This is a genomic window from Kribbella sp. NPDC020701 (assembly GCF_055562215.1).
Genome location: NZ_JBVHFT010000009.1, coordinates 57,672 through 106,754, shown reverse-complemented (window position 1 = coordinate 106,754; position 49,083 = coordinate 57,672). Strand labels below are relative to the sequence as shown.

Annotated in this window: 41 protein-coding genes (1 of these 41 cut by a window edge); 26 read left to right on the top strand and 15 right to left on the bottom strand. The window is 68.6% G+C overall.

The features are described 5' to 3' along the window. Positions 1-188: 188 nt before the first annotated feature. Positions 189-1,628 (bottom strand): alkaline phosphatase PhoX, encoded by a 1,440-nt coding sequence (locus tag ACZ3HV_RS22315; protein WP_465686896.1) that lies wholly within the window; start codon positions 1,626-1,628, stop codon positions 189-191. Between the two features lie 131 nt (positions 1,629-1,759). Between ACZ3HV_RS22315 and ACZ3HV_RS22310 the strand changes: the two genes are divergently transcribed. Then, positions 1,760-2,179, top strand: coding sequence for a hypothetical protein (locus ACZ3HV_RS22310; RefSeq protein ID WP_465686895.1), 420 nt, complete (start codon positions 1,760-1,762; stop codon positions 2,177-2,179). On the opposite strand, the gene ACZ3HV_RS22305 is transcribed toward ACZ3HV_RS22310, so the two are convergent. Beyond that, positions 2,158-2,790: a hypothetical protein gene (locus tag ACZ3HV_RS22305; RefSeq protein WP_465686894.1), complete on the bottom strand. Its 633-nt coding sequence runs from the start codon at positions 2,788-2,790 to the stop codon at positions 2,158-2,160. The genes ACZ3HV_RS22310 and ACZ3HV_RS22305 overlap by 22 nt on opposite strands. A 249-nt stretch (positions 2,791-3,039) precedes the next feature. After that, positions 3,040-4,347 (bottom strand): S8 family peptidase, encoded by a 1,308-nt coding sequence (locus ACZ3HV_RS22300; RefSeq protein ID WP_465686893.1) that lies wholly within the window; start codon positions 4,345-4,347, stop codon positions 3,040-3,042. A gap of 66 nt (positions 4,348-4,413) precedes the next feature. On the opposite strand from ACZ3HV_RS22300, the gene ACZ3HV_RS22295 reads away from it, so the two are divergent. The 3 genes from ACZ3HV_RS22295 to ACZ3HV_RS22285 all read left to right on the top strand — a co-directional run bounded on the left by ACZ3HV_RS22295 (position 4,414) and on the right by ACZ3HV_RS22285 (position 8,134). Next, positions 4,414-7,017, top strand: coding sequence for a CHAT domain-containing protein (locus ACZ3HV_RS22295; protein ID WP_465686892.1), 2,604 nt, complete (start codon positions 4,414-4,416; stop codon positions 7,015-7,017). 68 nt (positions 7,018-7,085) lie between these two features. Continuing rightward, positions 7,086-7,670 carry an RNA polymerase sigma factor gene (locus ACZ3HV_RS22290; protein WP_465686891.1) on the top strand — a complete coding sequence of 195 codons (585 nt, stop codon included), beginning with the start codon at positions 7,086-7,088 and terminating at the stop codon, positions 7,668-7,670. Beyond that, positions 7,667-8,134, top strand: coding sequence for a hypothetical protein (locus ACZ3HV_RS22285; RefSeq protein WP_465686890.1), 468 nt, complete (start codon positions 7,667-7,669; stop codon positions 8,132-8,134). The genes ACZ3HV_RS22290 and ACZ3HV_RS22285 overlap by 4 nt, the downstream gene beginning before the upstream one ends. Here ACZ3HV_RS22285 and ACZ3HV_RS22280 read toward each other — a convergent pair. Genes ACZ3HV_RS22280 through ACZ3HV_RS22270 form a run of 3 tightly spaced genes read right to left on the bottom strand, consistent with a single transcriptional unit; the run spans position 8,131 to position 11,987 of the window. Further along, positions 8,131-9,588 carry an aldehyde dehydrogenase family protein gene (locus ACZ3HV_RS22280; RefSeq protein ID WP_465686889.1) on the bottom strand — a complete coding sequence of 486 codons (1,458 nt, stop codon included), beginning with the start codon at positions 9,586-9,588 and terminating at the stop codon, positions 8,131-8,133. The two genes, ACZ3HV_RS22285 and ACZ3HV_RS22280, sit on opposite strands and share 4 nt — an antisense overlap. Before the next feature lie 60 nt (positions 9,589-9,648). Further along, a complete protein-coding gene (locus ACZ3HV_RS22275; RefSeq protein ID WP_465686888.1) occupies positions 9,649-10,473 on the bottom strand; it encodes an IclR family transcriptional regulator domain-containing protein in 825 nt (274 codons plus the stop codon). A 41-nt stretch (positions 10,474-10,514) separates the two neighbouring features. Beyond that, entirely contained in the window at positions 10,515-11,987 is a 1,473-nt protein-coding gene (locus tag ACZ3HV_RS22270) for an amidohydrolase family protein (RefSeq protein ID WP_465686887.1), read from the bottom strand. Between the two features lie 192 nt (positions 11,988-12,179). On the opposite strand from ACZ3HV_RS22270, the gene ACZ3HV_RS22265 reads away from it, so the two are divergent. The 5 genes from ACZ3HV_RS22265 to ACZ3HV_RS22245 are packed head-to-tail and all read left to right on the top strand — an operon-like array spanning position 12,180 to position 16,284. Next, positions 12,180-13,307: a CaiB/BaiF CoA transferase family protein gene (locus ACZ3HV_RS22265; protein WP_465686886.1), complete on the top strand. Its 1,128-nt coding sequence runs from the start codon at positions 12,180-12,182 to the stop codon at positions 13,305-13,307. Further along, a complete protein-coding gene (locus ACZ3HV_RS22260; RefSeq protein ID WP_465686885.1) occupies positions 13,304-14,080 on the top strand; it encodes a citryl-CoA lyase in 777 nt (258 codons plus the stop codon). Before ACZ3HV_RS22265 ends, ACZ3HV_RS22260 begins: the two co-directional genes overlap by 4 nt. Before the next feature lie 11 nt (positions 14,081-14,091). Beyond that, the gene (locus ACZ3HV_RS22255; RefSeq protein WP_465686884.1) at positions 14,092-14,955 is read left to right on the top strand and encodes a DODA-type extradiol aromatic ring-opening family dioxygenase; all 864 of its coding nucleotides are present in this window, start codon (positions 14,092-14,094) and stop codon (positions 14,953-14,955) included. Continuing rightward, on the top strand, positions 14,952-15,311 hold the full coding sequence (locus tag ACZ3HV_RS22250) for a hypothetical protein (RefSeq protein ID WP_360370094.1): 360 nt from the start codon (positions 14,952-14,954) through the stop codon (positions 15,309-15,311). Before ACZ3HV_RS22255 ends, ACZ3HV_RS22250 begins: the two co-directional genes overlap by 4 nt. A 10-nt stretch (positions 15,312-15,321) precedes the next feature. After that, positions 15,322-16,284 (top strand): zinc-binding dehydrogenase, encoded by a 963-nt coding sequence (locus tag ACZ3HV_RS22245; RefSeq protein ID WP_465686883.1) that lies wholly within the window; start codon positions 15,322-15,324, stop codon positions 16,282-16,284. Here the strand turns inward: ACZ3HV_RS22245 and ACZ3HV_RS22240 are convergent. Beyond that, positions 16,281-17,216, bottom strand: coding sequence for a nucleoside hydrolase (locus ACZ3HV_RS22240; RefSeq protein ID WP_465686882.1), 936 nt, complete (start codon positions 17,214-17,216; stop codon positions 16,281-16,283). The genes ACZ3HV_RS22245 and ACZ3HV_RS22240 overlap by 4 nt on opposite strands. Positions 17,217-17,245: 29 nt before the next feature. Beyond that, entirely contained in the window at positions 17,246-17,830 is a 585-nt protein-coding gene (locus tag ACZ3HV_RS22235; protein WP_465686881.1) for a redoxin domain-containing protein, read from the bottom strand. Between the two features lie 68 nt (positions 17,831-17,898). Here ACZ3HV_RS22235 and ftsH point away from each other — a divergent pair, with 68 nt between their 5' ends. The 4 genes from ftsH (at position 17,899) to ACZ3HV_RS22215 (ending at position 26,308) form a co-directional block, all read left to right on the top strand. Then, entirely contained in the window at positions 17,899-19,950 is a 2,052-nt protein-coding gene (gene ftsH / locus ACZ3HV_RS22230) for an ATP-dependent zinc metalloprotease FtsH (RefSeq protein ID WP_465686880.1), read from the top strand. A gap of 147 nt (positions 19,951-20,097) precedes the next feature. Next, positions 20,098-20,769, top strand: a complete 672-nt coding sequence (locus tag ACZ3HV_RS22225) for a hypothetical protein (RefSeq protein ID WP_465686879.1) — start codon at positions 20,098-20,100, stop codon at positions 20,767-20,769. Beyond that, on the top strand, positions 20,766-21,500 hold the full coding sequence (locus ACZ3HV_RS22220) for a cobalt transporter (protein ID WP_465686878.1): 735 nt from the start codon (positions 20,766-20,768) through the stop codon (positions 21,498-21,500). Before ACZ3HV_RS22225 ends, ACZ3HV_RS22220 begins: the two co-directional genes overlap by 4 nt. An 8-nt stretch (positions 21,501-21,508) precedes the next feature. After that, positions 21,509-26,308 carry an Ig-like domain repeat protein gene (locus tag ACZ3HV_RS22215; RefSeq protein ID WP_465686877.1) on the top strand — a complete coding sequence of 1,600 codons (4,800 nt, stop codon included), beginning with the start codon at positions 21,509-21,511 and terminating at the stop codon, positions 26,306-26,308. Here ACZ3HV_RS22215 and ACZ3HV_RS22210 read toward each other — a convergent pair. The 3 genes from ACZ3HV_RS22210 to ACZ3HV_RS22200 all read right to left on the bottom strand — a co-directional run bounded on the left by ACZ3HV_RS22210 (position 26,301) and on the right by ACZ3HV_RS22200 (position 30,730). Beyond that, on the bottom strand, positions 26,301-27,749 hold the full coding sequence (locus tag ACZ3HV_RS22210) for a DUF4832 domain-containing protein (RefSeq protein WP_465686876.1): 1,449 nt from the start codon (positions 27,747-27,749) through the stop codon (positions 26,301-26,303). The two genes, ACZ3HV_RS22215 and ACZ3HV_RS22210, sit on opposite strands and share 8 nt — an antisense overlap. A 14-nt stretch (positions 27,750-27,763) precedes the next feature. Further along, positions 27,764-29,515 (bottom strand): DUF4832 domain-containing protein, encoded by a 1,752-nt coding sequence (locus ACZ3HV_RS22205; RefSeq protein WP_465686875.1) that lies wholly within the window; start codon positions 29,513-29,515, stop codon positions 27,764-27,766. A gap of 66 nt (positions 29,516-29,581) precedes the next feature. Then, on the bottom strand, positions 29,582-30,730 hold the full coding sequence (locus tag ACZ3HV_RS22200; RefSeq protein ID WP_465686874.1) for an ROK family protein: 1,149 nt from the start codon (positions 30,728-30,730) through the stop codon (positions 29,582-29,584). Between the two features lie 179 nt (positions 30,731-30,909). Here ACZ3HV_RS22200 and ACZ3HV_RS22195 point away from each other — a divergent pair, with 179 nt between their 5' ends. Then, positions 30,910-31,902 carry a Gfo/Idh/MocA family protein gene (locus ACZ3HV_RS22195; protein ID WP_465686873.1) on the top strand — a complete coding sequence of 331 codons (993 nt, stop codon included), beginning with the start codon at positions 30,910-30,912 and terminating at the stop codon, positions 31,900-31,902. Continuing rightward, positions 31,902-32,894 (top strand): Gfo/Idh/MocA family protein, encoded by a 993-nt coding sequence (locus ACZ3HV_RS22190; protein WP_465686872.1) that lies wholly within the window; start codon positions 31,902-31,904, stop codon positions 32,892-32,894. Before ACZ3HV_RS22195 ends, ACZ3HV_RS22190 begins: the two co-directional genes overlap by 1 nt. On the opposite strand, the gene ACZ3HV_RS22185 is transcribed toward ACZ3HV_RS22190, so the two are convergent. After that, on the bottom strand, positions 32,891-33,811 hold the full coding sequence (locus ACZ3HV_RS22185; RefSeq protein ID WP_465686871.1) for an SDR family oxidoreductase: 921 nt from the start codon (positions 33,809-33,811) through the stop codon (positions 32,891-32,893). The genes ACZ3HV_RS22190 and ACZ3HV_RS22185 overlap by 4 nt on opposite strands. A gap of 88 nt (positions 33,812-33,899) precedes the next feature. On the opposite strand from ACZ3HV_RS22185, the gene ACZ3HV_RS22180 reads away from it, so the two are divergent. Further along, positions 33,900-34,463 carry a TetR/AcrR family transcriptional regulator gene (locus tag ACZ3HV_RS22180; RefSeq protein WP_465686870.1) on the top strand — a complete coding sequence of 188 codons (564 nt, stop codon included), beginning with the start codon at positions 33,900-33,902 and terminating at the stop codon, positions 34,461-34,463. On the opposite strand, the gene ACZ3HV_RS22175 is transcribed toward ACZ3HV_RS22180, so the two are convergent. Further along, positions 34,453-35,670: a low temperature requirement protein A gene (locus ACZ3HV_RS22175; RefSeq protein WP_465686869.1), complete on the bottom strand. Its 1,218-nt coding sequence runs from the start codon at positions 35,668-35,670 to the stop codon at positions 34,453-34,455. The genes ACZ3HV_RS22180 and ACZ3HV_RS22175 overlap by 11 nt on opposite strands. 162 nt (positions 35,671-35,832) lie before the next feature. Here ACZ3HV_RS22175 and ACZ3HV_RS22170 point away from each other — a divergent pair, with 162 nt between their 5' ends. The 6 genes from ACZ3HV_RS22170 to ACZ3HV_RS22145 all read left to right on the top strand — a co-directional run bounded on the left by ACZ3HV_RS22170 (position 35,833) and on the right by ACZ3HV_RS22145 (position 40,004). Continuing rightward, positions 35,833-36,588: an SDR family oxidoreductase gene (locus ACZ3HV_RS22170; protein WP_465686868.1), complete on the top strand. Its 756-nt coding sequence runs from the start codon at positions 35,833-35,835 to the stop codon at positions 36,586-36,588. Between the two features lie 5 nt (positions 36,589-36,593). Then, a complete protein-coding gene (locus ACZ3HV_RS22165; protein WP_465686867.1) occupies positions 36,594-36,815 on the top strand; it encodes a hypothetical protein in 222 nt (73 codons plus the stop codon). Between the two features lie 16 nt (positions 36,816-36,831). Beyond that, entirely contained in the window at positions 36,832-37,707 is an 876-nt protein-coding gene (locus ACZ3HV_RS22160; RefSeq protein WP_465687134.1) for an RNA polymerase sigma-70 factor, read from the top strand. 16 nt (positions 37,708-37,723) lie between these two features. Next, entirely contained in the window at positions 37,724-38,095 is a 372-nt protein-coding gene (locus ACZ3HV_RS22155; protein WP_465686866.1) for a sigma-70 family RNA polymerase sigma factor family protein, read from the top strand. Positions 38,096-38,163: 68 nt separating this feature from the next. After that, entirely contained in the window at positions 38,164-39,228 is a 1,065-nt protein-coding gene (locus ACZ3HV_RS22150; protein WP_465686865.1) for an LLM class flavin-dependent oxidoreductase, read from the top strand. Next, the gene (locus ACZ3HV_RS22145; RefSeq protein WP_465686864.1) at positions 39,225-40,004 is read left to right on the top strand and encodes an NADPH-dependent F420 reductase; all 780 of its coding nucleotides are present in this window, start codon (positions 39,225-39,227) and stop codon (positions 40,002-40,004) included. The genes ACZ3HV_RS22150 and ACZ3HV_RS22145 overlap by 4 nt, the downstream gene beginning before the upstream one ends. 157 nt (positions 40,005-40,161) lie before the next feature. Here ACZ3HV_RS22145 and ACZ3HV_RS22140 read toward each other — a convergent pair whose 3' ends face one another. Together ACZ3HV_RS22140 and ACZ3HV_RS22135 are read right to left on the bottom strand one after the other, a co-directional pair. Then, positions 40,162-43,044, bottom strand: a complete 2,883-nt coding sequence (locus tag ACZ3HV_RS22140) for an alpha-L-fucosidase (RefSeq protein WP_465686863.1) — start codon at positions 43,042-43,044, stop codon at positions 40,162-40,164. Positions 43,045-43,134: 90 nt separating this feature from the next. Then, a complete protein-coding gene (locus ACZ3HV_RS22135; RefSeq protein WP_465686862.1) occupies positions 43,135-44,343 on the bottom strand; it encodes an ROK family protein in 1,209 nt (402 codons plus the stop codon). Positions 44,344-44,437: 94 nt separating this feature from the next. On the opposite strand from ACZ3HV_RS22135, the gene ACZ3HV_RS22130 reads away from it, so the two are divergent. The 4 genes in view from ACZ3HV_RS22130 to ACZ3HV_RS22115 are tightly spaced (at most 22 nt apart) and all read left to right on the top strand, a layout consistent with a single transcriptional unit that may run on beyond the window. Beyond that, entirely contained in the window at positions 44,438-45,730 is a 1,293-nt protein-coding gene (locus tag ACZ3HV_RS22130; RefSeq protein ID WP_465686861.1) for an ABC transporter substrate-binding protein, read from the top strand. Positions 45,731-45,752: 22 nt separating this feature from the next. Next, positions 45,753-46,607: a carbohydrate ABC transporter permease gene (locus ACZ3HV_RS22125; RefSeq protein WP_465686860.1), complete on the top strand. Its 855-nt coding sequence runs from the start codon at positions 45,753-45,755 to the stop codon at positions 46,605-46,607. After that, the gene (locus ACZ3HV_RS22120) at positions 46,604-47,416 is read left to right on the top strand and encodes a carbohydrate ABC transporter permease (RefSeq protein WP_465686859.1); all 813 of its coding nucleotides are present in this window, start codon (positions 46,604-46,606) and stop codon (positions 47,414-47,416) included. Before ACZ3HV_RS22125 ends, ACZ3HV_RS22120 begins: the two co-directional genes overlap by 4 nt. After that, positions 47,413-49,083, top strand: the 5' portion of a protein-coding gene (locus ACZ3HV_RS22115; protein ID WP_465686858.1) for an alpha-galactosidase. The gene runs 423 nt beyond the window's last position; the window shows 1,671 of its 2,094 coding nt (coding positions 1-1,671); it begins with the start codon at positions 47,413-47,415; its stop codon lies off the right edge, out of view. The genes ACZ3HV_RS22120 and ACZ3HV_RS22115 overlap by 4 nt, the downstream gene beginning before the upstream one ends.

Below are 49,083 nucleotides of genomic sequence, written 5' to 3'. Positions count from 1 at the left end.
GGGGGGGGGTGGGTTGGGTGAGAGCCTCATCAAAACCCCCGACCTCCCCCCCACCCCCCTCCTCATACCCGGGGGCTAGCCCACACCCCCCCCCCCCTCCCCCCCCCCCCCCGAGACCGCCTATTCCTATCTCATGAACGAGGTGCGCGTCGGTCCGGACGACCGCTCGCTCACCTTGCTGACGGCACTCAGCCGAGGTAGTCGCGCCAGGGGCCGGTGATCGCGAGCGTGATGCCCGGCGTCTGGATGTTGACGAAGAGCACCTTGCCGTCGGCGGAGAACGTCGGGCCGGTGAACTCGGAGTCGTTCAGCATGTTCCGGGCGATGGCGTACGTCGGTCCGCCCGGCGTCGCGCTGAGGACGTGGCTGGCGGCGTTGCCGTCCTCGGCGAGGATCAGCGAACCCCACGGGGTGACGGTGACGTTGTCCGGGCCGTCGAAGTTGAGGTCCTGGTACTTCGACTGAAGCGAGAGCGCGGCGGCGTTCTCCGGGAAGTAGGTGACCAGTTGGATGGTCCGGGCGTCGTAGTTGTAGAACCAGACCATGCCGTCGTGCGGCACGGCGTCGGCCGGCAGGTCGGCGGTGCCGCCCTCGGCGAACGAGTTCACGACGTACACGCCCTCGCTGGTGCCGTAGACGCCCTCGAACTTCTTGCCGCGGGTGATCTGGCCGTCGGTGAACTGCTTGCGGACCGACACCGTGGCGCCGTCGCGGTCGGGCACCGGCACCCACGTGGTCCGGAACGGCCGGAGCAGCTGGGCCGAGGTCAGGTAGGCGACGTCCGGGATCGGCTTGCCGTCGTCACCGAGGATGGCCAGCGCCTCGAGCGTGCCGAAGTCCTTGTCCTGCAGGTCCTTCCAGCTGCGCGAGCTGAGCTTGTAGCCGCGCGGCGCGGACCAGCGGTAGAAGGTCCCGTTCGGGCCGGAGGCGTCCTCGGACAGGTAGATGTGGGTGCGGTCCTCGTCGATCGCCAGGGCCTCGTGCGCGTACCGGCCGAGGGCCTTCAGCGGCACCGGGTGCGCGGTCTTGCCGTCGGCCCAGACCTCGAAGACGTAGCCGTGGTCCTTCAGCCGGGTGGTGCCGTTGGCCTTGTTCTCGGTCTCCTCGCACGTCATCCAGGTGCCCCACGGCGTCGGGCCGCCGGCGCAGTTGGTGAGCGTGCCGGAGATGCCGACCCACTCGCCGAGGTTGGCGCCGTCGCGGTCGACGGAGATGACCGTGCAGCCACCGGCCGCACCGACGCCGGTGTCGTAGACGGTGCCCTCGATCTGCGGTACGCCGAGCGGGTCGTTGGCGCCGATCTCGTGGTTCTGGATCAGCGTGTAGGTGTTGTGCCGGCTACCGGCGAAGACCGCGGTGCCGTCGTGCAGGGCCGGGGTCGGCTGACCGCTCGTGAGCTTGGTCTGGCCGGCCTGGGTGACGATCCGGTACTTGAACCCCGGCGGCAGCGCGAGCACGCCCTTCGGGTCGTCCAGCAGCGGCGGGAACGGGCGGTGCTCCGGGAACGGCCCGTGGTGCGCCGCGGGGGCGGCTTCGGCGAGGGACGGTACGGCGCCGACGGTGGCGAATCCGACTCCCGCGGCACCGGCCGCGGCACCCCGTAGGACGGAACGACGTGCAACAGACATGAAAGCTCCTTGGTGCGTGTGGTGAGCTTGATCCTTCACGGGGAGGGCGGACACTCGGCAAACAGCACCTGAACAACTGTCTGGTAACCAGGGTGCAACGAACGCCCGGCGTACGGCGTCTACTGTGGGAGGTGATCGTGATGCGCAGAGTAAGCGTGCTGGCCGTGGCGGCGACCGTCCTTCTGGTTGCGTGCGGCAATGAATCCGGAGCCGGAGGGGAACCGTCGATGACGCCCACGAGCAGTAACTCAGCATCGCCCGATCCGACGACCCCGCCGACGCTGCCGGCGGATCCGGTCGAGCAGGCCAAGGCCGACCTGGCCGCCCATCTGCGCGTCGATCCGGCGCAAGTGACGGTGGTCAGCACGGCCGAGGTCACCTGGCGCGATGGCAGCCTCGGCTGTCCGGAGCCCGGCATGTTCTACACCCAGGCCCTGATCCCGGGGATCCGCACGATCCTCGAGGTGGCCGGCAAGCAGTACCACTACCACTCCGGCACCGGCCGCCCGCCGTTCCTTTGCGAGAACCCTCAGCCTCCGGCCGGCGGCTGATCCTCGATCGGCTCGGTGCTCCCCGGCCCGCCGAGAATCGGCCGGAGCCGGCGCAGGGCCTGGTTGGTGAACAGCCCGGAAAGCGCGCCCATCGTGACGAGGACGGTCACGCCCGCGGTCGACGTGGTCTCGTCGCCGATGCTGATCAGTCCGGTGTTGACGGCCACCACCACGACCGCTCCCAGCAGTCCGGCCCACACCGGGAACAGCACGTACCACCAGACCTGGCCACTGCGGAGCCGGTCGTACCGGGCGTACTGGGCGAATGCGAGTCCCTGCTGCACGACACTGCCGACCGCACCGGCGGCCGCGCCGACGATGAGCAGGCTCATGTTCAACGTGACCGGGATGTCCAGCCCCCACCAGCTCAGCTGCCGTGTCGCGACCGTCCCCGTGGGCGCGGCGTCCTGGGCGGCGACCAGCTGTTCGGCCACGCCGTACGACGCGACCAGCCAGACGAATGCGATCAGACCCTCGAGGGCGTTGACCAATCCGGTGATCCGGCGCACCGCCGGCGTCATCGCGGACGCGGCGGGCTTGGCGCGACGTCGTACCTTGTCCGGCTTGGTGGGCCGGCTGCTGTCCGCGGCCTGCGCGGACGTCAGATCCATAGTGGCCACTGTGCATCTCCCCGAGAAAAGTTCCTGATGACTTCCGGAGTCGCCAGTACCGGTTTCAGATACGTCCGGAAATTTCTTGGAAGCGGGGTGTATCACCGTCCGCCGTCACGGACTCCGCACAAATGGGGGGATGCCTCCGAGTCGCCCAGGGGGGAGAGCGACGGGAGGCGCTGCAGGGGAGGGCTGACGTGGTGCGGGTGCTCGGTGGTCAGGCCGATAATCCGCACCGCGTCAGCGTGTTCAGTATCCCTTGAGTGAAGCCAGAGCGTCGCCCGCCCGCAGTACGGCGCCGACACCAGGCTCCGGCTGGGTCAGGGCAAATGCCAGCAATGCGTCGGACGCCTGCTTCGCGTTCTCGCCCGTCACCGACATCCGCCCGGCGATCAGTGCGGCGACCAGCGGTGTCGCGAACGACGTACCGCTCCAGCGCGCCATGCCGATGAACTCGCGCAGCTGGCCGGTGTTCGGTGGTTCGGTGCATTCGTAGGTGCCGGTGAGGAAGGCGTTGACCAGGTTCTCGCCCGGTGCGTAGACGTCGACCCAGCCACCGAAGTTGCTGAACGACGCCCGGTCCCGCCCGTTGTCGGCCAACGCGCCGACGCCGACCGTCTCGGGGAAGGCCGCCGGCCAGAAGTAGTCCCGGGTGCCCTCGTTGCCGGCCGCGGCGACCAGGGCCAGGCCGTTGACGCGATTCAGCCGGGTCTTGATGAACACGTCCAGACCGAGCGCCGGCAGGTTGAAGCGCGTCCGGGTGCCGGCCGACAAGCTGATGATGTCCGGCGCCTCGGCGAGCACCTCGTCGAGTGCCTGGGCGAGATCGAACTCCCACATCGCTCCGGCGGTGGTGAAATAGCGCTTCACCACGACTTCGACATTGCGGGCGAGCGCCCGCATCACTCCGGCGATGAACGTGCCGTGACCGGCGTACGGCCGGATCCGCCCGGCCGGGTCGAAGGCGTTCTCCGGGTCTCCGGTCACCCCGGTCAGCCAGTACGCGCCTGGTGCGTCGGACCAGCCGACGTCCAGGACGACGACCTTCACGCCGCGCCCGTCGGCCGCACCGGCGGACAGGAACGGAGTCGGCAGCGCCGGGTCCGGCGGAATGCCGGGCGCGACCTCTTCGGGCTCGGTCGCGGGACACGGGCTGACGCTGGGAGTTACGTAGAACATGTGCTCCGGTGTGACCACGCCGCGGCCGAGCCGCAGATCGGCGTACTTCAGGAACCGGATGGTGACCGACGGATCCTCAGGTGCGTTCGGCGGCACCTTGTCCGGGAGATGCAGCCGGGTGACTCCGCCGATTCCGTTGTCGGCCGGGCTGCCGCCACCGAAGAGCTCGACGACCCGGGCAAGGTCCTCATCGCGGACCAGGACGATCCCGGTGCGGTACATGTACTCGGCGCCCTCGGGCCGTTTCTCCCAGTCCTCCGGGAAGACCCCTACCTCGCGGCCGTAGGCCTCGAGGATCAGTCTGATCTGAGCGACGAACTTCCGCTCCGATGGCTCGTTCGTTTGATTTCCCCCGTTGCTGTTCCGCTGCTGGGCCATTTCCTGCCTTCCCCCTGGATCGAATGAATCGAATGAAATGGTGCAACCGGCCGTTATCATTTCAGAATGCCGACGCCCGCGGGGAGTGCCGACGTGGCGGTTGCGCCGGAATCTCTGCTGCCGCTCGCGCTGTCGCGCCCGCATGACGCGATCGCGGCGGCCCAGGTCCTGCTGTCGGGGGAACCAACGCCTGCTGCCGCATCTCTTGCGCACCAGGCGACGGCCATCGCGGTGCGTCAACTCGGCGATGTGACCGCGGCGATCCGGGAGCTGCGGATCGCGTTGCAGCTGGCCGAGCGATCCGGCCGGCCTGATCGTGAAGCCGATGTCTTAGCGACCCTCGGCGCGACTCTCGGCCGGGCCGGACGTAGCCGGGAGGGCCTGGCCAACCTCGGCCGTGCCGTCGACCTGAGCCGCGGTGCGTTGACCGGACGGGTGCTCGTGCGGCGAGCCGACGTACTGCTCATCTTGGGCCGGCACCGTGAGGCGCTGGACGATCTGCGGTCCGCGATCCCGCGCCTGCGGCGGTCCGGCGATCAGGTCTGGGAAGCGCGATCGCGCAACTATCGTGGCTTCGTCCAGCTCGCGCTCGGCGGGACCAAGCGGGCAGACGCCGACTTCGCTGTCGCCGAGCGGCTGTACGCCGCCACCGGCCAGGAGTTCGAGTACGCCGAAGCCCGCCAGAACAGGGGATTGGTCGCGTTCTCGCGCGGCGACCTGCCGACGGCGCTGGGGTATCTCGACGAGGCCGGCCGGCGGTTCGAGGCGGTCGGGGTGGTCTGGCCGGACCTCGCGATCGACCGCTGCGGCGTACTGCTGGCGGCCGGGCTCAGCACCGAAGCGCTGGCGGAGATGGATCAGGCCATCGTGCGGATGGAAGCCGAGGGTGCGCAGGCAACGAAACGCGGCGAGTTGTGGTTCGCGGCAGCGTCCGCGGCGCTGGCGACCGGCGACCTGCCTGCCGCGCGGGACCGCGCGGATCGGGCTCGGCGGCTGTTCTCCGCGCAACATCGCGAGTGGTGGGCGGTGCGCTCGTCGATGGTTCAACTGGAGGCCCGCTATCTGTCAGGTGAGAAGGGTCCGCGCTTGCTGCGGCGAGTGAGTGAAGTGGCCCGCCGGCTCGACGACCTCGGTGCCTCGGAGGCGTCGTCCGCGCACCTGCTGGCCGGCCGGCTGGCGCTGGCCGATGGCCGGGCGCGGACTGCGGATCGCCATCTGGAACTGGCCGGACGTCGAAGCAAGGACGCGCCACCGCTCGCCCGAAGCGCGGCCTGGCTCGGCAAGGCATTGCGGTCGGAGGCCCGTGCCGATGTCCGCGGCATGCTGACTGCTTGTGCTCGCGGCCTCGACGCACTCGATGAACATCGGCTGACGATGGGTGCCACTGAGCTTCGCGCGTTGGCTACCGGTCACGGCGCCGAGCTCGCGGAGCTCGCGCTGCGCGACGCACTGCGGCGGGACGACGCGAGCAGCTTGCTGGTCTGGGGCGAGCGGTGGCGAGCCACTGCGCTCACTGTTCCGCCGGTGCGTCCGTCGGATGACGAGCAACTGGTCGGCGATCTGGCTGCGCTGCGAGACGTCGTACGGCGCCTCGACGCGCAGCGTGACGTGGCGTTGGAACGCGAACGGCGGCGACTCGAGAAGGCTGTCCGTGAGCGGGCACTGCGGGCTCAGGGGCAGCCGTTGAGTGGGTCGACGACTCGATTCGATATCGAGGAATTGGTCGGCGCGCTGCGGGAGACCGTCCTGATCGAGTTGATCGAGGTCGACGACGTACTGCATGCCGTTGTGGTCCGGGACGGGACGATCAGCCGGCACACCGTCGGGCCGATCGCCACGGCCGCGGTCGAGGTCGAGCGGTCGCGATTCCGGTTGCGGTGGCTGGCCCACGGCCGGTCGCAGCGTGGTCCCTCGCTCGATGTGCTCGGTTCACGGCTCGGTGAGGCGATCCTCGGACCCGCGCAGCACCTGCTCGATGATCGGCCGGTGGTGATGGTGCCGCCGGGCCGGCTCCAGGCCTTGCCGTGGGGACTACTGCCGTCGATGGCTGACCGACCGGTGAACGTGGTGCCGTCGGCGGCGACCTGGTTGCGGGCGCGCCGGCTGCGACCGCCGTCCGATCGACGGGTGGTCCTGGTGCTCGGGCCTGGGCTGTCCGCAGGACGGGCCGAGGTGATGCGGCTGGCTCAGCGCTACCCGGAGGCGACCGTCCTGGCCAACGGCGATGCGACCGCGGAGAAGGTGTTGCACGCGCTGGACGGTGCGTGGATCGCGCACATCGCCGCGCACGGCACCTTCCGGTCCGACAGCCCGCTCTTCTCGTCGTTGCGGCTCGACGACGGGCCGCTGACCGTGTACGACTTCGAGCGGTTGCACCGAGCGCCGTACCGGCTGGTGCTGTCCAGTTGCGACTCCGGCTTGGCGAAGCCGGTCGGTGCTGATGAGCTGCTCGGGTTGAGCAGTAGCCTGATCCCGCTCGGTGCGGCCGGCATTCTCGCGAGCGTCGTACCGGTGAATGATCCGGCCACCGTTCCCTTGATGACGGCATTGCACGACAATCTGCAAGCCGGGCAGTCACTCGCAGCCGCGTTCGCCGGTGCCCGGACCGCGGCCGCCGACGACCCGGTGGCGGTGGCCGCGGGGCGTTCGTTCGTCGCATTGGGGGCTTGAGTTCATGTATCACCAGAGGCCGTACCGACTCCGTACAGGTGAACGGTCCGGCGTGGGAGGGAGATGACATGCGGGACGACCCGACTGTCGTCGACCTGGTCACCCGGGCCAGAGACGGCGACAAGGATGCCTGGGACGAGTTGGTGGAGCGGTACGCGCCACTCGTCTGGTCAGTGTGCCGCCGATACCGGCTGGCACAGGCCGACACCGACGACGTTGGGCAGAGCGTCTGGCTGCGGCTGATCGAACACCTGCCCGGCCTCCGCGAAGCAGCGGCCCTGCCGGGCTGGATCGCCACCACTACTCAGCGCGAGTGCTACCGGCTCCTGCGCGCATCGAGCCGGGTCGAGCCTGTCGATCCGGCCGAGTCGAACGATGTCGTCGAGCAGGCGGTCGCCGAGGAGGAAGTGCTCCGGCACGAACGCGGGCAGGTGATCCGGGCCGCGTTCCGTGAGTTGTCGGAGCGTTGCCAGGCATTGCTGAGGCTGCTCACCCGCGATCCACCGACGGCGTACGACGAGATCAGCCGGCTACTGCATATCCCTGTCGGCAGCATCGGCCCCAACCGGGCCCGGTGTCTGGACCGGTTGCGCCGTACACCCGCATTGGCGCTGCTGGTCGCCGGGGGACCTGACGACGAGACGAGGAGGTGAGCAGCGTGGTGGATCTCGACTGGACCGACGACGAGCTGCTGGACGCCTTGCGGGACGCACTGGTCACAAGCGAAGAGGTGCCGCAGGCCTTCGTCGAGGCCGGCAAGGCCGCGTTCGCGTGGCGCACGATCGACGCCGAGCTGGCCGCGCTCACCTACGACTCGGCCTGGGACGCGCCGGAACTGGTGGCGGTCCGTTCGGAGAGCGCGACCCTGAGATCGCTCACGTTCGCCTCCGACGGCTGGACGATCGAGCTCGAGCTGACGCCGGACGGCGTGCTCGGCCAGCTCGATCCGCCGGAGGCCGGCACGGTCAGCGCTCGCGGCGACGGCGGCAAGTTCGCCGAAGCCGAGATCGACGACCTCGGCTTCTTCGCTCTCCGCCCGGTCCCGACCGCGCCCTACCGCCTCGTCTGCACGACCAGCTCCGGCACGACCATCCTGACCGGCTGGGTCACGCCCTAGAACGGGTACGGCGCGATCTCGGAGCGGACGGTCAGCCACTGGACCTCGGTGAACGCTTCGATGTTCGCCTCGGCGCCACCGAAGCGGGCGCCGGTGCCTGAGCCACGGGTGCCGCCGAACGGCGCGTGGGCCTCGTCGCCGACGGTTTGCTCGTTGATGTGAACGATGCCGGCCGGCACCGCGTCGGCGACCGTCATGGCCAGGCCGACGTCGCCGAGGATGCCGAGCGACAGGCCGTACGGCGAATCCGCGGCAAGCTTGATCGCATCGTCGACCGAGCCGAACGAAACCACCGGGGCCACCGGTCCGAAGACCTCCTCGGCGTACGCCGGCATCTCCGGGGTCACCGATGACAAGACGGTCGGGCTGTAGAAGAGGTCCTCGAAGCGGCCGCCGGCGGCCAGGGTCGCGCCGGCACTGACGGTCCGGTTGACGAGGTCGTGGATCCGGTCGCGCTGCCCTGAGTCGATGACCGGGCCAAGGGCCACCTGCTCCGTGGCTGGGTTGCCGATCGGGAGGTTGGACGCCTTCTCCGCCAGCAGCGCGACGTAGTCGTCGTGCAGTGACTGATGGACGAGGTGGCGGCCGGTGGTCATGCAGATCTGGCCTTGATGGCCGAACGAGCCGAACGCGCCCGCGCTGGCAGCCTTCGGCAGGTCGGCGCCGGGGAGGACGACGAGCGCGCTGTTGCCGCCCAGTTCGAGATGCACTCGCTTGAGGTGTTCCGAGGCGGCTCGGCCGACGAGCCGGCCGGCTTTCGTTGAGCCAGTGAACGACACCACCGACACCTCGGGCGCGGTCACGACCGCTTCGCCGATGTCCGCTCCGCCGGGCAAGAGCGACAGCAGTCCATGCGGCAGCCCAGCCTCCTGGAAGATCCTGGCCAGGACGACGCCACCAGAGACCGCGGTCCGCGGATCCGGCTTCAGCAGTACGGCGTTCCCGAGCGCCAACGCCGGTGCGACGCTGCGGATCGACAGGATCAGCGGGAAGTTGAACGGCGCGATCACCGAGACGACCCCGACGGGCCGTCGGCGCGAGAACGACCAGTGCGGCTCATTCGATGGAAGTACGTGGCCCATCGGATGCGTCGGGAGCGCGGACGCCTCGAAGCATTCCGTCGCCGCGCCGTCCGTCTCCACCGCCGCCTTCAGCCGGATGGATCCGGCCTCGCGCACCAGCCAGTCCTGGATCTCATCGGCGTACTGCTCGAACAGCTGGCCGGCCCGGCGGAGCACCGCGGCGCGTTCAGCGGGGGCGGCGACCGCCCACTCGCGTTGCGCGGCCGCCGCTCGGGCAGACGCGCGTACGACGTCTTCCGGTGCGGCGAGCCCGATCGCGCCGAGGCGGTCGCCGGTCGCCGGTTCGACGACGGCTCGCACACCGGCCGACCCCGGGGTCCAGGAGTCCACGAAGATCTTTTCGGCCCACAGATCGGGCGAGAGCAGCACCATGTGTCGACGCTAGAAACAGCGAGCCTCGCCAGGACATCGGTCTTCCGCTGAGTGAAAGGCTCAAGCGGACGTTTGGCGGCCGGGCTGGTCGAGCTCGACGTGCGGACGGGACTGCCAGAGGGCCCACTCGGCACTGACGTCACCCGCGGTGCGCAGGAGCTGCGGAAGGTGATCGTGGAGGAGCTTCTCGGTGGAGGTCTCCGCGGCGTGCACGGTGACGTTCATGGCCGCGCGTACGGTTCCGGTGCCGTCGCGGACCGGCGCGGCCACCGAGCGGACTCCGGGGGCGAGCTCCTCGTCGGCCAGGGCCCAACCGCGAGCCCGGATCTCGGTGAGCTGATCGCGGAGTTGCTCCGCGCTCCGTCCGATGTACGGCGGCAGTCCGGCCCGGCTCGGTTGCGCGAGGACGTCGGCCAGCTCGTCGGGGGAGAGGGCGGCGAGCAAGACCTTCCCCTGTGAGGTCTGGGCGGCGGGGAAGCGGGTGCCGATGTCGACCCGGAGCGCGATGATCTTCGGCACGGACACCCGGGCGACGTACACGATGTCGGAGCCGTCGAGCTGGGCCATCGAGGACGACTCGCCGGTGCGGGTGACGAGCGCCTGGAGATGCGGTTTCGCGATGTCCCACAGTCCGAGGGAGCCGACGTACGCCATCCCGAGGGTCAGCACCTTCGGGGTGAGCTGGAAGGCGCCGTCGACGGTGCGGACGAAGCCGAGCTCCTGCAGCGTCAGGAGGAGCCGGCGCGCGGTCGGCCGGGCCAGACCGGCCGCGGTCGCGACTTCGCTGAGGGACATGGTCCGGTGGTCCGCGTCGAAGCAGGCCAGAACATCCAGGCCGCGCGCCAGTGACTCGACGAAGTCCGGGCCCGCGCCGCGTCCTGCCATCAGTTCCTACCTCCAACGCTCGTACGACGTAACGCCCGAGCCTACGACCCCGACTCGCCGAAGATGGTGCCGCGGGCCTCGCGGGTCGAGTCGGACTTGTACTCGGTGTACTGGTACGGGTTGTCGAGCACCTCACCCTTCGGCAGTTCCGGGTTCATCCCACTTCTCCAGGCCTCCTCGCCCAGTGACGCGCGAAGGTAGTCGACGGTCGCCTCGACACCGCGCCGCACGGCGGCCAGGTCGCAACCGACCAGCTGGTTGGCGAACTTCACCACGCGGCCGTCGACGATCACGGTGTGCACGTCACCGCGCTGGGCCTGGAAAGCCACGTGCCCGTAGGGATTGACGAGCGGGAACGACACCGGCGACGTGTCGTTCTTGATCAGTACGACGTCCGCCGTCTTCCCGGGTTCGAGACTGCCGAGGTCGTCCCGGCCGAGCGCCTTCGCGCCGCCGCGAGTGGCCCAGTCGACCACGTGCTCGGCGCGCAGATGGCTGTGCGTCACCGTGGCGCCCTTCATGTGCGCCTCGAGGTGCTCGCGGGCCCGGTCGGCGCCGAGCGTCGTCCGCATCGCGCTGAACAGGTCGCCGCTCCACCACACGCTGGTGTCCATCGACAGCGAGACCGGGATGCCGTGGCGGCGCACCTGCCAGGTGGGCGGGTAGCCCTGGCCGGCGCTCTGCTCGGACTCGGTCGAGACCGAGATCGATCCGCCGGTGGCCGCGATCCGCTGGTAGGAGTCGGTGTCGAGGGTCGCCGCGTGCACGTAGATGTTCTTCGGCGTCATGAAGCCGTTCTCGTGCATCAGCCGGATGCCGTCGTCGTTGGTCGCGCCCCACACGCCGGCATGCGTGGTCACGCCGAGGTCGAGCTCCCGCGCCACCTCGAAGGCTCCCCGCTCCGGGAAGGCCGGGTCGCCGGTGACGTCGAAGGCGAGCTGCAGCCCGAGGCTGGAGTCGTCCCGGAGCCGTTCCAGGAACGCGCGGACGGCCGGATCGGCGGACCACTCCCACGGCCCGGCCTGGATGTTGCCGTAGGCAAGGACGAAGCGGCCGGGGACGGCGCGCAGCGCGTCGACCGCCGCCTCCGCGTGGTCGACGCTCTGCAGCCCGTGCGACCAGTCGACCGTGGTGGTGACCCCGGCCTCGAGGGACTCCCAGGCCGACGTCAGGTTGCCGGCGTAGATGTCTTCCGGCCGGAACGTCTTGCCGTGCTCGAGGTAGTACCAGACGAAGTACTGCGTCAGCGTCCAGTCGGCGCCGTACGCGCGCATCGCGGTCTGCCACATGTGCCGATGCGTGTCGATCATGCCCGGCATCACGATGCCGCCGGTCGCGTCGATCTCCTGGGTGCCGTCGGGGACGTCGACCGCCCGTCCGACGGCCGCGATCTGATTGTCGACAATCAGCACGTCCCCGTCGGTGACGACCGTGTGGTCGTCGTCCATGGTCAGCACGGTCCCCCCGCGCAGCAGCACCGGCCGGCCCGCCACCAGCGTCTCGGCAGTGGTCATGATTCCCCTCCAGAAGAGTGCCCGGACATGCGTCCGTCTGACGGTCATCAGGGCGATACGGTCACTATCGAAGCGGCGGATCGCGCTGTCAAGGTCTCGCCGCAGGCGGTTGACACCGTCCGGATGGAGGTCTGAGACTGAGGCCGTCAGGGTTCTGCGGACAACTGTCCGTATTCGATCCAGGGAGGTCGCGTGACGGGTCCGCTGTCCGGATTGCTGGTCGCTGACTTCTCCCGGATCCTGGCCGGGCCGTATGCGACCATGCTGCTGGCCGACCTCGGTGCGGACGTGGTCAAGGTCGAGGCGCCGGGCGGTGACGACACCCGGTCCTGGCAACCACCGGTCCGCGACGGCATCTCGACGTACTACCTCGCGGTGAACCGGAACAAGCGGTCGATCGCGCTCGACCTGAAGGACGCCGACGACCGGGCGGCGGCCCAGGAGCTGGCCCGGCGTGCCGACGTCCTGGTGGAGAACTTCCGGCCGGGCGGGCTGACGCGGTTCGGGCTCGACTACGAGACCGTTGCCACTGGCAACCCAAAACTGATCTATGCCTCGATCAGCGGCTTCGGCTCCGGCCCGAAGGGCGCCGAGCTGCCCGGCTACGACCTGATCGTGCAGGCGATCTCCGGGCTGATGAGCCTGACCGGCTCCCCGGACGGTGAGCCGTTCCGGGCCGGCATCTCGGTCTTCGACGTGATGGCCGGCCTGCACGCCACGATCGGCGTGCTGTCCGCGCTGAACGCCCGGCACGAGACCGGACGTGGTCAGCACGTCGAGGTCAACCTGCTGTCGTCGGCGCTCTCCGGCCTGGTCAACCAGTCCAGCGCGTACGTCGCGGGCGGCGTCGTCCCGGTGCGGATGGGCAACAGCCATCCCAGTCTCTTCCCGTACGAGCCGTTGCCGTGCTCCGATGGCGAGCTGATCATCACGGCCGGGAACAACAACCAGTTCCGCCGGCTGACCGAGGTGCTCGGCGTACCGGAGCTGGCCGACGACCCGCGGTTCAACCGCAACGAGAAGCGCACCGCGAACCGCGAGGAACTGAGACCGCTGCTGGTGGAGAGGTTGGGGACCAGGACCCGGATGGAGTGGTTCCGCGACATCATCGCCGCGGGTGTGCCCTGCGGTCCGATCAACTCCATCGACGGCGGCGTGGCCTTCGCGGAGGACATCGGTCTGGATCCGGTCGTCACGGCCGGCACGATTCCGACCGTGCGGAACCCGATCACGTTCTCCGCCGGCGCGGCGTCGTACCGGCTGCCGCCGCCGGACCTGGACGAGCACGGCGCGGAGCTCCGGAGGTGGCTCAAGCAATGAGTTTTCCAACGTCCTTGGGTACGTCGACCGCCGACGAGATCCGCCTGCTCGGTCAGGACCTCACGGCCGACCTGATGGGCAAGGTCGGGTTCGGTGAGCTGGCCTTCTGGCTGGTCGCACTGCGGCGGCCGACTCCTGGTGAGACGCGCGTGTTCGAGGCGGTGCTGGTGGCGCTGGCCGATCACGGCTTCACGCCGACGGCGATCGCGGCTCGGCTGACGTATCTGTCGGCACCCGACTCGCTCCAAGGCGCGCTCGCGGCCGGTCTGCTCGGCGGGGGATCGCGCTTCCTCGGCGTGACCGAGGACTGCGGGATGTACCTGGACGAGGCCCTCCAAGGCCGGGATGTGCCCACCGATGATGCGGGCTGGGACGCACTCGCACTGGACGTCGTCACCGCGACCCGGGAGGCGAAGAAGTACGTCCCAGGCCTCGGGCATCCGGTGCACAAGGTGCAGGACCCGCGGACGCCGGTGCTGATCGGTATCGCCCGGGAGGAGGGGCTGGAAGGCCCGCATCTACGACTCTTCGAGGCGATCGGGCGAGTGCACGAGCAGGTCCTCGGCCGCAAGCTTCCGCTGAACGGCGCCGGCGTCTGCGGCGCCGCACTGGCGGACCTTGGGCTGCCGGTCGAGCTGCTGCGTGGGTTCGCCTTGCTGGCCAGGGCGGCCGGCCTGCTCGGGCAGATCGCCGAGGAACGCCGCCGGCCGATCGGCATGGACGCCTACCTGACCGTCGACCGCAACGCCGTGTACGTCGATCCCGCAACCTGAAGGAGCTGCAGATGGCCACAGTCGCGGCGGTGATCGCCTCGACCCATCACCCGTTCTACTACCGCGCGAGTACCGCCACCGGTGCCGACCGGCCGCCGTTCGCCGACGAGTGGGTGGCGAAGATCGAGGCGTTCCGGGAGACCCTCACCAAGGCCCGGCCGGACATCCTGGTGATGGTCGGCAGCGACCACTTCCATCAGCTGTGGCTCGACAACATGCCGCAGTTCCTGGTCGGCAAAGCGCCGTCCTTCGACGCCAACTGGTACAACGAGGAACGCGAGTTCGGGCTGCCGCGGATGACGCTGGCGGGGGAGGAGCGGCTGGCCGGGCACATCCTGCGCAACGGGCTGGACGCCGGCTTCGACCTTGCCTTCAGCAACGAGCTGCGGATCGACCACAGCATCACCTGCCCGATCATCACGCTCCGCCCCGAAGCGGACCTGCCGATCGTGCCGATCTACACCAACATCTTCGCGCCGCCGCTGCCCCGGCCGGGCCGGTTCGTCGAGCTCGGCAAGACGATCCGGCAGTTGGTCGAGTCGTGGCCGATCGACGCGCGGGTGGCGATCATCGGCACCGGGCACCTGTCGCTCGAGCTGGGCGGCCCGCGGCAGTTCGGTGCGCACGGGCCGGATCCGGAGTTCGATCGCAAGGCGGTGGACTGGATCGCGAGCGGTGATCTGGAGGGCTGCCTGGCCGAGGTGACGCTGGACAGCCTGCATCAGCCGGGCAACGCGACACACGGGTTCATGGACTTCATGCTGATGATGGGTGTCGCCGGGGCGGGTGCGAAGGCGGACCACGTCGACTCACTCGACCTCTTCCACACCATGGAGGCGTACTTCACCTGGTACCCGAACGGAGTGCCGGCATGAGCAAGTACCTCCTGAACAAGTTCCTCTACACAGTGGACCGCGACCCGGACCTGGTCGAGCGCTACCGCGAGGACGCCGCCGGCACCGTCAGCTGGTGGGAGGCGGAGATGGCGAACCAGATCCTCAACTGCCACACCGGAGAGCGCTCCACCTGGCTCAGCTTCACCGACGAAGAGCGTACGGCGCTGCGCGAGCAGGATCATGTGGCACTCTTCGGACTTGGTGCGCACCCGTTCCTCACGCTGACCTTGTTCATCGCGATGTTCGAGCGCGACCATGGACCGCTCGAGTACCAGCTGGCTTACGGTCGCGCACTGCAGCATCTGTCGCTGCCGTATCCCGATATCGCCACCTAAGGAGGCCGAGGTGCGCGCTGCCGTCCTGCACACCCATGGCGAACCACCGTCGCACGCTGATCACCCGGACCCGGTCGCCGCGGCGGGGATCTCCATCGTCCGCGTGACCGCTGCGCCCGTCGTACCGCTGGATCTGCTGTGTGCGTCCGGTACGTCGTACTTCGGTCAGCCGAAACTCCCTTATGTTCCAGGGGTTCAAGGGGTCGGCGTGGTCGAGCAGTCCGAGGTGGTGTCACCCGGGACGAAGGTGTTCTTCGCGACTTCGGCCGGGATGGCCGCGGGTGACGGCAGCTTCGCCGAGCGGTGCGCCGTACCCGATGCCGATCTGGTGGTGCTGGACACGCCGGTCCCGGATCCGGCGGTGGCCGCGCTGGGATTGTCCGCGGTGGCGGCTTGGATGTCGCTGACCTGGCGGGCCCAGCTCCGCGCGGGGGAGCAGGTGCTGGTGCTCGGTGGTGGCGGCGCGGTCGGCCAGGTTGCGATCGGCGCGGCCCGGGTCCTCGGTGCCGCGCGGGTCGTCGCACTGATCCGCTCGGACGCGGCTCGGGAGCGAGCACTGGCCGCGGGTGCCGACGAGGTGGTTGCCTTCAGCACCGATGTGGACGAGCTGACCACTCGCCTCGGCGCGGCGAATGTCGATGTGGTGATCGATCCGGTGTTCGGAGTGGCCGCGACGGCAGCCGCCCGGGTGCTGGCCGCCGGCGGGCGGCTGGTGAACATCGGCGGTTCCGGTGGCGATGCGGCGACGTTCTCCTCGTCGATTCTGCGCAGCCGTACGGCGAGCGTCCTCGGCTACACGAACAACGCCATCACCCCGGAGCAGCGCCGCGACGCCGTGACCGCCGTACTGCAGCACGCGGCCACCGGCGCGATCGCGGTCGCCCACGAGACTGTCACCCTCGCCGACATCGGTGCCGCCTGGCAGCGTCAAGCCACCGGCGAAACCAGCGGCCGTCTCGTTCTCACCATCTAGCCAAGCGCGGCGACGGCGTCGGCGATCTTGGTCCAGAAGGCTTCGCGGTCCAGCTCGACAGCCACCCGAGCGTTGGGTGCGCGACCGGTGTAGTTGAAGAGATCGACCACGGTTGCCCCCGCGGTCCATTCGCCCTGGGTCTCGATCACGACGTTCGCCTCGACGCAGCCGACGATCGCCGGATCGATGACCCGGGCGACGGCGACCGGATCGTGCAGAGGCGGCGCCTCGAACCCCCAGAGCCGCCGGTACGTCGAGGCGAAGAACGTCATCCACTCGACGCAGATCCCGGCCAGCGGCGTCCCGATCTGGTTGAAGTGCCCGAGGACATCGTCCGTCACCAGCGCCTGATGGGTGACGTTGAGCCCGCACATGGTGAACGGGACCCCCGACCGGAGAACCTGGTCGGCCGCCTCGGGATCGACGTACGCGTTGGCCTCCGCGAGCGGTGCGATGTTGCCGCGGTCCGTCGAGCCGCCCATCCACACGATCTCGGCGATCTTCGTGGTCAGCGACGGCTCCGCGGACAGCAGTCGGGCGATGTTCGTGAGTGCTCCGGTCGCCACGATGGTGACCGGCGTCGGGTGCTTCCGCAGTACGTCGACCAACACGTCGTGGGCCGCTGACGGCGACTCGGGCACCGACGGCTCGGTGTCGAACCGCGGGCCGTCGAGCCCGGTCTGCCCGTGGACGTCGTCGGCGATGCGCAACCGTCGTACCAACGGCCGGTCGGCACCTCTGGCGACCGGCACATCGGCCACGCCCGCCAGCGACATCACCCGCCGCGCGTTCACCGTGCACTTGTCGACCGTCTGATTGCCGGCAACCGTCGTGACCGCCAACAGCTCGACCGCAGGATCGGCGATCGCCAGCAACAACGCCATCGCATCGTCATGCCCCGGATCACAATCAAGCACCACTGGAGTGACCATGCGCCAGGGTACGACGGCCTGCCGGCCGCTCAGCTCTCGGCGGCGGCCTTCTTGTCCCAGCCGTGGAAGGACGAGTAGTCGCCGGCTTCCCAGGCCTCGCGCAGGCCGGGCTTGCTCAGATCCCAGTCGGGGCGGATCTCGCTGCTCGCCGCGCGGAGGTCCTGCCAGAGCTCGGCGATCGTCGGCCGGCCCCAGAACCAGTAGCCGTTGTAGATGCTGTGGACGACGAGCCCGGGCTTGAGCACCAGCGTGTGCGGGATCATCGGGTCGTTGTCCGGGTCGGTGTACTCCTGGATGTCCAGGTCGCGTTGCACGATCCGGCCTGGATCGGACAGGAACGGCCACTGCGCCCCGACCGACGCGCGGAACTCCTGCAGCGTGTGGTGCTCGTCGGTCGCGATCGTCACGATCTGCGTATAGGACACCGCGATCTTGGGGTAGAAGGCCGCGAGCTCCTGGTGCTGCTGGTGTTCCTTCGGGCAGTAATGCCCGCGGGCGAGCGTCAGGATCATCGGATCGTCGCCCTGCAACTCGCTGAGCCGGCGCGGTACGTCGGTGTGGTCGGGCAACTCGTAGTCCGGGAACCTGCCGCCCGGTGCGATGTCGGAACGCATGGTCAAGTCCTATGTTGGTTCCAGCCGCGTGTCCAGGGCACGCAGCCGTCACCCAGCGGAGCCGAGATATGAGTGATAAGGATCAGCCGCCGCAGGATCAGCCGACCTCCGGTCGGGGGGAAGGCGCCGATCGGGGCGAGCCGGCCGGCGGTCCGCAGCGCCCGCCGCACAAGCCGTGGCGGACGGAGGGGCTGCCGACTGGTCGTGGCGACGGCAACCGGCCGAAGCGGCCCCGGTGGTGGCGGTGGGCGGCCTGGATCGTCGGGGGTTACCTGGTCCTGTTCCTGCTGACCACGATGCAGGACCAGATGTCCGGCGGCGAGCAGACCATCGCGTACACCGATTTCACCGCCCAGGTGCAGAAGCAGAACGTCGCCGAGGTGTTCTCCCGTGGTGACACCATCGAGGGACGGTTGAAACAAGCCGCTCCGGTCCCGGGCAAGAGTGACTCGACGTACACGAAGTTCACCACCGAGCGACCGACGTTCGCCAACGACGATCTGTTCGGGGCGCTGCAGAAGGGTGGTGCGACGGTCCGGGCCACGCCGGTGGTCCAGCAGCGTGGAGTGCTCTGGAACCTGCTGATCTCGTTCGCGCCGATCCTGCTGCTGGTCGGTTTCTACTTCTGGCTGTTCCGGCGCCAGCGGGCGGCCGGCGGTGGTCTCGGCGGCCTGCTCGGCGGCGGCGGTCAGCAGAAGAAGCCGGTCGAACCCGGCAGTGTCCGGGTGACATTCGCCGACGTCGCCGGGATCGACGAGGTCGAGGCCGAGATCGAGGAGGTCGTCGACTACCTCAAGGATCCCGGCAAGTACCGGCGGCTCGGTGCGCGCGCTCCGAAGGGTGTGCTGCTGGCCGGAGCGCCCGGCACGGGCAAGACACTGCTGGCCCGCGCGACCGCCGGTGAGGCCGGCGTACCGTTCTTCTCGGCCAGCGCCTCGGAGTTCATCGAGATGATCGTCGGCGTCGGGGCGAGCCGGGTCCGGGAGCTGTTCGGCGAGGCCCGCAAGGTCGCGCCGGCGATCATCTTCATCGACGAGATCGACACGATCGGACGCGCCCGCGGCGGTGCCCGGTCGATCGGCGGGCACGACGAGGGCGAGCAGACGCTGAACCAGATCCTGACCGAGATGGACGGCTTCTCCGGCGCCGAGGGCGTCGTCGTCCTCGCTGCCACGAACCGTGCCGACGTTCTCGACCCGGCGCTGCTCCGGCCGGGCCGCTTCGACCGCACGATCACCGTGCACGCGCCGGACCAGAAGGGCCGCGAACAGATCCTCCGGGTGCACGCCCGCGGCAAGCCGCTCGCCGCGGACGCCGACCTCGGCGCGGTGTCCCGGGCTACGCCCGGCATGACCGGCGCCGATCTCGCCAACCTGCTGAACGAGGCCGCCCTGTCCGCAGCCCGGCAAGGGCAGTTGGAGATCCACCAGCGCGACCTGAGCGACGCGCTCGAGAAGATCCAGCTCGGTACGGCCCGCAACGTGGTGATGCCGGAGGAGGAGAGACGGCGTACTGCGTACCACGAAGGAGGACACGCAGTACTCGGCATGATCCAGGTCGGTGCGGACCCGGTGCGCAAGGTGTCGATCATCCCGCGCGGCCGGGCGCTCGGAGTCACGCTGTCCACGCCCGAGATGGATCGGTACGGGTACGACACGGAGTACCTGCGTGGCCGCATCATCGGCGCGCTCGGCGGGATGGCGGCCGAGCAGGAGGTGCTTGGCGTGGTCACCACCGGCGCCGAGAGCGACCTCGAGACCGCGACCCGGATCGCCCGCTCGATGGTCGGCCGCTGGGGGATGTCGGAGGCGATCGGCCCGGTCTCCGTCCTCCCACCCGAAGGCGACGCGCGGCTGGCGAATGTGTCCGACGAACTCCTCAACACCGTCGACGCAGAGGTACGTCGGCTCATCGAGCAGTGCTACGCCGAAGCCAGGCGCCTGCTCCGCGAGAACCGTGACCGCCTCGACTCCCTCGCCGAGCAACTGCTCGCCCACGAAACCCTCGACGAGGCCGACGCGTACGCCGCCGCCGGCATCTCCCACGACACCGCCCCGGCCACGGCCATGACGAACGCTGCGAGCCGGACGACCCCACCGGACGAGTCGGTCTCGTCCTAGCCGGGTTAGTTGGTGGTTTTCTGATTAGCCGAGGTGGCAGGCAATCGTTCACCTTCTGGTTGCCTGGGCGCCCCCGTGATCTGACAGAGTCCGGCCCGATCGCGCGTCCAGCGCGGTGGGGATCGGGGACTGTGAGCATCCGGAGCGTTGACCTTGCCTGTGTTCCAACGACGGCTGTGCGCGTGCGTGGCCGGTCTGGTGGTGCTGTTCGCCGGGATTCAGCCGGCGTCGGCGCATCCGTTCGGCGACCCGCAGACGGTCACGATCGCTGGGGACGGCCAGGTCGTGCACGTGCGGTGGAAGGTCGGCGGGCTTGACGATCTGACGCTACTCGGCGTCGCGCTCGGCGTACTTCCGCGGGACCGGGTGATGATGGACGGCGCGGTGATCTTCGAGCCGGCGGACTCGGTGGCGATCGGACCGTCGTCCAAGTTCACCGACTATCTGTTGCGGCAGATCACGGTGGCCAGCCGCGGGCGCCAGTGCACAGGGTCCGTTCAGCCGCCGGGGGACGTGGCCAAGACCGGTGTCGCGATCGACTACTCCTGTCCCGGGCCGCTGGGTGCGGTGTCGGTGACGGTGAAGACGCTGACCGATCTCAACCCGGCGTACAAGACACTCGCCACCGGACCGAACGGTGCACGTGCGGTGTACGGCGACGGCGACGACAGCCACGAGTGGACGCTGGGAACGGCGACCGCCTCAGGTGTCGGGCGAAGTGCTGCCGTGCAGCTCGGTGCCGTGGTCGGTGGGGCGCTGCTGCTGACCGTCGCCGCGGCAGTCGGCGTCCGGCGCGTCAGGCGGCGGAGTCCGGCATGAGCCTGACCGATCAGCTCGAGGGCTTCCTGCATTCGCCGGGCGTGCCGCCGCTCGCCTTCGTGCCGGCGTTCGCCGCGGGAGCAGGGCATGCAGTGATGCCGGGGCACGGGAAGAGTCTGGCGGCTGCGTACCTCGTGGGGGAGCGGGGGCGTGTTCGGGATGCCGCCTGGCTGGGTGGATCGGTGGCGGTGATGCATACGTTGAGTGTGCTGATCATCGGAGTGGCGTGGACGTTCCTTTCACTTGCTGACTTCCTTCAGATGGAGCAGGTCACCACCGCGTTGCAATTGGTAGGTGGCTTGCTCGTGGTGATGACCGGGCTTTGGTTGCTCAGGCGCCATACCCACAAGGGACATGGACATGGACATGGACACGGCCACGGGCATGGACATGGGCATGCGGAGACGTCGCGGCCCGGGCTGTTCCTGCTCGGGATCTCCGGCGGCCTGACCCCGTCGCCGTCCGCGTTCCTCGTGCTCGTGGCCGGCCTCTTCCTCGGCCGCGCCGGCTTCGCGCTCCTGCTCGTGATCACGTTCGGCCTCGGCATGGCCGTGGTGCTGTTCGGCGTCGGCCTGCTCGCGGTCGCGGGCAGCACAGTCGTCGTACGCGGCGGTCAGTCCCGCCACCTGCTGCAGCTCGCCACCCGTGTGGCACCCCTTCTCGCCGCCACCGGCATCACGCTGGCCGGCGTCGTCATGACCGCGCTCGCCGCGATCCATCTCACCGCCTGAGGAGAAACATGACCCACCGACTGCGCACAGGCTGGAGACGGTTGCGCACCGTCTCGGTCCTGGTGGCGGTTGCGCTCGTCGCCGGCTCCGGCGCCGCGATCATCTCGACGACCTCCGGCGCGGAGGCGGCCGCCGCGGCCGAGTCGACCGGCGCACCCGCGCTCAACCTGCACGACGGTCAGACGCTGGAGGGTACGACGACCGTCACCGCCGAGCCGACCGCGGAGAACGACTCGGTCGTCGCGCTGAAGGTCGACGGCCGGCAGATCGACGCGGACAAGACCGCCGGTACGGCGCACTTCGCGTTCGACATGGGCGGCAACGGCGCCGAAGCGCGGTACCACAACTACATCACCGTCAACGGCCGCACCGATCGCGTCTACTTCCCGGACATCGCGGGCGGGCTCAACGGCCGCCTCGACCTGCCCGGCGACTGGCTGCGTACCGGCGTCAACACCGTCACCGTGCACGCCGGCGCGGCCTGGGTCGACACGACCAACACCGCCGCCGTCGGCTACGACGTACTGCCGTACGGCGAGGGCGGCCGCTGCCCGAACTACGACGACTTCCCGCTGAGCAGCATCAGCCTGAGCCTTCTCGGCGTGGCGATCGACGGCGAGCAGAACGACTTCAGCTACAGCTTCGGCGACGGAACGTGCGGCACTTCGAAGCACCTCCTCACGCAGGACCTCACCTTCGTCCTGTCCGGCGAGGCCGGCAGCACGGCGGGACTCCGCAAGGACCTGGATACGACGCAGCTCGGCAACGGCGAGCACACGATCGCCGCGACCACCGCGTCCGGCGCGACCACGATCGCCACCATCCAGGTCAACAACGCCCCGGCCGGCGCCGCCAAGCTGACTCCGGCGGACGGGACCCTGGTCAAGGGTGAGCAGCCGGTGATCGCCGCCGTACCGGTCGGCAGTCAGGGCGGTGTCGAGTCGCTCGCGATCGACGACAAGCCCGCGGAGAACGCCGAGAGCCTGGCCACGGGGACGGCGACCTTCGGCGTCACGGTCGAGGCGGGCAACTCGGTCGAAGCGCGGTACCACAACTACTTGCTTGTCAACGGCAACCGTGTCGACCTCGGTGGCGACTACGGCGTGAGCGGCGCGGAAGCCGCGTCGATCAAGCTCCCGCAGCGCTTCCTGAAGTCCGGCGACAACGTGGTCCAGGTGAAGACCGGCGACTACAACGGCACGCTGAACGGCGCGACCTGCGCGAATCACGACGACTTCAAGCTCAGTACGCCGAACCTCGCGCTGAGCACCTCGGGATCGATCACGCGCGGTACGACGTACCTCCTGACCACAACCGGTTCGACCACCACGAAGGCCGAGACGACCGACGCGATCCTGGCGCTCGGCGACGGCACGTGTGGTCCGAACAAGGAGGCCGAGTTCCACTTCACGATCGCGGATGCGCCGACCACCAAGACCGTGGACACCTTGGGGAGCGGGGGCGACGCCCACCTGAAGGTGTTCATCGGCGGGAACGGCTCGGACAACGGCTACGACAACAAGGTGCGGATCAATGGCATCCCGCTGGACCTCGGCGTCTGGGAGAAGGAGACCGCGGACCTGACCTTCCCGAACGAGTGGCTCGTCCCTGGTGTGAACGTGCTCGAGTTCGTGGCCGGCACCGACCACGGCAGTGCGAAGCCCGGCGGTTGTGACAACTACGACGACTTCACGCTCCGGGACTTCGAGCTGGCCCCGAGCGGTGCGAATGCCACGCAGCTGACCAAGGAAGTTGCCGAGAGCAACGTCACGATCGGCTCCGCGACGTACCCGGCCGGTACGCCGGTCACGGTCTACCTGGGCGACGGCACCTGTGGCAGCAGCTTCAACGCCGCACTACGCAAGACGATCCTGTTCGACGTCACCGGCGCGGCGCTCGGCCGGCGCGCGGATGTCGACACCACCGCGATCGCGGACGGCGCGCACACCATCGAGGCCGTCGTCGGCGACAAGACCGCGACCCGCCGGTTCACCGTCGACAACACCGCTCCGGTGGTCGAGAGCAGCGTCCCGGCCGAGGGCCAGCGGCTCACGTCGACCGTGGCGCTGATGGTCAGCGTCAAGGATGCGTCGGCCATCGCGGGTACGCCGGTGATCACGCTCGACGGCACCGTGGTCAAGCAAGGCGATCAGATCGGTCACGGCCTGCCGGCCGGCACCCACACGATCGCGGTGACCGCGGCCGATGCCCTCGGCAACACGGCCACCCGGGAGATCCACTTCACCAGTGCGAGCATCCCCGACGTCCCGACCGACCTCGCGGCAACAGTCACCGGCGTGAACGAGCAGGCGGCCGCGCTGTCTGCGAAGATCCCGGGGGAGGACGGCGTACCGCTGACGGCGACGTTCACGAAGGCGGACGTGGTCATCCCGTCCGCCGGCTACCAGGGCGAGGCGGCCGCGGTGCCGACCACGCTCGACGTCGCGCACGATCAGAACGTCAAGGTCGACTCGTTGCGCCCGCTGGACGGCGAGACGATCGACACGGCCTCGGGTCGCGACGTGGTGTTCCAGCGCTACGACCTCGACCTCGGCGCCAAGGGAAGTACGCCGACCCTGCGCTGGGAGGGCACCGTCGACCCGAAGCGCGTGGTGGCGCTGCGGGTCTGGGATCCCGTCGGGAAGAAGTGGGACGCGCTCACGAGTGGCCGCGGTCAGGCCGGGCCGAGCACGGTGCTCACCACTCAGGTCGCCGGCCAGTACCGCGACGGCGCCGTCGTCCACGTGCTGGTGACCGGCGAGGACCCGTTCGCCGATGACCTCTCCCCGCGGGACGCGTCGGCGCAGAACGACAAGGATCACTTCGAGGACCCGGCGTCGTACGACTTCTCGATCGCGCACTTCACCGACACGCAGTACCTCACCGAGGGTGCGGCCGGTGGCACGTACGACGACTGGGACGGCGTCAAAGAGCCGAGTGACGTGATGACCGCCGAGGAGCAGGCGATCTGGGCGGCGGCGTACCGCAACGAGGTGCAGTGGATCGCGGACAACAGCGCGGGCCGCAAGATCTCGTACGCCGCGCACACCGGCGACATCATCGAGAACGACTACTACGACCCGCTGGCGAAGAACCCGGACGGCTCGCTGCAGCGGCCCGGCCTGAGCGAGGAGGTCGACAAGGAACTGGCACTCGCGTCCGGCTACCAGGCGATCCTGGACAAGAAGGGCGTGATCAACCAGGTCATCGCCGGGAACCACGACAACCAGCTCGGCGCGGAGACCGGACCGGACTCCCGGTTCAGCAAGATGTTCAGCGCCGACCGGTACCGCGAGGTGTCGAAGGCGTGGCCGGCCGGTGCCGAGTACCACGCGTGGGACGAGAAGGTGAACGCGGACGGCTCGATCACTCCGGGCAAGGACAACCAGAACAACTACGTCCTGTTCTCGGCCGGCGGTCTGGACTTCGTCGCGGTCGGTCTGTCGTACGGCGTGACGCCGGAGGAAGCGAACTGGGCGGCCTCGATCTTCAAGCGGTACAAGGATCGCAACGGGATCCTGCTCTCGCACGACTACCTGCGCCCGTCGACGAACCCGGACGGCCGGGACACCGGCTTCTCCACACCGGACGGCTCGCCGCTGTACAAACAGGTCGTCGAGAACAACCCGAACGTCTTCCTGGTTCTCGCCGGTCACGAGCACGGCGTCGGTACCAACCTGAAGACCAAGGTCGGCGTCACCGTCGCGCACGACGTGGTGGAGCTGCTCGCGGACTACCAGTTCTACACAGTGCCGGCCGGTGAGCTGTGGCCCGGACTGGTCGATGCCGCCGGCAACATCGACGTCAACGGCGACGGTACGCCGGACCACAAGGCGACCGACCGGCTGCAGTTCGGGGCGAGCTTCCTGCGGCTGCTGCAGTTCGACGTGAAGCGTGCCGAGATGCACATCGACACGTACTCGCCGTTCCTGAACAACTTCGGGGCGACCGAGTACGACATCCGCCAGGACGGCAGCCAGACCAAGCCGCGGTACAACGGTGCGGAGGACAACCTGACGCTGCCGGTCGACCTGACCACCCGCAAGACGTCGTTCTCGACCGATTCGCTGGCCGCTTACGTGCCGACCGGTGTGATCGGGACCGACAGCGTGGTCGCCAACGGCACCGCGAGTACGACGTGGTCCGGGCTGTCGCCGGCGACGTCGTACGCGTGGATCGTCTCGGCGAAGAGTGCGGACGACGGTGTCGCGGTGACGCAGCCGGCCGTGTTCCGGACCCGCAAGGGTCAGCCTGTGGTGACCGTGACCGCGGCGCCGGTCGAGTGGGGTACGGTGGCCAAGGTCACGGTCAACGTGACCGCGGGCGGCCTACCGGTGACGGGTACCGTCGAACTCCGCGAAGGCACCAAGGTCCGCGGTACTGCGCCGGTGTCCGCGGGCAAGGCGACGTTCTCGCTTCCGGTCGGTCTTGCCGTGGGCAACCATGCGCTGACCGCTGCATACTCGGGAAGCGACACCTTCGAACCGGCCCAGGGAGCGGCCACGCTGACGGTCAACCTGCCGCCGGCCTGGAACGCGAAAACGCTCTATCGCGCCGGAGCGAAGGTCGCGTACCAGGGCAAGCCGTACGAAGCGGCGTGGGCCAGCGTCCTGCTCCCGCCAGGCGACGCGTACGGCGCCTGGCAGGAGCTCGCGATGACGGAGGACGGTACGGCGATCTGGACGTCGTCCCGGATCTTCGACACCGGCGATGTGGTCGTCTACAAGGAGAAGAAGTACCGCGCCAAGTGGTGGACCCGGAACCAGCCGCCGGGATCGCCGTACGGTCCGTGGACTCCTATCAGTTGACCGTGACCGTCTGACCCAGGTCGTTGTAGCCGGTGGCCGGCTGCCAGGTTCCGTTGTTGGCGAGACGTACGGCGTACACCGAGTTGTACGTCTCGCTGGAACCCGGCAGTCGGGCCTGGGACTGGAGTTTCGGATCGGCGATGTTGAGCAGCAGCTTGTACTTGCCCGGCACCGGCGGTGCGGGGACCTTGAGGTTGAGGGTGGTAGTTGTACCGGCGCCCCAGCGGCGGGGGTCGGCGGGGACGTTCACCTTGAAGGTGTGCTTGTCGTTCTGGAAGACCAGCTGCACCTGCCGCGGGTTGTACGGCGCGGCCCAGCCGTCGTTGCGGATCTGCAGGTTGACCCGGACATCACCGCGCGGCCGGGCCTTGTCCGTGTAGGTGCCCTGCACCAGCGCGAACCGGTAGCCCAGCTTCTGCTTGGCGGTCGTGAGGTTGTCGCCCCAGGTATCCAGGACGTCCCGGTTGTATTCGATGTTCAGGAACGAGAAGTGCAGTCGTGCCATCTCGGCCGACGCCGAATCCCAGTCCGATCGTGGTGAGTTCACCGCGCAGGTCTCGCCGCCCTCGGGCACGTAATTGGTGTCCTGGGCAACGAAATCCTTGTCGAGCTCGACCGGGTCGCTCAGGTACGTGCCGAAGTCGTCCGGGCTGGCCAGGAAGCAGTCGTTGTGCTGGCCGATCCGCGCCACCGCAGAGCCGTTGTACGCCTGCTGCGCGGTCAGCCCGCCCGCGGTCCCGGTCGGTACGCCGTACATCCGCTGCTTCATGTACGGCGTCCGCACCTGGACCATCCTGTCCTTCGGCAACGCCTGAAGCAGTGCGTCGATCACTGCCTTACGGTCGGCCCAGTTCTGGTCCGAGACCTGGCTCGGGTCCGCCGGGTCGGAGAAGTAGTCGGTGTAGTAGCCCTCACCCCAGAGCCCGACGAAGCCGGACTGGACGACGGCGATCATGTCGGAGTTCGCCCGCAGGATCGGAGCGAGTTGCTTGATCTGCTTGACGACCCGGGACACCGGAGCGTCCCCGTACGGGGTCGGTGGCGGCCAGCCGTCGCCCGGCAGGGCGTAGGCGAAGCGGACGATCATCTTGACTCCGGCCGCGCGGGCGGTGGCGAAGTCGGCCTTGACCAGGTCGAGGTAGTGCTGGTCGATCACGTCCTGCTTGGCGAACTTCTCCAGGTAGAAGATCCGGAGGATCTGCGTGATGTTCTCCTGCGTCCGGAAGTTCCGCAGGGAGGTCAGGTCGAGTGGCACGTAGCCGGAGCCGTCGGCCCGGTAGTGCGTCTCCTCGTGGTGGTAGAACCCACGCTCCTGGTTGGCGATCACCTCGTCGGACGCGACGTAGGTGCGGGTGGTGGTGGTCGGTTCGTTGTGCGCCATCGCCGACTGGGCCGGTAGCAACAGGCCGAGCGAGGCGAGAGCTGCAGCAAGCCGTCTCATGCGGAGTCTCCTAGCTAGCTGACGGTGAGGGTGTGCAGGAGCGAGTTCATTCCGCTCGCGGCGTCCCAGGTGCCCTGGTTCGCGAGACGGATCGAGTACTCGGGGCGGGTGGACAGGAGTGGATCCGGCAGGTTGAGCAGCAAGGCGTAGGAGCCTGCCGGAAGATTCGCGGGCAGCGTGAGGGTCTGCGACACGGTGGTCGACGCGCCGGCTGTCCAGCGGCGTGGGTCGGAGCTCATCGCGAGCTGGTAGTTCGTGCCGGTCGACGTGTTCCGCAGGACCAGCTCGAGGTTGCGCGGGTTGAACGGCGTCGCGTAGCCGTCGTTGTGGACGGTCAGCGACACGGGCAGGCTGCCGCCGGGTGCGGCGGTCGCCGGATAGGTGCCGGTCTCCAGGCGGAAGCGGTATCCGAGTTTCTTGGTGACGTCGGTGAGGCAGCCGCCGGTGTTCCAGGAGTTCAGTACCGTGGGCTCGTAGTCGGTGTTCAGGAAGGACCAGTGGAACTGGGCGAGCTCGCCGGTGGCCGTCGGGCAGGTGGACCGCGGTGGGTTCGAACCACACGTCTCACCACCCATGGCGACGTACGTCGTCTCCGCCTGGAGGTACGGGTACTCGACCGCGGTGTTCTCGTAGGTGCCGAAGTCGTCGGGACTGGCCAGGAAGCAGTCGTTGTGGTGACCGAGCCGGGAGAGCGCCGAGCCGTTGTACGCGTCGGCCGACTGCACCGGAGTGGTCGAGTACATCGTCCGCTTGAACTTCGGCGTCCGCAGCTGCACCATCCGGCTCGACGGCACGACACTGAGCAGCTTGTCGGTCACGGCCTTGCGGTTGGCCCAGTCGGTCGTCGTGATCGTGCCGGCGTTGCCGAAGTTCTGCGTGTAGTACCACTCACCCCAGGCTCCGATCAGCCCGGCCTGCACGACCGCGATGACGTCCTTACCGGCACTCAGGTACGGCGCCAACTGGTCGAGGTGCGCGAGGACACGGGCCTTGGTCGCGTCGTCGCCGGCGGTCGACGTCGTGTAGGCGAACCGCAGGACCATCTTGAGACCGGCCGCACGGACGGTGTCGATCTGCTGCTGCAACTGGTCGAGCGCCGCCTGCGCGATCGGGCCGTTCTTGTACTCGGCCAGGTAGAACACGCACATCACCAGCGAGATGCCCTGGCTGGTCCGGTAGTTCTGCAGGGTGGTCTGTGAGAAGTCGGCTTTGTCGCAGTCGCCGGTGTGGTGGTAGAAACCGCGCTCCGGGTTGGCGAAGTTGTCGGTCGACGCTGTGTACGTCACCGTGCTCCCGGACCCGCCGCCCCCGCTGTAGACGTGGGTGTACTTGCTCGCCGTCTCCAGCGGCGATTCGACCTGGAAGATCAGGTCGGCGTCGTTCGGGGAAGCGCTCTCGCCGAGATCCGCGCGGTTCACGGTCCACCGCGCGACCGCGCCCGTACCGGAGAAGGTGACTGTGCGTACGAGCGACCAGCTCCAGCCGGTGCCCGTGTGCTGGTACAGGCTGCCGTTCTCCAGCAAGTAGTCGGCGCCCGTACCGCCCTGGGCGAAGCCGGTCGCGGCGTTCCGGTCGGTGTCGACGTACACGCGGAGGTACTGCGGGGAGCCGGTGTAGGAGAACTGGTAGCTGACAGTGGTCGAGGTATTGGTCGCCGAGCCGGCGCTGATCGTCGCGCTGGCGGGGGAGACCACCATCAGCGCCGCGAGCAGCGCGCCGGCGACCACGCCGGTGCGTAATCGGAGGGAACGCGGGACGGGACGCATAGTGGTTCCTCTCGCTGGGCGGGCGATGGGAATAATCATGGAGTCCAGGAAAACTATGTCAAGGCTTCAGACCCGGAGGAAAAGCGTGGGAGAGGCCAGGTCGGGTCCGTTGTAGAGCGTGGAGTCGACCTCTTCGAGGGCCAGCCGGACCGCCCCGAGGGCCACGCCGAGGTCCGCGAAGGCCGAGACCCGGATCTCGGGAGTACGCAGGCACCAGCGGTCCAGCTCCCGTCGGAGCGGTTCAACCAGTACGTCGGCCGACCGAGAGAACCCGCCGCCGATGACGACGAGCTCGGGGTCGAGGGTGAGGACGAGCGCGGACGCGCCGACCGCGATGTCCCGGACGTAACCGCGGACCGCTCGCATCGCTTCCCGGTCGCCGTCCCGGGCGGCCAGGAAGACGCGCTCGACCTCCTCGCCGGAGCCGAGCCAGCCGCGCAGGTGCTCGGGCGCCCGGAGCCAGCCGGCCGCGGGCAGTGCGCCGATCTCGCCCGACCAGTTGGCGAAGCCGCGGTGCAGTTTCCCGTCGATGATCAGGCCGGCACCGGTGCGCAGCCCGGCCAGCAGGAACACCACGTCCTTGGCGTACCGGGCGACGCCGTGCCAGGTCTCGGCCAGGGCGGCGAGCTTGCAGTCGTTCTCCACGCGGACCGGCCCGGAAACCAGCCGACGCAGGTGCGCGGCCAGCTCGACTCCGGTCCACTCGGGCAGCGAGTCCGACAGCATGACTTTGCCCGTGCCGTCGACGAGCCCGGTGGTCGCGACCCCGGTCGACCAGATCTGGCCGGCCTTGACTCCAGCGCCGGCCAGAGCGGTGGCCACGCATTCGTCGAGCCCGGCCAGCCGCTCGCGGCGACCGGCTTCGGGGGACACCGCGATCCGGGCCTGGCTCAGCACCTCGCCCTCGAGATCGGTGACCAGGGCAAGGACCTTGTGTCCGCCGACGTCGACGCCGAGGAGCCGGCCGGCCTCGGCGTGGAACCGGTAGCGCCTGGCCGGGCGGCCGACCGTGCCCTCGGCCGGGGACACCTCGGACACCCAGCCGCGCCCGAGCAGATCCCGGGCGACGTCCTCGGTCGAGGCCCGGGACAGGCCGGTCCGCTTCGACAACTCCGTCAGGGTGAGCGGCCGGTCGCCGCGCAGTGCCCGCAACACGGTGGCCGCGTTGAGCTGCCGCAGCCGGGACAGGTCACCACCGGTGGGCTCGTGGGTCATCGCGGTCCTCGGTGAAGTCGTGGTGCTCAGGGAGTCGGGATCCGTCACTTAATCATGGACTCCCGAATAACTATAGATGCGCCACGACACCGGCGCGCCGAAGCCTCTTTACAGCCGTTGACAACGTTGTACTGTGGTGCGGCGGTTGGCCGAAACGTTTCCGAATGAGGAGGACCAAGGTGTCGAAACCGCTCAAGATCGCGGCCCTGGGATTCTGGCACGTGCACGCGGGCGACTACTCGAGGCAGGCGCAGGAGCATCCGGGAACGGAGCTGGTCGCCGTCTGGGACGACGACGCCGAGCGCGGTCAGGCCGGCGCCGACCGGTTCGGCGTGGAGTTCACCGGCGATCTCGACGCGCTGCTGGCGCGCGAGGACCTCGACGGTGTCACGATCACCACCGCCACGAACGAGCATCGCGACCTGATGGTGAAGGTCGCGCAGGCCGGCAAGCACATCTTCACCGAGAAGGTACTCGCGCCGACGGTGGCCGAGGCCGAGGAGATCGTCGCCGCGACCGACGCGGCCGGGGTGAAGCTGACGGTCTCGCTGCCGCGCCTCGCACACGGTTACACGCTGGCGATCCGCGAGGTCATCGACAGCGGAAAGCTCGGGCAACTGACGTACGGCCGGGTCCGGCTCTCCCACAACGGCGCGATTCCGAAGGATGGAGTCGAGGGCTGGCTGCCACAACGGTTCTTCGAGCCCAAGACGGCGATCGGCGGCGCGCTGACCGACCTGGGCTGCCACCCCGTCTACCTGACGCAACTGTTCCTCGGCTCCACGCCGGACACGATCAATGCGACGTACCGCTCGGTGGCCGGCCGTGGCCTGGAAGACAACGCTGTCGTGGTGGTCGGGTACGGCGACCAGAAGATCGGCGTGATCGAGGCCGGCTTCGCGAGCCAGAACCCGTTCACGATCGAGCTCTTCGGGACCGAGGGGACGCTGACCTACACCGACGCCGGCAACGTCCTGACGGTGAACGGCGAGCAGGTTTCGGTGCCAGAGCACGGCAAGGACCCGTTCGCGCAGTGGGTCGACCACATCAATGACGGCACCCGGGCCGACGAGAACATCGCCCGCGCCGTCGAGCTGACCCGGCTGGTGGTGGCCGCCAACGACGCCGCCGACGCCGGACGCGCCATCGCCTACAGCCGAGGAGACTTGTGATGATCAAGGTTGGGCTCATCGGCGGCGGCGGGATCGCGTCCGCTCATATCAAGGGTTACCGCGCGCACGCCGACAAGATTCGCATCACCGCGGTCGCCGACGCCGTCGAGGAGACGGCCAAGGCGCGTGGCGAGGAGCTGGGCGCCACGCCGTACACGGACTATCGCGAGATGCTCGCGAACGAGGACCTCGACGCGGTCGACATCTGCCTGCCGCACCATCTGCACCGCGACGCCATCGTCGCGGCCGCGGAGGCCGGTCGGCACATCCTCTGTGAGAAGCCGCTCTGTCTCACCGCGGACGAAGCCGCGGATGTGCGGGCAGCAGTGACCGAGCACGGCGTCACGCTGATGTGCGCGCACAACCAGCTGTTCATGCCGACCGTGGCCAAGGCCAAGGAGCTGATCGAGGCCGGCACGATCGGGACCGTGTACGAGGTCCGCACCACCGACAGCTTCTACAACAACTTCGACCCGAGCTCGATGGGCTGGCGGGCCAGCAGCAAGACGAGTGGTGGTGGCGAGCTCATCGACACCGGGTACCACCCCACCTATCTGATGCTGCACCTCGCCGGCGGCCTGCCGGTCGAGGCGACCGCGATGCTCTCCACGCACCGGTTGAAGTTCATGGAGGGCGAGGACTCCGCGCAGGTCCTGATCAGGTTCGACAACGGCGTCGTCGGCCAGATGGTGACCAGCTGGGCCTATCAGCCGGCCACCTCCACCGAGCGCTTCTCCGCCGTCGGCGAGCTCGGCTCACTGCACAGCGACGGTACGTCGTTGTCGTACCGGCTCCGGTCGGGTGAGACCGAGAGCTTCGAACTCGAGTCCGTCGACACCTTCGTCGCCGAGATCGGCCACTTCGCCGAATCCCTGCGCACCAAGTCCCGGCCGATCCACACCGAGGAAGAGGGCATCGCCGTCCTGGGCATCCTCCTGGCCGCCTACGAAGGCTCCCGCTCGAAGACGATCGCGCCGGTGCTGAAGGTCTAGCTCCCTTCTGTGGTCCGGGCGGTTCGGAAGTAGAAGTCCGCGGACAGGTCCTCCAGCAGGCCCGGGTACGTCGGGTGCCAGTCGAGCAACTCGCTGGTCCGGGCGGCGGATGTCGGGTTGTCGATCCCGGCGAACGCCGCCAGGAAGCCGATGTACTCGGGCGCCTGCTCGGGGGTGATCGAGCGGGCGGGCACATCGACCCCGCGGCCGATCGCCTCAGCGATCCGGAGTAGCTCCACGCCTTCGGCGACCGCGTGCAAGCGGGTACCGGCGGGGGCTGACTCCAGGGCGAGCCGGTAGAGCCGAGCGGCATCGAGGGTGTGCACCGACGACCAGCGATTCGTGCCGTCGCCGATGTACGCCGAGAAGCCGTTGCGGCGGGCGAACGTGATCAGGGACGGGACGAAGCCGGTGGTGTCGAGTGTGCTGTGGACGATCGGCAGCCGGACGACCGATGACCGGATGCCCTTGGCGGCCAGGTCGATGACGAGGTTCTCCGCGTCGATGCGGTAGCCGCCGGGCAGGGTGTCGTCCTCGGTGCCGGTCCGGCCGAGGTTCGCCCGCGCGAGCAGCCCGGTGCCCGACGTACCGACGAGTGGTTTGTCCGTGCCGGCCAGGGCGTCCGCGATCGCTCGTACCGCAGTCAGGTCGGTCTCGGCCGCGCCGGTGAAGTCACCGGCCACCATCGCTTCGTGCCGGAACGCGAGGTGGATGACGCCGTCAGACGCCTCGGCCGCGGCGCGCAGACCGTCGAGATCGTCGAGGTCGCCGCGAACCACGTCAGCACCCCACTCGGTGAGGCGAGCCGCGGAAGCGTCCGAGCGAGCCAGGCCGGCTACCGAGTGACCGTGCTGGAGGAGCTCCGGGACGACTGCGGAGCCGAGGTGTCCCGAGGCTCCGGTGATGAACACGCGCATGATGCTGTTCCCTTCGTGATGTCAGTCAGTGACATCACCATGCTACATCCGGTGATGTCAGTCAATGACATCAGCTAGGATCGAGCCCATGGCACGGTGGGAACCAGACGCGGCGGGACGGCTGCGGGAGGCGGCGATGGCGCTGTACGCCGAGCGCGGGTACGACAACACGACCGTCGCCGAGATCGCGGACCGGGCCGGAGTGACCGCGCGGACGTTCTTCCGGCACTTCTCCGACAAACGCGAGGTCCTGTTCGCCGGCTCCGAGGAACTCGAGCGGGTCATGGTCGAGGCGCTGACCGCCGCACCGGAGTCCGCGACACCGATGGAGGCTGTTGCGGCCGCCGTACTCGCGTCCGGCGACTTCTTCGACGATCTCCGCCGGGACTATTCCCGCCGGCGCCAGGTCGTGATCACGGCGACTCCCGAACTCCGCGAGCGTGAGCTGATCAAGCTGGCCTCGCTCACCACCGCTTTCACCGCGGCGCTGCGGAGCCGAGGTGTCAGCCCGGACGTCGCGGCGCTGGCGGCGGAGACCGGCGTCGCGGTCTTTCGGGTGGCGTTCGAACGCTGGATCACCGAGCCGGAGGGCGTCTCCCTGGCGGACGTCATCCGGTCCACCCTGACCACGCTGTCCGGCCTTACTGCCTGACGCCCTCCGCGGCATTGAGCCAGGACACGATCCCGGCGAGGGCCACGCAGGTGGCGGTCAGGAGAGCGATCGTGACGGCCGAGCCGACCAGGGGAGTGCCGAGCGGAAGCAGGAGGAGCGTCACGATGGCGGGAATCGCAGCGCCGAGATGGAGGGCCGGCGTCGACGAGATGAACGTGTGCACAATCCACAGCATGCCGATGAAGACGGCGACCGGGATCGCGACGGCGTAGCTCACGCCGGTCGGCGAGATGTGCAACTCGTGCCCGGTCTGCTCGACAGCGACCTCCAGGCCGGCCCCGAGAGCTCCGAGCGCGGCGAAGATGAAGTAGTGGCCGTAGCCCCAGCGGTACGAGCCCTCGCGCCGGTTGGCCAGTCCCGGACCGGCCGGATGGAGGAAGTACAGCCACCAGAGCGCGAACACCATCACCAGACCGCTCGCGGCGACCGTGATCAGTTCGGCGCTGACCTGGGTCGCCTCGAGAGCTCGGCGTACGCCGTTGGTCGCGGCGAGGATCGTCTCGCCGAGCAGGATGATCGTGAACAGCCCGTAGCGCTCGGCGATGTGGTGCGGGTGCCAGTTGGTGGTGCTGGTTCGCTCGGCCCAGCGGGGGACCGACAGCTCGAGGGCGACGAGAATCAGGAAGCCGGCCAGCTGCGCGGACTCGTTGAGCAGGTCGCGTTCGCCCAGGTACACGCGCAGGATCCAGCCGACCTGCAGGACGCTGATGCCGAGGGCGTACCTGCGCGCCGTACGACGTCGTTCGGGGTCCTCGACACTCGCGCGCAGCCACTGGGCGACCAGCGCGAGCCGCATGATCACGTAGCCCACGAGCACCGTGCGATAGTCCCCGTGATCGGCGGCGGACGGGACTCCCGCGGCGAGGACGAGGACACCGGCCATCTGGACCATGGTGAGCAGCCGGTAGGGGACGTCGTCGGTGTCGTACGACGAGGCGAACCAAGTGAAGTTCATCCAGGCCCACCAGATCGCGAAGAACACCTGGAGGTACAACAGCAGACCGTCCGCGGCGTGGCCTTCGGCGATGGTGTGCGCGAACTGCTCGGTGGCCGCGGCGACCGCGACCACGAAGGTCAGGTCGAACAGCAGCTCGAGCTGGCTGGAGACCCGGTGCGGCTCGTCGATCGGCCGCGCGGTCATCCGGACCCGGATCCGGATCGAGGGGGCAGGGCCAGAGTCGGGCACGGGCGATTCCTTTCGGCGAGGCCTCTTCCTCTCTTATGACAGCGCAGGTCAGCGGCTTGTGACCAGGGCCTCGACCAGGCCGCTGTCACAAGCCGGGTCACTGCCCTGTCTTACCTGGTGACGGGCGGCAAGGGATGCCGTCGGCAACGAAAGGATTCTGGGATGAAGATCGTCGTGATCGGCGGCACCGGCCTGATCGGATCGAAGCTGGTGGCCAAGCTCACCGAGCACGGGCACGAGGCGGTGCCGGCCGCGCCGAGCACCGGCGTGAACACCCTCACCGGCGAGGGGCTGGCCGCCGTCCTGCAGGGCGCCGACACCGTGATCGACGTGGCGAACTCGCCGTCGTTCGAGGAGAAGGCGGTGATGGAGTTCTTCAAGACCTCGACCGGCAACGTACTCGCGGCCGAGGCCGAGGCCGGCGTCCGGCACCACGTCGGGATCTCGATCGTCGGCACCGAGCGGCTGCCGGAGAACGGGTACTTCCGGGCCAAGATCGCCCAGGAGGAGCTGATCAAGGCCTCCGGCATCCCGTACTCGCTGGTGCACGCGACCCAGTTCATGGAGTTCGTCGGCGCGATCGCGGACGAGGCGACCCAGGGCAACGAGGTGCACATCGCGCCGGTCGCGTGGGCGCCGATCGCGGCGCAGGACGTGGCGGCGATTCTCGGCCGGACCGCGGTGGGCGAGCCGCTGAACACCCGGATCGACATCGCCGGGCCGGACGAGTACCGGATGGACGAGTTCTTCCGCAAGGCGCTTGCCGAGCGCAACGATCAGCGCGAGGTCGTGACCGACACGCACGCCCGGTACTTCGGCTCGGAGCTGATCGAGCGCAGCCTGGTCCCGGTCGGCCCGGCCACTCTCGGTGAGCTGCACTACGACGAGTGGTTCGCGACGCAGTACATCGGGAAGTGAGCTCGATGAACGACGATCCGGTCCTGCGCGAGCTCGAGGTGGAGGTCGAGGCCGACATCGAGCTGAACGCGGCGGGGACGCCGCCCGACGACGAGATCGAGTCGCCTAGCGAGTGGCTGCTCGATCCGGTGGAGGTTCAGGAGGAGGCAGTCGACCTGCAGAGCCTGCGGGGGGCGATCGAGGCGCTGGAGGGTGATGATCCGGGAACGACCGTATCCTCAGCCTGACACTGGGACGGTGGGGATGGCGGAGGCGGACGACCTCGACGAGGCGGTCGCGATCTTCAACGAGGTGCGTCCGCGCCTGATGGGGATCGCGTACCGGATGCTGGGCAGTCACAGTGAGGCCGAGGACCTGGTGCAGGAGGTCTGGATGCGCTGGCAGGCCGCCGATCGCAGTGCGGTCGTCAGCCCGGTGGCGTACCTGTCGACCGCGGTGACCAGGCTCGCGATCAACGCGAGCCAGTCCGCCCGCGCTCGCCGGGAGACCTACATCGGCCCCTGGCTGCCCGAGCCGGTGGACACCAGCGCCGATCCGCTGCTGGGCGCGGAGCGCGGGGAGGCGTTGAGCTTCGCCGTACTGCTCGTGCTCGAGAGGCTCTCGCCCACCGAGCGGGCGGCGTACATCCTGCGCGAGGCGTTCGACTACCCGTACGACGAGCTCGCCGCCATCCTGCAGACCACCGAGGCGGCGGTGCGGCAGCTCGTCAGCCGGGCCCGCAAGCGCATCCGGGCCGAACGCCGTACCGAGATCAGTGGCACCCAGCAGCGCAAGCTGCTCACCGCCTTCGTCGCCGCGGCCCGCTCGGGCGATCTCGCCGCACTCGAACAGTTGCTGGCCAAGGACGCGATCAGCTACTCCGACGGCGGCGGCGCGGCCCGGGCCTCGCGCTTCCCGGTGGTCGGCAGGTTGCGGGTGGCGAAGTACCACCGTGCCTTCCATACCCGCTTCTGGGTCGGTGTCGAGGTCGAGTGGAGTACGGCGAACGACCGGGCGGTCGCGTTGCTCCGGCGCGACGGCGAGGTGTTCGCCGTCTGTACGGTGACCGCGTCGGCCGACGGGATCGATGAAGTGCTGTGGATGATGAACCCCGCGAAGCTCGCCGCCGTACCCGCCTGATCGAGCTGGAGGAAACGTGAGCTTCCGACTGAAGCGCGGGGACGAGTCGATCGTCCACGAGTTCGCGACGGCCTGCAGTGCGGGCAGTGTCGGTGCGCTACGGCGCATGCTCGCGCCCCAGGCGGTCGTGGTCAGCGACGGCGGCGGGCAGGTTGCGGCCGCCCCGCATCCGGTCCGCGGGGCCGATGCGGTCGCGCAGTGTGTGACCGAGTTGCTGAGCCTTCAGCCGGGTACGGCGCTGACCGTCCAAGCGGTGAACGGACAGGCCGGCGTGGTCCTGCGCCGGGCCGGTGCGGTCGTGGCTGTGGTGAGCCTGACTGTGACGGGCGCGAAGGTCGCGGCGGTGTGGATCGTGCTGAACCCGGACAAGCTCCGCCATTGGCTCTGACAGCCGGGAATGAACCCCCAGGTCCTGCGTGTTGACATGTCAACCTAGTATTTGAGGTGGCAACGCAGATGGGAGTGGGGAACATGGCCGACGTGGCCGACCTGGTGTTCGGGCTCGACACCTTCGGGGACATTCCGGTGGGTGACGACGACGCGCCGGTCTCGGATGCCGCGGCGATCCGGCACGTGGTCGAGGAGGCCGTTCTGGCCGACGACCTCGGTGTCGACGCGATCGCGCTCGGCGAGCACCACCGCCCGGAGTACTCGATCTCCACGCCGGAGACCGTACTGGCCGGGATCGCGACGCGGACGTCGCGGATCAAGCTCGGATCCGGCGTGACGGTGCTGAGCTCGGACGATCCGGTCCGGGTGTTCCAGCGCTTCTCCACCGTGGACGCACTGTCGAACGGACGGGCCGAGGTGATCCTCGGGCGCGGCTCGTTCACCGAGTCCTTCCCGTTGTTCGGCTACGACCTGGCCGACTACGACGTCCTCTTCGAGGAGAAGCTGCAGCTGTTCAGCCGGTTGCTCGACGAGAAGCCGGTCACTTGGGAAGGCACCACCCGGGCCGCCCTGGAGAACGCCGACGTCTATCCGAAGACCGAGTCCGGTCGTTTGAAGACGTGGGTCGGCGTCGGTGGCTCGCCGCAGTCCGTCGTACGTACGGCGTTCTACGGGCTGCCCTTGATGCTCGCCATCATCGGTGGCGCGCCGGACCGGTTCGCGCCGTACCTGGATCTGTACCGGAAGGCGGCGGAGCAGTTCGGCACGGTCGCACTGCCGGTCGGGATGCACTCGCCTGGCTTCATCGCCGACACCGACGACGAGGCCCGTGAGGTGTTCTACCCGCGGTACAAGGTGATGCGGGACCGGATCGGGGCGCTGCGCGGCTGGCCGCCGATCAAGCGACAGGAGTTCGACTCCGAGGTGGAGCACGGCTCGATGTACGTCGGTTCGCCGGAGACTGTCGCCCGCCGGATCGCCGACGCCGTTCAGACGCTCGGGGTCGGGCGGTTCGACCTGATCTACTCCGCCGGGCCGTTGCCGGTCAGTGCGCGGATGCGGGCGGTCGAGTTGTACGGCACGAAGGTGATCCCGATGGTCCGCGAGATCCTCGCCGCGGAGGAGAAGTGACGATTGCCATTCTCGGTGCCGGGAAGGTCGGTACCGTTCTCGCGCGGCTCGCGGTCGCGGCCGGGTACCGGGTGCTGATCGCGGGATCCGGTGAGGTGTCGAAGATCGCGCTGATCGTGCAGGTCGTCACGCCCGGCGCGATCGCGACCACCGCGGCCGAGGCGGTCGCGGAGGCCGACGTGGTGATCCTGGCGCTGCCGCTCGGGAAGTACCGCACCATCCCCGCCGAGGAACTGCGCGGCAAGCTCGTGATCGACGCGATGAACTACTGGTGGGAGGTCGACGGCACCCGCGACGACCTCACCGATCCACGGACGTCGTCCAGCGAGATCATCCAGGACTTCCTGTCCGAGTCCCGAGTCGTCAAAGCCTTCAACCACATGGGCTACCACGATCTCGAAGAAGGCGCCCGCCCGCCGGGATCGACCGACCGCAAGGCGATCGCCATAGCCGGCGCCCCCGCCGCCGCGGCCGAGGTCGCCGAAATCGTCAACGCCCTAGGCTTCGACCCCGTCATCGCCGGCCCTCTCTGCGAAGGCATCCGCCTCCAACCCCACACCGAGATGTTCGGCGCCAACGCCCCCGCCGAAGAAGTCCGAACCCTCCTATCCCGCTACCCCACTACCCCTCACGCCCAAACCATCACTACTGCCCGAGCTGCGGCCGTCGGCGAAACCCGCACCACCGCCCGAGCTGCGGCCGTCGGCGAGACCCGCACCACCGCCCGAGCTGCGGCCGCCGGCGAAACCCGCACCACCGCCGAATCCGCGGCCTAACCCGCGCCGGCACCACCGCCGGCTCGGCCGCTCCGTCGTCGAACCCGACCCGCCCCGCCGGCCCGGAGCATCTGAGGGGTTACCCCTTGAGTTGGAGGGTTGCCCACTGAGAATCTCAGTGGGCAACCCTCCAGGTGAGGGGTCATCCCCTGAAATTTCAGGTGATGGAGATTCGGTCCAGGTCGGGGGCGGGGTCGTTGTTGTTGGAGATTTGGAGGGTGTTGGGGCCGGAGTTCAGGTGGATGGGGAGGGTGACGGTTTGGACTGTGGTGTTGCCGATTCCGGTGACTGAGGCCTCGACGGAAGGGCCGCCGTTGACGGAGACGAAGTAGGACTTGGTTCCGTTGACGGTGTAGTCGAGGTGGAGGGTGTAGGTGCCGGCCGCCGGGACGGTGATGTCGGGGACGATGACGTGGGCGTCGGGGGCGCCGCCCAGGTTGCGGACCTTCTGGCCGCCGGAGCAACCTGAGCAGCTGGTGATGCCGGCGCTGCCGATCTGGTTGAGGGAGCTTTCGGCCTCGCGCATGAAGACGCTGTCGGCTGGGCGCACCTGGATCGGGACCACCTTGGACACCTTGTGCGGAAGGCCGACCGTTTCGAAGGAGACGTCGACCGGCACCTGTACGGCGGCCGTCTGACCACCAGCCGGACCAGTGAGGGTCCACGTGCCGGTGATCGTTTGACCGAGACGCAGACCGGCCGCCGTCACCGGAGCACCCGAGACAGTCCAACCCGACGGAACCACAGGCGTCATGCGGACGTTGTCGATCGAGTCCTCATCCAGCCGGAGCTCGGCCGACACCGTGACCGATTGCTGGCCGGGGCCGACCCAGACGATGCCGGATGGCTTCACCGTCATCGTGGTCTTCGGTACGTACGACGCCGGCGGCATCGGCCCGATCGCGATCCGGTCGAGCCCGACCTGACGGTCGCCCGTCACCTGGATCGTGTTCGCGCCAGCCTTCAGCGGTACGGCGACAGCCGTCGACCCAGGCACCTCCGGATTACCCGCATCGAGCGACGCCGTGATCGGCGACCCACCGTTGACCCGGACCGACAACGAGCCGACAGCAGACGTGGTCCCGTCCAACTGCAGACGGTACGTGCCGGCACTCGCAGCCTGGACATCCCGATACGTCACCCCACCACGGTCCAGCCCGACGACCTGAGCAGACCCGGAGCACGCCGCACAGCCGTCGACACGACTATCCCCGCTGCGGTTGAACTCAGCCTCCAACGGCAACGGATTCCGCAACTCCTGCGGATACGCGTACCCGACCCTGATCTCGTCGATGCGCAACTGCCGGTAGTACGGCGGCGACTGCGGCCCGGACCACGTGTTGAGCACCTCGAGCTTCACGTACCGCGCGACCTGGTTGCCGATGTCGATGAACTGCACACCGCGCCGGCTCGGCATCGCGCTGGCCCGCACCGTCGTCCAGCGCTTGCCGTCCGCGCTGACGGACACCTTGTAGTCCTTGATCCGCGCCGAGTCCTCCGGTCGCCCGAACGACTCCCGCGCGTGCGTCGGCGACCACTCGGTCTGGTTCACCGCGAGGTACGTCGCCTTCCGCGCCCGACCGAGGTCGAGTGTCGCCGCCACCGGGAACTGCCCGTCGGCATCCCAGTAGTTCGGGTAGCTGTCGTCGACCAGGTTCGCCGCAGGGTGATCGCCGGTCGCCGCCGTGGCAGTTGCCTTGAGCATCGATTGCGGGTAGAGACCTTCCTGACCGGAGGTCGTCACCTTGAAGACGGTGTCGTACGGATCCCAGTCGGTGACCCCGAGGATCGACAGATACCCACCCGACTGGTTGAAGCGGAACGACTTCCCGGTCCGGACATCCGACACCGACGTGACCCGGTAGCCGTTGTCTCGCAGCCTCACCAGGTCCTGCGACTTCGGCTTGGTCAGCACGTGCAGGTACTGCGTCCGCGCGGTGTCGGCGACCGTGATCACCCCGTGCGCCCCGTCGTTCCAGAAGCCAGGCTGCATCCCGCCGTACAGGTACCCGCCGCCGTTCGTCTTCGCGAGCGAGGACATGATCGGCGGCAGCCAATCGGCCATGAAGTTGTTGAAGTTCACCTGCTGCGGCGGGAACTTGCCGTTGACCATCGCGGTCTCGGCCATCAACGACTTGATCGACGATCCCGCGTTGGCGACGTACCGGCCGACGCTGAGGCCGTAGTCGACCACGCTGTCGCTGCCGTCGTACCACCATTGGCCGGTGGTGGGCAGCTTGTAGTCGGCCTCGGTCAGCCTCGGCATCGGGGTGAAGGTCGCCTGCGGGTAGTCGTAGGCGGGTGTGATGCCGGTCTTCTGCTCGTTGCTGACCGTGTCCATGATCGGGGTGTCCTCGTTGTTGTTGCTGAGCAACCACGAGGGCCGTTGCTGCCGGATCTGCTCGTACAGTCCGTGCTGCTCCCAGTAGGCGTTGTCGTTGTCGATCCAGAAGCCGGACAGGTCCGGGTAGTCGTCCATCACCTCGTGGAACAGGTCGTAGCTGTACATGCCGAACCCGTCCCGCGTGGTCAGGTCGACCTGCTGACCCTTGTACGCCGAGTACGCCGCCGAGTCGAGCGTCTCGACGCCGGGCACCTCGTTGTGCCACTGCGGGTCGTCGGTCATGTAGAGCAGGATGTGCACACCCTTGGCCTTGCCCGCGGCGACCAGCTCGCCGAGGAAGTCTCGTTGCGTGGCGCAACTACCAGGGATCTTGGACGGCCACGGCCGGGCGTAGCCGAGGCGGCTGTGGAAGGTGGCCAGCACGATGTACGACGCGTGCAGCTTCTGCGCCTCGTCGACCCAGTAGTCGGCGTTCCAGCCGCCGGCGGTGACGTCGCGCTCCCAGGCGGCGCAGTCGGTGTGGCGTGGTGCGGTGAACATGCCCCAGTGCAGGAACAGGCCGGCGGTGGAGTCGCGCAACCACTGCTGGCGCGGGTTCTCCACCTCCGCGCGGGCGGGGCCGATGCCGAAGACGGTGGAGATCAGGGCCAGGACGAGGGTGGCGGCAGTGAACCGCCGGGGTAGTCGGAGGGCCATCGAGTTCTCTCACTTCGAGTGGGCGGAAGAATAATGGCAACAAGATTGCCTATTGAGAGATCCGATCTTTCCAACGTTCCGGCCGTGCGGTCAAGACCCGGGGACCGCCAACAGCTCGGCGAGGACGGTGTCCAGCGCCGTCCGGGCCGCGCCGAGGGCGACCGAGTCGGCGCCCATCGTCGAGCTGACCACGTCGATCGGGACCAGTGACAGCTTCGCCAGCTCGCGCCGGAACGGCTCGGCGATGATCGCGCCACCGCGCGACATACCGCCGCCGAGCACGATCACCTCGGGGTCGACGGCCAGCGCGAGCACGGCCGCGCCGCGGGCCAGCACCTCGGCGAACTCGATCAGCACGGCGAGACTCTCTGGGTCCTGCACGGCCGCGGAAGCGATCACCAGCTCACCCTCGCGACCAGGTCCGGCGCCCTGCTCGGCCGCCAGCGCCGCACCGCGGGCGTGCAGCCGCTCCATCGCCGGCGCCCAGCCGAGCGTCGGAAACACACCGATCTCGCCGGCCGCGCCGTGACGTCCCTGGTGCACCTGCCCGTCGATGAGTACGCCGGCTCCGGCGCGGTGACCGGCGAACATGTAGACGACGTCCCGGTACTCGCGGGCCGCGCCCTTCCAGTGTTCGGCCAAAGCGGCCAGCTTCACGTCGTTCGCGACCGCCACGGGCTGTCCAAGCCCGTCAGAGAGAGCTCCCGCCACGTCGATCTCGGTGAATCCGGGAAGCGAGTACGGCGCCAGCCCGGAGCCGACCGGACCGTCGCGGACGTCGTGCACGCCCTCAGCGGCCCGCAGTGCGCCGGTCACCCCGCACGCGATACCGGTGATATCGGCCGGCCCGAGCTGGGCCTGTGACCAGCTCACGTGGGCGGCGTCCACCGCGGCTCGCACGCGCTCTCCCGCGTCGAGGTCGGGGTCGAGCTCGATCCGATGCGTCGCGAGCGGGTTGCCACGCAGGTCGGTCACCACGGCCATCGCCTTGTGGGCCCCGATGTCCAGGCCTGCGACGTACCCCGATTCGGCGCGGAACCGGAAATACCGGGCGGGCCGGCCGGCGGCGCGGGCGGTCGAGGGCTTGCGGGGTGGAGCGCTCTCCTCGACCCGGCCCTCGGTGAGCAACTCGGCGAGCAGGTCCTCGGCGGTCGGCCGGGAGACGCCGACCAGCGCGCGCAGTTCGCGCAGGGTCAGTGACTCGGACTCGAGGAACGCCCCGAGGGCGGCTGCCAGGTTCAGCCTGCGCAGCAGCGACGAATCGCCCATCCGCCCGCCGGCGGCTCGATCTTGACTCATCCGATGAATCGTCCTTATGCTCGCGCCGATATTGCCAACTGATCTGCATAATACTGCCGGAACGCCGCGCGGGCCGGACCTCGGAAGGAACCGTATGCCATCACGTTGGACAGGCACGATCGCTGTGGCGACCCTCCTGACGGTAGCGCTTGCCGGCTGTACGAGCGGGGGCAAGGCGACGAGCAGTGAGAGCGGCGGCACCGTCGAGCTGACGATGCTGACCTTCGAGACGCCGAACCTGCCCGCCTCGCTGTGGGACTCGGCGATCGCCCGGGTGTCGCAGAAGGTGCCCGGGGTGAAGATCAAGAAGCTGGTCACCCCGAACGTCGACCGGACCACGTACGCCAAGCAGCTGGCCAGTTCGGGGCAGCTGCCGGACATCATGATCGCGGTGAACCCGCAGGGCTTCGCCGAGGGCGGCCAGCTCGCGGAGTTCACCCAGGACGAGCTGAAGGACTTCGCCAGCCCGGAGTCGGGTGCGATCAAGGGCAAGATCTACCAGCTACCGACCAACGCCCAGCCGCAGTCGTTGCTCTACTACAACAAGGCCGACTTCGCGAAGGCCGGGATCACCGCCCCGCCGAAGACGTGGACCGAGTTCCTGGCCGACTGCGCGAAGCTCAAGACGGCCGGCATCATGCCGATCGCGGTCGGTGGCGGCGGCCAGGACACGTTCGCCAGCATGTACACCTGGGTCGGTACGGTCGGCACCGACGTCTACCTGTCCGACCCGGGCTTCTCGCAAGAGATCACGGACGGGTCGAAGACGTTCGACGACTCCGGGTTCGTGAAGGCCACCGACAAAGTCGCGCAGCTGGCGAAGCTCGGCTACCTCGACAAGCAGGGCACGAGCCGCTCGTACGCCGATCACGAGAAGGCATTCCGGGCCGGCTCAGCCGCGATGTATCCGATGGGCTCGTGGTTCGCGACCTCCGCGGACAACGACAAGCCGAAGTTCGACGTCGGTGTGTTCGCCTGGCCGTCCGATGACGGCAAGGCAGTCGTTCCGAACCTCACTGGTGGTGGTTTGAGCGTCAGCGCGAAGGCCGAGAACGTCGACCTGGCGAAGAGGTTCGCGTTGGAGTGGACCAAGGACAAGGAGACCTCGGACGCCTTCACCAAGGCGGACGGCACGTTCAACACCATCGCGGGCTACCAGCCGCCGGCCGACATGGGTCCGCTCTTCAAGGCGACCCTCGCCATCTACAACCAGGCGGTCAAGGACAAGACCGTCACCCCGGCGCTGTCGATCGAGCAGGGTGACAACGGTCTGCCCGCCGACATGACTGTGCCGGTCCAGCAGATCGCGGTCGAGTTGCTGAACGGCAAGTCCGACGCGAAGACCGCGGTCAGCAAGCTGAACAAAGAATATGCTTCTCTCAAATAAACAGCCGAGAAAGCGGCATTCTGTGCTGGTTCCGGTCCGGGAGTTCTCCGGGTTCGCCTTGCCCGGCCTGTTCCTCTACGGGCTGCTCGTACTGGTTCCGATCGGGTGGACCGTGGTGCTGGGGTTCACCGATCGGAGCCGCTTCGCCCCGGACACCAGTTGGGTCGGGCTGGATCAGTTCCGGCGGTTGCTCGAGGACGACCAGTTCTGGCTCGTACTGCGGAACACGTTCGTGGTGACCGCGATCGTGGTCGTCGTACCGAACGTGCTCGGCCTCGCGGTCGCGTTGCTGCTGGATCGCGACACGCTGCTCTACCGCCTGCTGCGGTCGGTCTTCTTCACGCCGGTGATCCTCAGCGGCATCGTGGTCAGCGTCATCTGGCAGAGCATGCTCCGTCCCGACGGCGTTCTGAACAAGGTGTTCGGCGACGTGGGCTGGTTGTCTGATCCGGGGATCGCGCTCTACTCGATCAGCGGGATTCTCTGCTGGCAGATGCTCGGATTCTGCGTCGTGGTGTACCTGGCCGGACTGAACGGCGTACCCAAGGAGTTGCACGAAGCAGCGATCGTGGACGGGGCTGGGTGGTGGCACCGGTTCCGGTCGGTGACGTGGCCGATGATCGCGTCCGCGGTGACGATCAACACGGTGATGCTGCTGATCAGCGGCTTCAAGGTGTACGAGCACGTCCTCGTGCTGACCAACGGCGGCCCGGGTCGGAACGCCACGGCGTCGATCGCGTTCGACGTGATCGAGAAGGGCGTCCGCGGCGACCGGATCGGGTTCGCCGCGGCGGAGGCCACCATCATGCTCTGCATCATCGTCGCGCTGAGCGGCCTCGTCCTGCGCCTGCTCCAGCGGCGGGAGGTACACCTGTGAAGGTGGTCCGGCCGATCGCCGCGATTGCGCTCGCCGCACTGTTCTTCTTCCCGGTGTACGTCGTGGTGACGGGGATGCTGAAACCGGTCAAGGACATCCAGTCGTCGCCACTCGGACTACCGGCACCGCCGACCGGTGCGAACCTCGACGCCGTCCTCGGCCGCGAAGACGGGCTGTACTGGTCGGCGTTGCTCAACAGCGTTCAGATCACCGTGCTCTCGGTCCTGGCCCTGACGTTGCTCTCGGCAATGTTGGCGCACTACCTGGTCCGGTCGACCGCACGCTGGACGCGGCCGGCGTTGCTGATGCTGCTCGCGGGTCTGATGATCCCGCCGGCCGTGATCTTGCAGCCTGTGACGCAAGTACTCGGTGCGGTCGGCCTGATGAACTCCGTCGTCGGAGTCGTCTGCGCCAACGTCGCGTACTACCTGCCGTTCGGGGTGTTCGTGTTCTCCGGCTTCATCGGCACAGTGCCGATCGAGATGGAGGAGGCCGCGAGTATCGACGGCGCGAGCCGGTTCCGGCTGTTCTGGCAGGTCGTGTTCCCGACGCTCCGCCCGGCGGCGGCCAGCGTGCTGATCTTCCTCGGTGTCTGGGTGTGGAACGACTTCCTCACGCCCTTGATCGTCCTCGGTCCCGAGGCGGGGACGACGGTGACGGTCGGCGTCTACCGGTCGGTTGGGGAGTACTCGACCAACTTCGGCACGCTCTACGCCTTCTCGTTCCTGGCGTCGTTGCCGGTGCTGCTGTTCTTCGTCGCACTGCAGAAGCAGTTCCTCGCCGGTCTGACGACGGGAGCCGTCAAATGAGTGTCCACTTCGAGAACGGCGTCCTGCTGCTGACGACGCCGCGTACGTCGTACTCCGCCTACCTCGGCGACGACGACATACCGATCCACACCCACTGGGGTGCACGGATCACGGTGGACGACGCGGCGTACCTGGCCCGTACGACGGCCGCCCGGTTGGCAGGTGAGTGGACGAGCTTCCGGTCGGCAGCCAACGGCCATGAGGAGTACCCGCTCGACGGGCGACTGCAGTTCGGGCGGTCCGCGTTGTCGCTGGCGTACGGCGACGTGCGGAGTACCGAATGGGCGTTCGTGGACCACCTCGTCCACGACGACCGGGAGTTGGAGCTGATCTTCGACGCACGCGGTGTCAGGGTCACCCTGCACTATCGCGTGTACGACGACAGCGACGTGATCGACCGGTGGGTCGTCGCACGGAACGAGTCGGACTCGGCCGTCGACGTACATCGGCTGGACTCGGCAGCGTGGGTCCTGCCCGAGCAGGCGTCGTACCGGATGTCGACGTTGACCGGGCGCTGGGCGGCCGAGACGCGGCTCGGCCGAAGCGAGTTGGCGGAGGGGCGGTTCGTGGTCGAGAGTCGACGGGGGATCACGAGCCACCATGTGAATCCGTGGATCGCTCTGGACGACGGCGCGGCGACCGAGGAGACCGGCGAGGTGTACAGCGCGGCCCTGCACTGGAGTGGGTCGTGGCGGATGCTCGCGCAGCGGGAGCTCGACGAGCCCGTGCAGGTGCTGTTCGGCTGGGGCCACGAGGACTTCGGGCCACGTGGCCTCGAGCCGGGCGAGCAGCTGGTGACACCGGTGACGTCAGGCCTGTTCACCAGCGGCGGCTTCGGTACGGCGAGTCGCGCGTGGCATGCCTATGCGTTGGAGCACGTGTTGCCGCGGGCAACGGAGATCCGGCCGGTGCTGTTCAACTCGTGGGAGGCGACCGGGTTCGACGTCGACGAGGCGAGCCAGGTCGCGCTGGCGACCCAGGCGGCCGACCTCGGGTGTGAGCTGTTCGTGCTCGACGACGGGTGGTTCGGTCGGCGGACCGACGACCGTACGGGGCTGGGGGACTGGTCGGTGAATCAGGACCGCTTCCCGAACGGGCTGCAGCCGCTGATCTCCAAGGTGCACGCCCTGGGCATGGGCTTCGGGCTGTGGGTGGAGCCCGAGATGGTGAACCCCGACTCCGATCTCTATCGCGCACACCCGGACTGGGTCTATCACTTCGAGGGGCGTGAGCCGGCACAGTTGCGTAACCAGCTCGTCCTCAACCTGGCCCGGCCGGACGTCGCCGCCTGGGCCCTCGAGCAGCTGGACTCGTTGCTGACGGCAAACGATCTGCAGTTCGTGAAGTGGGACATGAACCGCCCGTTCGCGGACACCGGCTGGCCGGCCGAGCCGTCGCGGCAGGGCCGGATCTGGTTCGACCACGTCACCGCGGTCTACGGCATCATCGACACGTTGCGGGCCAGACATCCCGGAGTCGCGATCGAGGCCTGCTCGGGTGGCGGCGCCCGGGTCGACCTCGGCATCATGGCGCGGACCGATCAGTTCTGGACGTCGGACAACACCGACGCGTTGGACCGGCGTTACATCCAGCACGGGTTCAGCCAGGTGTACCCGGCGCGCACGATGTCGTGCTGGGTGACGGATGTGCCGACGTTCATCAACAAG

Excerpts from the sequence above, each read along its gene's own strand:
- ACZ3HV_RS22315 (WP_465686896.1), bottom strand. The coding sequence starts at position 1,628 with ATGTCTGTTGCACGTCGTTCCGTCCTACGGGGTGCCGCGGCCGGTGCC.
- ACZ3HV_RS22305 (WP_465686894.1), bottom strand. The coding sequence starts at position 2,790 with ATGGATCTGACGTCCGCGCAGGCCGCGGACAGCAGCCGGCCCACCAAG.
- ACZ3HV_RS22300 (WP_465686893.1), bottom strand. The coding sequence starts at position 4,347 with ATGGCCCAGCAGCGGAACAGCAACGGGGGAAATCAAACGAACGAGCCA.
- ACZ3HV_RS22295 (WP_465686892.1), top strand. The coding sequence starts at position 4,414 with ATGCCGACGCCCGCGGGGAGTGCCGACGTGGCGGTTGCGCCGGAATCT.
- ACZ3HV_RS22290 (WP_465686891.1), top strand. The coding sequence starts at position 7,086 with ATGCGGGACGACCCGACTGTCGTCGACCTGGTCACCCGGGCCAGAGAC.
- ACZ3HV_RS22280 (WP_465686889.1), bottom strand. The coding sequence starts at position 9,588 with ATGGTGCTGCTCTCGCCCGATCTGTGGGCCGAAAAGATCTTCGTGGAC.
- ACZ3HV_RS22275 (WP_465686888.1), bottom strand. The coding sequence starts at position 10,473 with ATGGCAGGACGCGGCGCGGGCCCGGACTTCGTCGAGTCACTGGCGCGC.
- ACZ3HV_RS22270 (WP_465686887.1), bottom strand. The coding sequence starts at position 11,987 with ATGACCACTGCCGAGACGCTGGTGGCGGGCCGGCCGGTGCTGCTGCGC.
- ACZ3HV_RS22260 (WP_465686885.1), top strand. The coding sequence starts at position 13,304 with ATGAGTTTTCCAACGTCCTTGGGTACGTCGACCGCCGACGAGATCCGC.
- ACZ3HV_RS22255 (WP_465686884.1), top strand. The coding sequence starts at position 14,092 with ATGGCCACAGTCGCGGCGGTGATCGCCTCGACCCATCACCCGTTCTAC.
- ACZ3HV_RS22250 (WP_360370094.1), top strand. The coding sequence starts at position 14,952 with ATGAGCAAGTACCTCCTGAACAAGTTCCTCTACACAGTGGACCGCGAC.
- ACZ3HV_RS22240 (WP_465686882.1), bottom strand. The coding sequence starts at position 17,216 with ATGGTCACTCCAGTGGTGCTTGATTGTGATCCGGGGCATGACGATGCG.
- ACZ3HV_RS22235 (WP_465686881.1), bottom strand. The coding sequence starts at position 17,830 with ATGCGTTCCGACATCGCACCGGGCGGCAGGTTCCCGGACTACGAGTTG.
- ftsH (WP_465686880.1), top strand. The coding sequence starts at position 17,899 with ATGAGTGATAAGGATCAGCCGCCGCAGGATCAGCCGACCTCCGGTCGG.
- ACZ3HV_RS22220 (WP_465686878.1), top strand. The coding sequence starts at position 20,766 with ATGAGCCTGACCGATCAGCTCGAGGGCTTCCTGCATTCGCCGGGCGTG.
- ACZ3HV_RS22215 (WP_465686877.1), top strand. The coding sequence starts at position 21,509 with ATGACCCACCGACTGCGCACAGGCTGGAGACGGTTGCGCACCGTCTCG.
- ACZ3HV_RS22210 (WP_465686876.1), bottom strand. The coding sequence starts at position 27,749 with ATGAGACGGCTTGCTGCAGCTCTCGCCTCGCTCGGCCTGTTGCTACCG.
- ACZ3HV_RS22205 (WP_465686875.1), bottom strand. The coding sequence starts at position 29,515 with ATGCGTCCCGTCCCGCGTTCCCTCCGATTACGCACCGGCGTGGTCGCC.
- ACZ3HV_RS22200 (WP_465686874.1), bottom strand. The coding sequence starts at position 30,730 with ATGACCCACGAGCCCACCGGTGGTGACCTGTCCCGGCTGCGGCAGCTC.
- ACZ3HV_RS22190 (WP_465686872.1), top strand. The coding sequence starts at position 31,902 with ATGATCAAGGTTGGGCTCATCGGCGGCGGCGGGATCGCGTCCGCTCAT.
- ACZ3HV_RS22185 (WP_465686871.1), bottom strand. The coding sequence starts at position 33,811 with ATGCGCGTGTTCATCACCGGAGCCTCGGGACACCTCGGCTCCGCAGTC.
- ACZ3HV_RS22180 (WP_465686870.1), top strand. The coding sequence starts at position 33,900 with ATGGCACGGTGGGAACCAGACGCGGCGGGACGGCTGCGGGAGGCGGCG.
- ACZ3HV_RS22170 (WP_465686868.1), top strand. The coding sequence starts at position 35,833 with ATGAAGATCGTCGTGATCGGCGGCACCGGCCTGATCGGATCGAAGCTG.
- ACZ3HV_RS22165 (WP_465686867.1), top strand. The coding sequence starts at position 36,594 with ATGAACGACGATCCGGTCCTGCGCGAGCTCGAGGTGGAGGTCGAGGCC.
- ACZ3HV_RS22160 (WP_465687134.1), top strand. The coding sequence starts at position 36,832 with ATGGCGGAGGCGGACGACCTCGACGAGGCGGTCGCGATCTTCAACGAG.
- ACZ3HV_RS22150 (WP_465686865.1), top strand. The coding sequence starts at position 38,164 with ATGGGAGTGGGGAACATGGCCGACGTGGCCGACCTGGTGTTCGGGCTC.
- ACZ3HV_RS22140 (WP_465686863.1), bottom strand. The coding sequence starts at position 43,044 with ATGGCCCTCCGACTACCCCGGCGGTTCACTGCCGCCACCCTCGTCCTG.
- ACZ3HV_RS22135 (WP_465686862.1), bottom strand. The coding sequence starts at position 44,343 with ATGAGTCAAGATCGAGCCGCCGGCGGGCGGATGGGCGATTCGTCGCTG.
- ACZ3HV_RS22130 (WP_465686861.1), top strand. The coding sequence starts at position 44,438 with ATGCCATCACGTTGGACAGGCACGATCGCTGTGGCGACCCTCCTGACG.